Below are 57,671 nucleotides of genomic sequence, written 5' to 3' on the forward strand. Positions count from 1 at the left end.
CAGTGACTTGCGCAGGAACCCTCGTTCATCATGTGGAGTTGTTTCAGCTGGATAGTGATATTCAACGTCCGGATTGTAGGTTTTTTCATAGACGGGATTGCTAAATGGGACGATCGAGAGAGTGCTGTTTGGTGAAGGGTCAGTCCCAATTTCCTCCGTATTCAGGGATGCTTGAACTGAAACAGCAGAGTTGAATTGAACCCCTGATTTGCCTTTTCGCCAGTTAATATTGCTGAAGGCTACCTTTTCTCCACCCGCAAACGTGACATTTCCATCAATATCGATTGCGCTTCTCTGACTCAACTCATTGAAATATTCGAATTCTCTATCATTGATCGCCTCCCCTGCCCGGTTGATACCGGTAATCAGAGACTTGTTGCCGAATGTCCCCTTTCTCTCAACAGCAGACAAAGACCCGGCTTTAGGGTGATTTCCATCATGGTATCGGTATTGTAAGACCTCCCCACCTGGTAACATCTTGATTTCAAGGCGCCCGAAACGGTCGTACTGATAGCCCGTTTCAAATTCGGCATCATCAAAGATTCGCTTGTGCAAAGACAGCTTGCCAATACTGTTGTAACGGAATGACTCTGTATATATGGCATGACCATCTGTTTCATGGCGCACAAGTGACAAGCGGCCATTGTCGTCCCACTCAAGCTCAACCACTTCTGATTCGCTGGAGCGCCTGATTAACCTTCCGGCCACATCATATTTTTTCTGTATCTCAGAACCATCACTGTAACGGGTCATGGTTCGATTATCTGTTACATCATAACGGTAACTTGTTGTACCCGTGACAGGACTGCGTGTTCTGATTAGGCGGCCAAAATCATCATAGTGATATGATGTAATTCTCCCCTGCGAATCAAATCTAATGCTTATTTTGTTATTACGGTTTTGAACTATTTCTGACCTATAATCATTGGTAAACAGCTCTGCCAGATCTTTCTTATCAGTCGACTTATTCAGGGACAGTGTCCCATCAGCATCAAAGATGCTTTTCTGATTTACCCTGCCATCGAGGCCATACTCCCAGGTTATCCTTTGACCTTCCTGATCCGTAATCGCAACAAGATCACCGGATACATCATGCTCGAGCAGGAACGACTGACCGAGAAGGTTCTTGATCGTGTCGATTTTTCCCTGATAATCGTAGGTGAGTGTGATGGTCTGCCCGGCACGACTCAGGCTGGCCAGACGCCCACGCACGTCATACTCCATGGTGGATACAATCCCGTCTTTCTTTCTTGACGTGATGACCCTGCCGGCCTGGTCGTACTCGAATGACTCCGTTAGCCCCTTGGGAAGGGTCTTTCGTATCAGCCACCCTTTGTCGTTGTAGTGATACTGGGTGATGTCGGAATCTTCAGGTGTGCCTTTCGGTCCATTTTCCAGTGGCCCATCACGCTCCACCAAGCGCCCCATATCCCACTTATATTGCGTAGTACGCGCTATTTCGTGGTATTTCCCGATTTCGACAGGAGACCAGCCTGTCTCCGTCACGGTGACAGGAAGCCCCTGCTTGTTGCGGGTGATCTCCAGGACATGCTTTCCGTCCGGGTTAACACTGTCCCTTTCAATGCGACTCCGATCACCCTGGGTGGACAGCACGTCGCTCTCAGTGGTATCGGTGACCAGCTGAAAACCGCCACGGTAAAGATATTCATTATCTCCCCGCTGGCAGGGGCCACATCCAGGCCCAGCCACTTTGGTGACATGCGGCACACCACCGATCATCGAAGTGACGTAACGGCTGGTCATGCCATCCTGATCGGTGACCAGGGTTTCACCATCACCATATTCAAGTGTGACATTCTGGCGGGCACGCCCCTGGCGAGCTGACGAGATTGCCCGCCCCTTTTCATCGTAGGCCCAGGTGGAAATGCGAGTTGTCTTGCCTTTGTTGCCACTTGCCACAGCATCTGACTCGCCAAAGCCACTGCTTATCCCGGTCAGGTGATAAGGAAAGGCATCATTCTCGTAGTGATAGAGGCGTTCTGCGCCATCGTCATAACGAACCCGGTTAAGACGACCACTACTGTCATAGTCATAGTAGACATGTTGCCCACCCACAACCTTAACCTCAGCCAGCTTGCCATTATCATTGTAGGAAAAAGCAATCTGCCGGATGACCTCGTTACGGGTATAGGAATCCAGATCTTTGCTGGTCTGTTTCGCACGCTGATCACTGTTGTGATGCGCTTTTATTTGTTCCCTGACTCCCGTCAAGCGCCACTGAGGGTCATATTCCAGCAGGAGTTCGGGACCCGAGGTGTTGGTGACTTTCGCAAGTCGCCCCCCCTTCTTGTCCAACAGCAACAACTCTGTGCCATTCTCCCAGCGCCAGAGATACTGCTCACCGCTGATAACCAGCTCGCCGTCGCCATGCTGTACCGGTGCCATATGGCGTTCTGCATCTTCGCCGTATCCCGTCAGCGAAAAATCGATACGGCGACCATCGGCCTGCCACAGATAGACCTTGTTGCCACGATCGACAAAACGGACATCAAAGCCATGGCGCCAGTTGTTACCGAAGGGGCCACGAAACGTGGACAAGCTGTTGTAGTGGCGAACAAAATTGAGCCCCGGCAGATCGATATCCTTTTCTGCCTGATATTTATTACCGGTGACCACATGGATCGGATTGCCTACATGGGTTGCACTGATTCCGGTCTGAACCGACGCACCCGCATCAGACAATCCATTACGTGGGGCGATCTCCAGGGTACTGCCTGAGGCCTGAACCGTACTTGAATTGAAGAAAGAGTCATTCTGGTTGGCGCCCGGGAAAAGTGAATTATCTGGCGCAGAACAGGTTCTTGGGCTGCCATTACCCGGCCCGTCTGTGCCGTCTTCGGTCAGATCATTGCCAAGTCCGTCCGCATCATCGCCAAAACCACACTGATTCTGGTCTGCCCAGGCCTGTTTCGCGGCTTCCGTTGCAAAACACACACCCGGATCTTCGCATTGCTCGAGGGAGAGCCCCATTGATGGCAAGCACAGACTCAAAAGCAGAACGGCGCTCCACCATAATGACTCTGTAACGGCATTATCACGCATCCCTGCGCTGTGCTGATTTACAGCAACCTTTTTCACGGAAATTCCTTTTTCCACGGTTTATTTCAGGTTGTTATCCACGAATTCCAGGAAGGCTTCCTGCTTGTCCTGGTTATGCACTGCACCAAAGAACATTCTTGTGGTTCCGCCCTTGCTACGAACCAGCGTTATCGGCGTTGCTCCGGCCCATGACTGCCAACGGGCCTTGAACTCTTTCTGGTTCACAGTGATCACGTCATTCTGCTCAGCTATCGGCCACGCTCCCTGCTGATGCTCGTAGTCGTAGGAGGAGAAGTTTTTGTCCAAAGCTTCCGCCGGATCATCCGCTTCAATAATGGCCCGGGTTCTGGCATTGCTGTTGTTCTTGTAATAGGAAACCGCGACCCATCGGGCAGAGAACTCCGGGATGAGTTTCTTCAGTCTGGTGTAATGAATAGCACTGTAGGGACAGTTCGGGTCATAGATGATCATGAACCGTGTGTTGCCGTCGTTACCCACCAGAATATTTTCCTGCTGTGCAGTCTCCGTCCATATTCCGGCAGGGGCTGCCATATCATTTGCCAGCCCTGTTGCTGGTATGGCGACAATGAATATCCAGACAGCCAACCACCTATATCCCTGGTGCATTGCTATTCCTTTTTTGTTCCCTGATGACTGAATTAGGCAGACGATTGCCAGACTAGAAGCCCAATGCGGGCTTGTAGCAGCGATTAGATCGCAGATCTTCTACCTGCTGGAGGGTATAAACCTTTGGGGTGCCACTATCGAGTGAAATGGTGATGGTTTCCGCTGCGCCGTTATAGACAACCGTGGCAGTCTTACCGCTTTCGTCCTTCATCTGCAGGGAGCCACTACTGATCCGGTAGCTGTCGTCTGAATACTTGGGGTCTTCATCTTCCTTGCCGACATACAGGTCTGATACGGTCTTCACTTCGAAGTGCCCTTGTGGGCAACTTGCTGGTACCTGACCGCCCTGAAAAGCAAGGAACTCCATTCCATAGATCCCTTCGTACCGCTCGATATGGGATTCTTCCACCGGGTTATCGCCTTGTGGTTCGTATTCAAGCCACAGATTATTTTCTTCATCACCCAACTGGGTAAGAGTGACTGTTTTCTTATCCTCAAAATTAGACGACATCCTTACAACTGAATACTGACTGGTCCCCCCCCCAGTAGCACCATATGCTTCTGTTCCAGTATCCGCCCTTTCAAGAAGCATATGGGCACTCAAGTATCTTGACTGATCAATATTTCCACCCAGTACCCCTTTCGCTGACAAGGGCTCATCAAGACTGATTCCTGATTTCTCGTAGCCAATAAAGCTGGTTTCGTTGGCAAATTCTCCGCTCCCGGGTCCGGATACGGGATAGCCAATTTTCCGAAAGCCACTAAAAGTTGCTGGACTTCCGCCAGAGGTTACCGTGCTCTCCACGCAACTTTTATAGACTGATGAGATCATGTCGAAGTTGCCACCGCTATAAGGAGAATTTGTCGCCTCCAGCTTTTGCTCCAGCACCTGGAAGCTTCCACTTGTCTCACACGAATAGCTGGAGGAAGCCCTTCCTGACCCAGTGAGGTCTACCCCAAGTGCCAGATTCAAATTCGTTGCCATACGGGTTAGTGGCAACATGGTGTCATCTATTACTGACCCTGGTGCCAATATCGCTACAGCGTCTTCATCCACAAAGGAAGCCGCTTTCACCATACGCAACGGATCATTTGGCGTGACATCCTGGTCTGCCGGATTCGACGAGGCAGAGGTAGTACTACTACTGCCACCACTTCCTCCCCCTCCACAAGCCGTAATCAGCCCAATAGAACAGGTGATGCCAACAATTCTGATAATGTCCTTTCTTGTTGATGTCATGCTTGATCCTGCCAATTCGATCACTATCCGTATTACTAAACGGTAACGTTCAGATCACACACCGGTGGCTGTTCGTTGCCATCTCCATTGCTTTCTTCTTCAGTACCTGAATCAGGGGACTCATTACCTGTACCGTTGCCAGATTCAGGCAAACCATCACCCTGGTTGCTAGAGCCATCATCACCGCCTCCGTCGGGACCTCCCGCTTTCTTGCAGGCCTCACCTACCGCACCAGCGCTGTTTCCAGTGACACCAAGCTCTGCTCTTATTCCCAGCTTTTCTACGGATGTAAGATCATCCAATGCGGGCTGCCAATACGGGCTATAGAGACTTCCATACTCTCTTCTGCCACTTGATCGAGGATGGAGATCATGGGGATAACGAAAAATAACCCGGCTTTTGGCGATGCTGACCATCCGCCCATCCATGAAGTCATCTTGTTTAGCCTGTTCGGCACACCCACTTGCTCCTGTTAGCTCTGTGGCAGTTTGCAGCCCTTTCGCACTCGCGGGCTTTGTGACAGCGACAATCAAACCTGGTCCCTCATCCAGCAGCCCTGGCTCAGCCAGAGCGCGAAAATCACGCATCCCCACATATGAGGTAACAGGTTGCTCCTGACCAAACTCCCATCGAGCCAACCCTGACGCCATACCGTTTCGTTTCCAGTAGGACTTGTCGCCATGGGTTTCCCTGTAATCAATCCTGTCGTTGCTATTTTTACCGCTCTGCGCAGCTCCCCAGCCCACCGGTAGCATTTCGCCCTTGTCGTCATAACCCTGAAAAACGCCCCAATCCCACTCCCCCAATGCATAATGCATCGAAAGCGTATCCACTGAGGACCACTTGAAATAAGGTCCGCAGTTTTCGGTATTCCTGATCAGTTCTGTTCCACCATCCCGTTCCATCCAGAACCGTGAAACAAGCGGTACAGTGACTTTGGTTTTCATCACCCCGGCTAATTGGTTTCTTCTGGTCGTAAATCTGTCCCGGCTTTTCAGCAAGATATTCCGAAACTCATCACTATATTGACGATCAATCTCGCTTCCTGGAGCAGTCCACTCAGGAGGATTCCACTCCCACCCCAGGAATCCAGAACCGGTATTTGTCCAACCACCAGAAGACCAGCTTCCACAAGCGTCATAAGCCTTGTCAGGGCTGTATTGCTTGCTGAAATCAAAATGGGCTTTTCTGAAACTATCCAGTGAGGTAAGGGTGTAAACCGCATCGACTTCGTTATCATTCGCTTTAACAACGTTCGAGTACGCCTGCCTTGCCATCATGACGGTATTGGCATGCATGACCTGCTGGCTTGCAGAAATAGCCAGAATCAACTTGTCCAGGGCCGAGTTCGCCACCCTCGCGACTTGTTCTATCGTGGCATTAAGGGTGCTGGCCGCTTGGGAGATAATCGTAGTGACAACACCCACTGGAAGTATCAACTGGGTTACTCTGGAAAGATTCTCTGCAGTCCGATCAAGCCAGCGCGACCAACTCACCAGAGTAGTGGCCTGAGCAACAGCCACATGGTTTGCGATCATGGCCCGGTTTGTGTACGCCTGGAAATTGAGATTTCTTGCTTCGACAGCCGCGACACTGTATGCCGCGGCATCAGCCGTGCCCTGCAACCGGGTTTTTTCACTACTGATGGTATAGCCATCAAAAACGTAGAAAACAGCGCCTACTATCACGAGCAACATGACCGTGACGTAGACCATCATCTGGCCTTTCTGTCGACGCTTTCCATTCAGCACTGTGCTCACTCCCTGAGCATTCCTCAGTTAGAGATAATCCATTCCATGGATATTTGTAGTCTTTGACAGCCCGCCTCAAAGCAAGCTTTGAGGCAGGTGAAAGGGTGCAGTGATTAGTTGTTACCGGTGTAGTTGCTCAGATTACGGGCGGTGTTGGCATCCGTTTCTGCTGCAGAGGCCTGGGTCGCGGCGCGGCCTTGCGCCGTGCCACCATCCTGACCAGACAACTCCATGGCCATACCCGCGGTCTGGTTCCGCACCGTGTCACCAAACAAGCGGTAAACACCGATGGCGGCGATCGCGATCAGGGCAACGATGATGATGTATTCGGTCATGCCTTGGCCAAGCTGTTTTCTCTTCATGCTCATAATCTTCCCTTATAGATCAATCTTTAGTCCTTTATTCGTAGCAAAGAGAAGCCACGCCACGAGCGCCTATTGAGACAATTATATAAATTTGCCTCAAACCCCTTCGCCGGGCGGGAAGTGAAACATCACATGTAGTGCGCGACAAGCGCCATAAGCGATTTTCTTGTAAGCCATTTGCCATAGCACATTTTTTTTTGAAGCAGGGCTCATAACAACGAATTCCATCCTTTTCTACTATTGCCTCCCCCCTTCCTTTGAGGGTTAGTGTTGCCCTCGATCAGACCGGCACAGAGCCTAATCAATTTTCGGGCAGGGGCTGGCATGACATCTTTCTCACAGTCGTTTCTTCAAGGACAATCATGATCAGGACTCTCATTTTTTTCGCTTCTCTCTCTATATTTACATCGCCAAGCCATGCCGCTCCCTATGACGATCTACCCCCTGAAATAAGAGCGAAAATCATGAAGAACATGGCGGAGGTGGAGTCTGATATGAAGGCTTACTCCAATGGCAAACCGATTCATTTTTCAGGGAATGGCGACGAGTTCTCCACTCAAACTCTTCCCGATCATAACGATATTGATTGGGCGATTTATCCTGAGCCTCAATCAAAGCTCTTAGGCTATACAACCCGGGATGATGGCACGTCGAGCGTTGGCACCTTCGGCAGTGAAAAAAATGTTTCGCAGTTGGATGATCACTATATGAGCAAGCTCCCAAAAGGCTGGAAAAGACATGTTATGACAGACGGAGCGATCATTTTTGTGAAGGGTGGGCCGGACAAGATTACAAACGATAATTTCAAGGAATTTTATCATTTCTTGCAAAAGAGCCAGTATGTAGAAATCAGAAAGCTCCAAAAAAACGCACTAAATTTTAATGGCTTGTATGATGAAAGCCATATAAGCACAGTACAAATCACCTCTGAATAATTTTAAAAAAAAGCCCCGCAACGCGGGGCTTTCTTTTGTTCCTGATAGCTCAAAGCTGGAAGCGGCAGCTGCCTTTTACAGCTTCGCAGCCACTTCTGCCCCCTGACGAATGGCCCTCTTGGCGTCCAGCTCTGCCGCGAGTTCGGCACCACCAATCAGGTGGAAGTTGTCTTTTCCTTCCTGATACAACTCTTTCAGAGATTCCTGGCCAGCACAGAGGATCACGTTGTCCACGTCCAGTACCCGGGTTTCCTCTCCGATCTTGATATGCAGGCCGTCGTCGTCGATCTTCTCGTAGCTGCAGCCGGCCAGCATGTCCACATTGCGAGCCTTGAGGGTGGCGCGGTGTACCCAGCCAGAGGTCTTGCCGAGATCCTTGCCGAGGGAGGTGGTCTTGCGCTGTAGCAGGGTCAGTTCCCGTACCGGGGCTTCTACTTCACGCTCTACCAGGCCGCCGCGGGCCTCGGTGTCCATGTCCACGCCCCACTCTTTCATCCACTCAGGGAGCGGTTGTTCGCCGTCACGGGGGGCCTCGGCCAGGAATTCACAGACATCGAAGCCGATACCGCCGGCGCCGATTACCGCCACCTTCTTGCCCACTTCGGCGTTACCGCGCAGTACGTCTACATAGGACAGCACCTTGGCATGGTCTACACCGGGAATGCCCGGGGTACGCGGGGTCACACCGGTGGCGATGACGATTTCGTCAAACCCCTGCTTTTCCAGGTCGGCCACTTCCACGCGGGTGTTGAGCTGCAGCTTCACGCCGGTGTTCTCGATCCGTTTGCTGAAATAGCGAATGGTGTTGTGGAACTCTTCCTTGCCGGGGATCACCTTGGCCATATTGAACTGGCCGCCAATCTCGCTGGCCTGATCAAACAGGGTGACGTCATGCCCGCGCTCGGCGGCAACGGTGGCGCAAGACAGGCCCGCCGGGCCGGCACCGACCACGGCCACCTTCTTCGGACTGGCGGTTTTCAGGTACAGCAATTCCGTTTCATGACAGGCACGCGGGTTCACCAGGCAGGAGGCCCGCTTCATGGAGAAGGTGTGATCCAGACAGGCCTGGTTACAGGCGATACAGGTATTGATCTCGTCGGCACGGCCTGCCGCCGCCTTGTTCACAAACTCCGCATCCGCCAGCATCGGTCGCGCCATGGAAACCGCATCGGCCTGACCATCAACCAGAATCTTTTCTGCCACGTCCGGGTCATTGATACGGTTGGACGCCACCACCGGAATGGAAACGTGCTCTTTGACCTGGCGGGTCGCTTCCACAAAGGCCGCGCGGGGCACAGAGGTGACGATGGTGGGTACCCGTGCTTCGTGCCAGCCGATACCGGAATTGAGGATGTCCACACCCGCGTCTTCCAGCTCGCGGGCCAGATCCAGCACTTCTTCCTTGGTGCAGCCATCCGGCACCAAGTCGATCACTGACAGGCGGAACATGACGATGAAGTCTGCACCACAGCGATTCCGGATCTCACGCACTATCTCCAGCGGGAAACGACGACGGTTCTCGGCACTGCCGCCATACTTGTCCTTGCGCTTGTTGGTGCAGGGGGCGGTGAACTGATTAATCAGGTAACCCTCGGAGCCCATGATCTCGACACCGTCATAACCGGCCTGCTTGGCCAGCCAGGCAGTGTGGGCGAAATCCTTGACGGTTTTCTCTACTTCCTTGGTGGTCAACGCCTTCGGCTTGAAAGGGTTGATCGGGCTTTTCAGGGCAGAGGCAGAACGGGAGAACGGGTGGTAGCTGTAACGACCGGCATGGAGGATCTGCAGGGCAATCTTGCCACCTTCCTGATGCACCGCATCGGTGACCTTACGGTGGTTACGCACATCCAGACGACGGTTGAACAGGCTGGAGAACGGATAGAACCAGCCCTGCTTGTTGGGGTTGAAGCCCCCGGTCACCATCAGGCCAACCCCGCCACGGGCGCGCTCGGCAAAATAGGCCGCTAACTTGGGGAACTGCCAGAAGCGGTCTTCCAGACCGGTATGCATGGAACCCATGATCACGCGGTTCTTCAGTTCGGTCTGGCCGACTTTCAGGGGCGAAAGCAGTTGCGGATAGTGCTTGGCTGTCATGGCGGTGTCTCCGGGGGTTCACCAATGATGGCTAAATTGTATCTGGACAGCGTCAAGTTAGGGAGTTATGTTGACGGTGTCAAGATTGTTCAAGAGGCGCAGCATGCATCACGCTGCACGCAACACGCGAAAGGCCTGAAAAGACAGGACACACATGACTCAGAACGCCCGCTATCATCATGGAGACCTGCATGACACCTTGCTGCAGGAAGCTAACACTCTGCTCAGTGAACAGGGTGTCGAAGGGCTGTCACTGCGTAAACTGGCGGAGCGCGCCGGTGTGTCCCGTACCGCGCCTTATCACCACTTCAGGGACAAGAACGCCCTCCTCTGTGCCCTGGCCACCCGCGCCTTTGCCCAGCTGGATGAAATCATCCAGCGCCAACTGGAAGCCGCCGGCAACTCACCCGATATTCAGGCCTTCGTGATCGAATACCTTCGCTTCGCGACGGAGAACCCGGAGCAGTACGAACTGATGTTCGGCCGCACCTTGTGGAAAAGTGGCGAACCCACCCCGGAACTGAAAGAAGTCGCCTACCGCAGTTTCCGCCGTTACGCCGAGGGGCTCAGCGCCCTGCTTCAGGGACGTTTGCCAGAGGGTACCGACCCGCTTCGGGTGGCCCAGGCCAGCTGGGCGACCATCCATGGGCTGTGCCGTCTGACCATTGATGGCATCTATGTGAATCAGGAAGACATGGAAGCGGTCAGCCAGCAGGCGGTAGCGCTGATCATGGCGGCCCTGAGTTAACCCTGTTCGCATCTCGTATCGGGTAACTGGTAACTGCCGTCAGGCGTCAGGCGTACCCCAACCTTTGCACTGCCAAAAGCGACTGATACACCGTCATTAACGCCCTCCTGAGTGCTCTGGTCATGTTCCCCTCACTGGCTTGCCGATAGCCTGATAAAAATTCATCGCAGTCTGAGGTGAGTGGAGCTGGCTGTGTCTCATGCTTCGAACATCAGGCCGTTGAGGCCCCGCGCCTGAAGCCTGATGCAACAGCCCTTACCACTCCATCTCGAAAAAAGCACAACAACAAGGATGCCGCCATGAAATCGATCCCCACTTTCTGTCGTGTCTGTGAACCGTCCTGTGCACTGGTGGCACAGGTGGAAGAGGGTCAGGTGCAACGACTGCAACCGGATCGTGATCACCCGGTAACCCAGGGGTTCGCCTGCCACAAGGGGGTCAACTACCTGGCCATTCACCAGGACCCGGATCGCCTCAACACCCCATTGATGCGTCAGGGCTCAAGGCAACCCGGCGAAGGGCAATGGCAGTCACAGGACTGGGATAGTGCCACCGGTGACGTGGCCAGCGCGCTGAAAAGCATTCTTGAGCAGCACGGACCGGACGCCATTGCCGGCTATATCGGCAATCCCACCGCCTTCAATGCCCTTGGCAGCCAGGCTATTGGCGAGTTTTTCATGAGCCTGGGCAGTCGCCGACTGTTCAACTCTGGCACACAGGACTGTGCCAACAAGTTCGCCGCCGGCGAGGCCGTGTTCGGCACCAGCACCCTGCACCCGCTGCCGGATTTCGATCACACCGATTGTCTGCTGATCTTTGGCGAGAACCCGAAAGTCTCGCACATGAGTTTTATCTCCATCGCCGATCCCATGGCGAAGATCCGCGCCGCCTGCCAGAGAGGCGCCAGCGTCTATTACATCAACCCACGCAAGATTGAATCGGCCAGCCCGAAAACCGGCGAGGTGATCCAGATCCTGCCGGACACCGACCTCTATCTTATGGCTGCGCTGCTCCATGAGATCGATGCGCTGGGCCGCTTTGATGAAGACGTGCTGCGTGAGCATGGCAAGCATGTACAGGAGCTGCGGGACTTTATTGCCCCCTACTCCGCCGACGCTGTCGCCGACATCGTGGGCCTGCCCGCAGACCAGATCTGCGCGTTGGCCGATGAATTCAGTGGCGCCGAGCGTGCTGCGGTGCACATGTCCACCGGCGTCAACATGGGCCGCCATGGCACCCTCTGCTACTGGCTGCTGCAAATGCTCAGCTTTGTCACCGGCAATCTGGACAAGGTGGGCGGCAACTTCTACAGCGAAGGCTTCTATCCCGCCGCCAAGGCAGGCCGCGTTCGCAACAATGAGGTGTTCTTCTCCAGCGCGTACGGAGAGCTGCGTCATATCCGCGGCGCCCTGCCCGGCAACCTGCTGCCGGACATGATTCTCGATGAAGACAACCCGATTCGCGCGCTGGTGGTGATCGCCGGTAACCCGCTATTGAGTGTGGGTGGCGAAGCGCGCTGGCGGGAAGCACTGGAAAAACTGGACCTGCTGGTGGTCATCGACCTGTTCCGCAATGCCACCGGCGAATACGCTCACTACCTGCTGCCTTCCGCCGACATGCTGGAGCGCCCGGATATCAACATCTGTGGTCTGGGCATGCAGTACCAGCCCTACGTGCAATACACCGATGCGGTGGTGCCGCCTGCCGCGGAGCGCAAGGAAGAATGGTGGATTCTGTCGCGCCTGCTGCAGCAGATGGGCATGCCCGCCTCCCTGCTGGATCAGCCCGGCAACCCCTTCGGCCGCCTCGAACACATGATGTCGCGCCATGAGATCAATGTGGAAAAACTCAAGGCCTCGCCCTCCGGCACCGCCGTACTGGACACCCAGTCCATTGGCCGATTCTATGACGACTTCCTGCAAACCGATGACAAGCGGGTGGACTGCTGCCCACCCCTTTTTGCCGAAGCCATGGCGCTGGCCAACTCGCAGTTCGAGGAACTGAAACAGGATGCCCCCGCCTTCCGGCTGATCAATCTGCGTACCAACTACATGCACAACAGCTGGTACCAGAACGTGCCGAAACTGAAACGCGGCAAGCATGATCACAACCCACTGCACATGAGCCCCGAAGACATGGCGGCACTGGGTCTGGAAGATGGTGACAGCCTGACGGTCAGCAACGAATACGGTGAAGTGCAGGCGCTGGCGCGGGCCGATGACAGCCTGCGCCCGGGTGTAGTGGCCATGACCCACGGCTGGGGCAACAAGAGAACCCCGGGCATGACCGTGGCCAACCGCTACCCGGGTGTGAACATCAATGCCTTGTTGCCCAACGGCCCCGGCAGCTACGAGAAGCTCAGCAACCAGGCATTCATGAGTGGCGTACCGGTAAATATCAGCGCCTGATGCCTGATGCATCACGGAGCCGCTAGATAGAATCCACCGTAGGAGCGAGCCTGCTCGCGATCCGAGCCTCAGCGAGGTAAGGATTCCAGAAGCGAGTTTCGAGTACCGAGTTTCGAGAATCAAAAGACCACAATCAGGCACGAGATTTGAGATTTTGCTTTTCGCAACTCGCTTCTCGTGACTCGAAACTCATTACCTCGCCCAGGCTCGGATCGCCTGCAGGCAGGCTCCTACAGCCGGGTCGGGGCCAAGGACCCGGAGCGCCTCCCGCTGCGCCGGGTTAGCGGGTGGTTGACGCCAGAAAATCTTTCAGTGCTTCAATGTAATCCTCGAACGCTTCGAACTGCGGCACATGACCAATATCATCCAGTTCCACCAGCGTCGCATTCGGGATGCGGGCGGCGGCCTGTTCGCCCAGCTCGCCATACTGGCCCAGTTTTTCTCGCAGCCCGGCCGGCGCCCGGTTGCGGCCCAGGGCGGTACGATCCCGGGTGCCAATGATCAGCAGCGTGGGCATGGCCAAGCGATCAAACTCGTGCACCACCGGCTGGCTGAAAATCATGTCGTAGGCCAGGGCCGAGTTCCAGGCAATCCGCGGGTAGTCCGGACCGCGGATCCAGCCCTGCTGCAACTCCAGCAGCGGATCATAGGCCGGCTTCCACTGGCCATCGAAATAGCTTGTGGTCATGTAGGCCTTTACCTGTTCCGGGGTCTTGCCAAGATCGCTCTTGTACCAGTCATCCACGGATTGCCAGGGCACGCCTTTCTGCTGCCAGTCTTCAAGACCGATCGGGTTCACCAGCGCCAGTGACGCGGTACGCCCGGGAAACATCAGGGCAAAACGGGTGGCCAGCATGCCGCCCATGGAGTGCCCCACCACCGATACCTTGTCCACCTTCAGGTGATCCAGCAGCTGCCGGGTCTGGTCCGCCAGGGTATGGAAGGAATACTGAAACGCTTGCGGCTTGGAGGACTTGCCGAAACCGATCTGGTCGGGCACCACCACCCGATAGCCGGATTCACTCAACGCCGCAATGGTGTCTTTCCAGTAGGCACCGGAGAAGTTCTTGCCATGCAGTAACAGCACGGTCTCGCCATTGGCCGACTCGGACCGCACGTCCATGTATGCCATTTTCAATGATTGCTGTTGCTCATCAAGCTCAAACTCACTCACGGCATACGGATACGGGTATTCGCTCAATCGAGCATCCAGCGCCGTGGGGGCAGCCAGCAACGGCGAGCAGAAAAACAGGCTGAACAACAGCACCAGGGCATTTATTCTCAGGGCAGGCATGTCATCTCCAGTGATTCCGGTACTCAAGGCTGAGAACGACACAGCGCCGGAAAGTTCCTTCTGCAGCAGATGCCATCCATCCGCTTGACGGTACCGGACAGGATTCGGAATGTGATGCAATTGGCATAATGAACGTGACTCACTATAGTCAGCGTATTGGGGGGCATCACCTGTTTGGGGGATACAAGCATAGGAATTGCAGATTACAGTTTGCCCGCAACGTGAAGGCAGTACGTCAGATACTCTGAGGGGGAACATCACAATGGAAGCCTTGCTGGATTTCGTGGGGGAAATCTATGAAGCCTCTTACAAGCCGGATCACTGGGACCATGTGATGGAACAGCTTTGCAGCCGTTTCATGCAGGCCAAGTCAGGCGCGATTTTCATCGAAGACCACTCCAGCAATACCCGCAGCATGATTGGCGCCTACGGATTGCCCGCAGCGGTACGCACCTCCTATCGCTTTGGCATGGGAAAATACGACCATACGTTCAAGATCCAGAGCCGCATGCCCGTAGGCGAAGCCTCTCAAGTCACCGAGGCAGAGCGAGTTCGCAAGGACCACCCGTTTTATTACCGTTTGATTCTGAAACCCAATGACATTGGCTACATTTCTGCCATCAACATCTACAACGATGAAGAATGGCATGTGGGCATTGGCCTGCATCGTTCATTCTCTGCGCCCCCGTTCTCTGAACAGGACTGCAAGACCCTGACCCTGCTGTATCCCCACTTCAATCGTGCGCTGCGCATTCACCGTGAGTTCCACCGACTTCGCACCCGGCAACAGAGTCTGCATGAGGCGCTGTCCCGTTTCATGATGGGTCTGATCATTCTTGGTCCCGATGGACGCGTCAGCTACCAGAACCCGGTGGCAGAAACCCTTATGGCCAACCACGGCGGGCTCATCCTGAAAAATGGCAGGCCCAGTGCCCACTACCCCGATGAGGACCACCGCCTGCAGACCCTGATCAACAAACAACGGAATGTCGACAGCCAGGACATCAAGGCCAGAACGGAAGCGCTTGGCGTGCATCACCCGGATCGGGAAATGAACATGAATGTGATCCTGTCACCCCTGGCTACAGAGCAGAATATTGTTCCGCAACAACCAGGCAGCGTGGCACTCTATCTGTCAGACCCGGACTCCGCACTGAACCTGCCGGCCTCTGCGATCCAGTCCCTGTATGGCATGACCCCAAAGGAAGCCCAAGTGGCTATCGCCCTGACCAACGGCCTCAACCCCAACCAGATCTGCGAGCAGAACAACGTGTCCGTGGACACAGTGCGCTCCCAGCTGAAAAGCATCTATTCCAAGATGGGGGTCAACAAACAACAGGACGTGATTCGGGTACTGCTGTCCAGCGCGCAGGTGAATTGAATGTATGACGCCGGATGCTGGATGCCTGACGCCTGACGCCTGACGAAGGCAGATTCTTCAGCGTCGGGCATCAGGCATCCAGCATCCGGCGGCCGCGCAGCGGCCAAAAAAAAACCGGCCTCGAAGGCCGGTTTTTTTTGAGCGGGGAACGATTACTTCTCGAGAATCGCTACCACACCCTGACCACCAGCAGCACACACGGAGATCAGTGCACGGCCGGAGCCTTTTTCGTTCAGCAGCTTGGCGGCGTTGGCGATGATACGGCCACCGGTGGCAGCGAACGGGTGACCGGCTGCCAGGGAAGAGCCTTTCACGTTCAGCTTGCTGCGATCGATGCTGCCCAGAACCTCTTTGCGGCCCAGGGTTTCCTTACAGAACTTCTCGTCTTCCCACATCTTCAGGGTAGACAGAACCTGGGAAGCGAAGGCTTCGTGGATTTCGTAGAAATCGAAGTCCTGCAGGGTGATGCCGGCCTTGTCCAGCATGCTCGGCACACCGTATGCCGGCGCCATCAGCAAACCTTCTTTCTTGCCGATGAAATCCACAGCAGCGGCTTCACCCAGGGTCATGTAGGCCAGTACCGGCAGACCACGCTCTTTGGCCCACTCTTCAGACGCCAGCAGTACCGCTGAGGCACCGTCGGTCAGAGGGGTAGAGTTGGCCGGGGTCATGGTGCCGTCCGGGCCGCCGAAGCAGGGCTTCAGAGTCGCCAGTTTTTCCAGGGTGGAATCACCGCGCATGTTGTTGTCGCGGGTCAGGCCCTTGAACGGGGTGATCAGGTCATCCTGCCAGCCGTCTTCATAGGACTTGGCCAGGTTCTGGTGGGATTTCCATGCCAGCTCGTCCTGCTCTTCGCGGGGAATCGCCCACTCTTTGGCAGTGATGGCCTGGTGGTCACCCATGGCCAGGCCGGTGCGCGGCTCGCCGTTCTTGGGGATATCGGGCATCAGGGATTTCGGGTTCAGCAGCTTCAGTCCCAGCTTGGCACGCTCGCCGTTGGTCTTGGCACGGTTCAACGCCATGAATACCTTGCGGGCGTCCTCGTTCACGCCCAGAGGAGCGTCAGAGGTGGTATCCACACCGCCAGCGATGGCGCAGTCGATCTGGCCAAGGGCGATCTTGTTGGCGACCAGGATAGCGGCTTCCAGACCAGTACCACAGGCCTGCTGCAGATCGTAGGCCGGGGTTTCCGGAGCCAGCTTGGAACCCAGAACGGACTCGCGCACCAGGTTGAAGTCACGGGCGTGCTTCATTACCGCACCGGCCGCCACTTCATCGATCTTCTGACCGTGCAGCTTGAAACGATCCACCAGACCATCGATGGCAGCAGTCAGCATTTCCTGGTTGCTGGTATCAATGTAGGCAGTGTTGGAACGGGCAAACGGAATACGGTTACCGCCAATAATGGCAACCTTGCGTACGGCTTTACCTGCCAGCATAACTATGTCCTCTAACAGAATCAGGGCAGCCACCAGAAGGTGGCGACAGTGGCCAGCGCGACCACGGGTATTCACTACTTAGGGCGCAGTCTACTCCCCAGCGTCCATGCCTCATTGGCTCAAACGACTGTTTGAACCCGGGGGCCGGTCAATACACCGGCAACATTGCAGTGATTCAATACGCGCCAGTGTGCGACAGGGCTTGTTTTTTGGCCCTACGAAAGAAGACTGATTTTTCACCGACTTTCTCTGGCACCCCTTTAAACCCGTTCTGGTTGGCATAAGGTTAACCAGACACATTCATCTCACGATGGCGAAGGACAGGATCATGAGCGATACCTATCAGGCGATTGCGAATTCTCCCATGGGCAAGGCGCTGTTTGGCGCAGTCAATCTCCCTATTCCGGTCATTCTGGACCGCTGGCAGCCGGGTCAGGCCTCCTTTATCAAGGGCCGCGTTCTGGTCGGTGCCGCCAATGGCTCCACCGGTGTGGAAACCATTCTGTCCACCCTGAAAGCGGCACCGGAAGCCAAGCTGAGCGTGCTGGCCAACACCGGCACCGCCACCGAACTGCAGAAGAAAGCCGGCAAGGCCGGTGTGGATGCGGAAAACTACACCGCCACCCGCGAAGACGATGCCAAATTCAAGGGTCTGGTATTTGATGCCACCGGCATCCAGAACCCGGACGAGCTGAAAGCCCTGTGGGAGTTCTTCCACCCGGTGATCCGCAAGCTGGAAAAATGCGCCCGTGTTGTGGTGATCGGCCGCACCCCGGAAAAGCAGGCTGGCGCCACCCGTGTTGCCCAGCGCGCGCTGGAAGGTTTCACCCGTTCTGTGGGCAAGGAAATCAAGAAAGGCGCCACTGTGCAGCTGGTGTATGTGGATGAAGGTGCCGAAGCCCAGCTGGCTTCTCCCCTGCACTTCTTCCTGTCCCCCAAGTCAGCTTATGTATCTGCCCAGGTAGTGCGTGTGACCGAGTCCGGCTTCAAGGCCGCCAAGTTCGACTGGGACAAGCCGCTGGCCGGCAAGAAAGCCCTGGTCACCGGTGGCTCCCGCGGTATCGGCGCAGCCATCGCTGAAGTGCTGGCCCGTGACGGCGCCACCGTGACCGTGCTGGACATTCCGCCCATGGCGGAAGACCTGAGCAAGGTAGCGGCCCAGATCGGTGGCGACACCCTGGAGCTGGACATCACCGCCCCCGAGGCACCCGACGCCATTGCCGCCAAGGGCAAGGAAATCGGTGGTTTCGACGTGATCGTACACAACGCAGGTGTCACCCGTGACAAGATGCTCGGCAACATGCCGGAGAAGTTCTGGGACATGGTGATCGACATCAACATCGCCAGCCAGCTGCGCATCAATGAAAAACTGCTGGCCGATGGCGCCATCAACCAGGGCGGCAGCATCATCTCCATCAGCTCCATTGCCGGTATCGCCGGTAACCTGGGCCAGACCAACTACGGCGCCTCCAAGGCCGCCGTGATCGGCATGATCGACGCCTTCAAGGACGAGTACGCCGAGAAGGGCATCACCATCAATGCCGTGGCACCGGGCTTCATCGAAACCCAGATGACCGCAGCCATCCCCTTCACTATCCGTGAAGCGGGCCGTCGCATGAACGCCATGAGCCAGGGCGGTCAGCCGGTGGACGTGGCCGAAACCATCGCCTTCTTCGCCAGCCCGGCCTCCCAGGGTCTGACCGGCAACGTTGTGCGTGTGTGTGGTCAGATGCTGTTGGGGGCGTAACAGCCTCAAGCTACAAGCTTCAAGCTGCAACGCGGTTTGAAGCCTGTGCCACACGATCGACAAAAGAGCCGCGCCGCAAGGTGCGGCTCTTTTGTTGCCGCTCCGCGGCCGCTGCACGCAACACGCCTCACGCAACATGCTTGAGGCAAAACCGGTGGAGCTGTTGTGTGGGAGCGTGCTTGCACGCGAAATCCGAGACTCCAGGGCCTGGGGTAATTCGCGTGCAGGCACGCTCCCACAGCGGCTTCGCAAAAAGGTTGATCACGGATTAACGGGAAAGGGACGGGTCCGGATTGGCCAAGGTGGTTTTCCCGGGTTTGCGTGTTGCCTGTTGCGTGAAGCATGTTGCGGCCGCAGAGCGGCCAAAAAAGACCCCGCCGGTTACCCGGCGGGGTCATGAATGTCGCACGCTCTCCCGAGGTGGACGTTGGCACACACTTGGGTGTTCGGTCAGGCTGCTTCGGGGGCCTTTTTCTGTTCCATCTTCTCGGCTTTTTTGGCGGCCTTTGCTGCGGCACGGGCTTTGGCCTTGGCGGCACCACCGGGCATGAAGTCACGGATGTCCCAGTAGAAGTAACGCTTCAACACGCTGTTGGCTTCGTCATCGTTCTGACGCCAGCCATAGATCTCCGGCTTGCTGGTTTCGATGGCCAGGGTGCGGAAGATCAGCCAGTCGTAAATCGCCAGGGTAGCAGTCACGTTCTTGGCAGAGTTCGGACCACGGGCGTGGTGCTGATGATGCTGGGTCGGGAAGGTGATGATATGCGCCAGACACCACATGGTCTTGCGTACCCAGGCCCAACGGTGATTCAGGAAGTACAGGTCCCAGTTCCAGTTCACATGGGTCTGGGCGGCCCACAGGCCCTTGAAAGCATTCGAGAACAGGAACACTTCAACCAGCCCCAGATACAGACACACCAGCTGGAACATGAAGTTCGGCATGATGAACCACCAGGCCCAGCCATTCACGAAGGTCTGGGTGACAGACAGCTGCCCCTTGTTGTCCTGGCCACCGGCAAGGTGATGGGGACGATGACTCATCTTGTAGACCGCCTGAATCCACTGCAGCACCTTGTTATTGGGCCGGCGACTATGGGCGAACAGATGGAAGGAGCCATGCAGGAATTCTTCGATACAGAAGAACGCGATGATCGTCGGCCAGAAATACTGCTCTTCCAGCCAGGCCAGAGAACCTGCACTACCCGGAAACAGGGTACTCAGGACAAGGGTGATCACGAGCAGCAGTAACGGACGCTGCACCACGATCATCATGAAAGTAGCGAGGAAGGCGACCTTCCAGTCCTGGTTGGTCTTGTGACCGTTGCGGGTACGCCCGCTGATGATTTCCCAGATAGCTGAGATGACGATAAACGCCGTCACCAGCAAGGTGAGTTGCTTGTCCATTGTTGCTCTCCAGATATTGTTATTTTGTTGCTGCGCACCCTTCGAACATAAACAGGCCGTATTATCTTTCCAAATTGATATTTGATATAAGTAATATCCATGAAGCTGAACTTACGCAGTATCGACCTGAATCTGCTGCCGGTCTTTGCGGCCATCATGGACGCCGGCCAGTTATCCCGCGCCGCAGAGCAACTGGGCATGAGCCAACCCGCCATCAGCGCCGCCCTGCAGCGCCTGCGGCATACCTTTGCGGACGAGTTGTTCGTGCGTACCCGCCAGGGGATGGAGCCCACGCCCCGGGCCCGCGAGCTGCACGAGCAGCTGGCACCGCAACTCAATGCCCTGCGCGAAGCCCTGGATCCAGGTAATCGCTTCGACCCGGCCACCAGCCAGCGGCATTTTCGCATCATCAGCGTGGATTACTTTGAAATGGTGGTCCTGCCACCGTTACTGGCTCGTATCCGGCAACAGGCCCCGGATGTGTTACTGGAGATCGTGCCCTCCGGCGACACCATGGCCGACGACCTGCACAAGGCCCGGGCAGACATCGCTGTGGACGCCTTCATTCCTGATGACGACCGGCTCATGCGCGAAGTCCTGCTGGATGAAGAGCTGATGGTCGTGGCCCGACAGGGACACCCCACGATCAAGGGGCGCTGCAGCAAGGCCCAGTTCCTCAAGGCCGAGCACGTGGTGCTGCCGGACCGCAACCGGCGCCTGCCACTGGATCAGATTCTGGATTCCCCCGGGTGGCAGCGGCGCACCGGCGCCAGGGTTACCCATTTTGTCAGCATGCTGGCCGCCACCGCGGGCTCGGACATGATTGCCACCGCCCCGCGACGGCTGGCCGAGCAATATGCCGGCGCCCTGCAGGTTCAGGTGCTGCCCTTCCCGGTAGCCGTGCCGCCGGTGCCCATCTACCAGCTCTGGTCTCCGGCGCTGGATCAGGACCCGGCCCACCAATGGCTTCGCGAACAGCTTAGCGCCACGCTGAAAGCACTTTGATTATCGATTCCCACTGAGGGAGCGTGCCTGCACGCGAAAGGTCGGTTGTCACAGGTGAGGCATTCGCGTGCAGGCACGCTCCCACAGGTTGTTACCATCAAACGTCGGGCATCCAGCGTACAACTGAACCCAGCACTTGAATCGGTGTCTTACCATCACCATCTCCGAAATACCTACCCCACAGGACTGCTCATGAGTTTTGGCCGTATTTTCTTCTTCATCTTTGGTTTTGCGCTATTGGAAGTGCTGGTACTGGCCAAGGTCGCCGGGCTGATCGGCTGGCCGATTACCATCGTCGCCACCGTGGCCACCGCCCTGCTGGGCAGCTACTTGTTCCGCAGCCAGGGGCTGGAAACCTGGATCCGTCTCAACCAGAAGATGCAGCAAGGGGAGATGCCAGGCCAGGAAATGGTGGAAGGCATCATGCTGCTTCTCGGCGGTGCCCTGCTGATTACCCCGGGCTTCATCACCGATGCGGTGGGCTTCGCCCTGCTGCTGCCCACTTCCCGCCGGCTAATGGCGCGCAAGGTGATCGAGAAAGGCACCCTGCAAAGTTTCACCACCATGCAAGGCGGAGGCTTCACCTACACCAGTTACACCCGTACCGGCGGTGGCAATCCGTTCCAGCAGCCGGTGGACCGCAACGATGGCCATGTGACCATTGACGGTGAGTCGCGCCGTGAGGATAGATAAAGGCCGCTTCACGCTTCACGCAACAGGTATCACGCCAAGACCGAAAACCACGAATACTTGCTGTTCGTGACTCGTGGATCGAAACTCGCCTCCGCATTGCTTCCCCGCACCATTCATCTGACGGGTTAGGAAGCGCTCGCTGTCCCTGCTAGACTGCGCCTCCTCCAGCTCCGGCTGGCTGGTCGATTCTCCCAGGAGGCCCCATGACCCTCACTCTGCTCAATCCCGTTGTCTGGTCCGTGCTGTTGCTCATGGGGCTTAGCCTTGCGCGGATGAATGTAGTGCTGGCGCTTCTATGTGCGGCGCTGGTGGCGGGAATTGGCAGTGGTCTGGACCTGTCTGCCACCCTGGCGGCCTTCAGCGACGGTCTGGGGGGCGGTGCCAATATCGCGTTGAGCTATGCGCTGCTCGGCGCGTTCGCCGTCGCCATTGCCCGTTCCGGGATTACCGAGTGGCTGGCCGGACGAATTATCGTGCGACTTGGCGGCACGCCCGAGCCTGCACAGCTGCGCCGTATCCGCACCCTGGTGCTAAGCGTATTGCTGGTAGCGGCAATCATGAGCCAGAACCTGGTGCCCATTCATATCGCCTTTATTCCGATCCTGGTGCCGCCACTGCTGGAAGTCATGCACCAGCTACGTCTGGATCGCCGACTGGCAGCCTGTGTGCTGACGTTTGGGCTGATCACCCCTTACATGGTGCTGCCGGTAGGGTTTGGCAGCATCTTCCTGCACACCCAGCTGGGCCCGAGCATGGCAAAAGCCGGCCTGCCACTCGACAAGGCAGAGCTGCCCATGGCCATGCTGCTGCCGGCAGCCGGCATGGTGGTGGGATTGATACTGGCCTTTATCCGTTACCGAAACCCCCGTGATTACCAGCCTGTGCAGCTACCCGGAGAAGAGCAGCATGCCCCGCTCTCGACCCGCAATGTGATCGTTGCCTGCCTGGCACTGGCGGCAGCCCTGATCCTGCAGCTATACAGCGATTCCATTATCCTCGGCGCCCTGGTGGGCTTTCTGGTGTTCACCGCTGGCGGCGTGGTGCCATGGAAGGAATCCCAGGATGCCTTTACCCAGGGCGTGAAAATGATGTCGCTGATCGGCTTTATCATGATCGCCGCCAATGGTTATGCCTCCGTGGTACAGGCCGGCGGGCAGGTGCCGGCATTGGTGGAAGCCGTCACCAGCGGCTTGCAGAGCCCGCCGATTGCCGCAGCACTGCTGCTGGTACTGGGCCTGTTTGTGACACTCGGCATCGGCTCATCCTTTTCCACCATCCCGATCATCACCACCCTGTACGTCCCGCTGTGCATGGCATTGGGCTTTTCGCCACTGGCCACCGCCGCCCTGGTCGGCAGTGCTGCCGCCCTGGGCGACGCCGGCTCCCCGGCATCCGATTCCACCCTGGGCCCCACCGCTGGCCTGAATGCCGACGGCCAGCACGATCATATTCGCGATACGGTGATTCCGACGTTTATTCACTACAACCTGCCGTTGATGGCAGCGGGCTGGCTCGCAGCGATGTGGCTTTGATAAACGCTGCACGCTTCACGCAACATGCAGCACGCTTAAAGCCCAAATTCAAAAGCGGATTTACCACAGAGGGCACAGAGCTCACTGAGGAGAACAACGGGTTTACTCCCTGCCTCCTGTCAGCTCTGCGGTAATAGCGCAAACCTGCCTTCAGTGACGCTGTAGGCGTTCCACTTGAGGGACGAACCGAGCGCAGCGAGGCGACCGAAGGGAGATCATTCTTTAAAAACCTGTCAGCCCTGGAAATACCTGATCTCTCTTCGGTCGATTCCGTGCTTCGCACGGTTCGCGCCTCAAGCGGCGCTCCTACAGCATTAACACAGGTCATCGTTAACCTGCCCGCGATCCCGACAAGACAAACTTCTTCCCGCGTTGTAGCTTGTGGCTTGTTGCTTGAAGCTTTTTTCACAAGGACTCGCCATGGCCCGACACACTTTTCTTGCCCGGCTGGAAGCGCTGGGCAATCGGTTGCCGCATCCGACATTGTTATTCGTCTGGCTCTGCTTGCTGCTGCTGCCCCTGACAGCGTTGTTGCAGGGACTTGGGCTAACCACCTCCCACCCTATTACTGATAACACCGTGGCAGTTCGCTCGCTGGTGGACGGAGATGGCATTCGCTATCTGTTTACTTCACTGGTCGGCAACTTCACCGGTTTTGCCCCGCTGGGGGTGGTGCTGGTGGCTATGCTCGGTCTGGGTGTAGCTGAGCAATCCGGCTTGCTGTCGGTGAGCCTGGCCGGGCTGGTGAAAAAGGCGTCGGGCAAGATGCTGGTGATTACCGTGGCCTTTGCCGGAGTGCTCTCCAGCATGACCGTGGATGCAGGTTATGTGGTGCTGATCCCCTTGGCGGGGTTGGTGTTTCAGCTGGCCGGGCGCTCTCCTCTGGCGGGCATCGCCACCGCCTTTGCGGCGGTGTCGGGCGGCTTCAGTGCCAACCTGCTGGTGGGGCCGGTAGACGCCACGCTGGCCGGCCTGACAACTGAGGCTGTGGCGCTGGTAGATCCTGCCCGTACCGTGGAAGCAACGGACAACTACTGGTTTATCATTGCCTCTACCTTCCTCGTCACCGCATTAGTCAGTGCAGTGACACTGCGCTTCACTGAACCCCGTCTGGTCGGGCAGGCAGCGGGCGAAGCGGTGCCCGTTGAAGCCCCGACCAGCGATGCCAGTGCGATACGCTGGACACTGGTGAGCCTGGTGGCGCTATTGATCGCCATCGCCCTGCTGGTGATTCCAGCCGGCGCCCCGCTGCGCCATCCGGAAACGGGCAGCGTACTCGGCTCGCCCTTTATTCATGGCCTGGTAGTGATAGTGGCACTGGTGGCCGGGATATGTGGCGCCGTTTACGGACGAGTGAGCGGACAGTTCCGCAATGCCGGCGACATTATCACCGCCATGGAAACCACCATGGCCTCCATGGCCGGCTATCTGGTGCTGATGTTCTTTGCCGCGCAGTTTGTCGCCTGGTTCAACTACAGCCAGCTGGGCCTGCTGCTGGCGGTGGAAGGCGCCGCCTGGCTCGGCAGCCTGTCGATTCCCAAGGTGGCGCTGCTGCTTCTGTTCGTCCTGTTGGCAGCATCCATTAACCTGATGATCGGCAGCGCCTCGGCAAAATGGTCGATCCTGGCGCCGATCTTCGTACCCATGCTGATGCTGATCGGCATTGATCCGGAAGCCACCCAGGCGGCTTATCGAGTGGGGGATTCCAGTACCAATATCATCACCCCACTGATGCCCTACTTCGTGCTGGTACTGGGTTTCGCCCGCCGTTACCAGCCAGACACCGGCATCGGCACACTGATGGCCATGATGCTGCCGTACAGCCTGACGTTATTAGTGGGGTGGTCGGTGTTGCTGGGAGTGTGGATCGGGTTTGGCTGGCCGCTGGGACCGTGAAGACAGGCACAAGCTACAAGCTTCAAGCTGCAACACGAAGAAAGATTTGCGCGAAGCCTGTGCCTCCAGGCTTCGCGCTGCAACGCCCTTGCAATAAAAAACCGCACCTTGGAGGCGCGGTTTTTAGCTTGTAGCTTGCGGCTTGCAGCTATCAGTTAATCAACCGCAGCGTAAACGGGTAGCGGTAGGCCACACCGTCGTTGGCTTTCAGGCCGGCGATGATGGTAATCACCAGCCAGAAGATCGCCAGGATCGGCATCAGGATGGCACCGATCACTACGAAGGTGAGCAGGAAGCTGACAAAGAAGGCGATGAGCATGGTGATATTGAAGTTCACCGCTTCCTTGCCCTGATCATCCACAAAGCTGCTTTCGTCCTTCTTGACGATCCACATCACCAACGGACCGATCAGGTTACCGAAGGGGATAATGAAGCCAATCAGGGCCAACAGGTGGCAAGCCATGGCCTGGCTACGCTCTTCCTTGCTGGGCCCTGCCTGCTGCTCTGTATCGGCCTGTGTCTGTTCCATATCAGTCATGATGCTTTCCTTGTTAAATGACGGAGGATATCAGGCCGCATTATAAACAAGGCTGCACATAAATCACTGCCGCACAGTTCTCCGATTTGGCAATGCCTGCTCACTGTTGGAACGGAATGGATTAATGTCGATGCCGCCACGGCGGGTAAAGCGACCGTAGACCGTCAGGTGGCGCGGGGAACATTGCGCCATCAGATCCACAAACATCTGTTCGATGATCTGTTCATGGAAGCCCTGGTGATTACGCAGGGAAACCACGTAACGCAGGAAACTTGCCGGGCTGATGGCACGGCCGGTGTAACGCACCACCACCGTGGCCCAATCCGGCTGGTTGGTCACCGGGCAGTGGCTGCGCAGCAGATGGGAATATAGCTGCCCGGTCTGCTCGGGGCCCTGGTCGCACAACAACAGGTCCGGATTGTAATTGTAGTGCTCGAAGTTCAGATCGATCTTGTCGACGCACTGGCCCTTGTCTTCCCACAACGGCATCGTTGCCGCGTCTTCCAGGGAATACAGCAACACCTCAATGCCGGCACCCACAATCTGGGCCACATCCTTCTCAATCAAGGCGCGCACTTCATCCCGGCTGGCAAAGCGGGTATTGGCAAAGGAATTCAGGTACAGCTTGAGGGACTTGGATTCGACAATGTTCGGCGTGGTGCAGGGAATACGCAGCTCGCACATGGCCACCACCGGCTTGCCCTTTTCGGTCAGCCAGGAAAGTTCGTAGGCATTCCAGATGTCGGTACCGTGGAATGGCAGGTCTGTGCTTTCCAGATCCAGCGATTCCCGGGCATCCCAACGCGGCACCGGACACAACAGGGCCGGGGTGTACTCGTCCACATAATCGCTGGAGCGTCCCAGCGGGGTGTCTTTCAAGTAACTCATGCTCTCTCCCCGGGCAAAGCCGTGCCCTCAATGGCCTGATATAACAGCTTTAATACTAATTAATGACGGATGCCAGTGCCACGCTGCAACATCCACAACGCAATCACAAAAAACACCGCCACAAAGCCGGCAATGGTGGCCAGCGATGCATAGACATTCACATCACTGACCCCCAGCACCCCATACCGGAAGGCATTCACCATATACACGATGGGGTTCGCCAGGCTTACCGTGCGCCAGAACTCCGGCAACATATCGATGGAATAGAATACCCCGCCCAGATAGGTCAGCGGCGTGAGGACAAAGGTCGGCACAATGGAAATGTCATCAAACTTTTTCGCCAGGATGGCGTTGATGAAACCACCAATGGCAAACAGCGCGGCGGTGAGCACCACCACCACGACAGTGACAAAGACGTGCTGCATGGAAAGGTGGGTAAAGAACAGGCTCAACAGGCTAACGATCACCCCCACCAACATGCCACGCACCATGCCGCCTACCACAAAGCCAGTGAGAATGATCCAGGACGGCATGGGCGAGACCAGCATTTCCTCGATGGAATGCTGGAACTTGGTGGAAAAGAACGAACTCACCACATTGCCATAACTGTTCTGGATCACGCTCATCATGATCAGACCCGGCACGATGTACTGCATGTAATCGAAGCCGCCCATCTCCCCTACCCGGCTACCGATCAGGTTGCCGAAGATCACGAAATACAGGCTCATGGTGATGGCCGGCGGCAACAGGGTCTGCGGCCAGATCCGGGTGAAACGGCGAATTTCCTTGGTGACGATGGTCAGGAACGCCACCCACTGTTCACGTGGACTCATGCGGATGCCTCCCCTGCCAGGTTCTTCTCGACCAGACGCACAAACAGCTCTTCCAGCCGGTTGGCCTTGTTGCGCATGCTCATCACTTCAAAATTCTGCTCGGCCAGCGCCACAAACAGGGTATTGAGGCTTTGTGTCTTGGGCACTGCCACTTCCAGGGTCTGGCTGTCCTTGAGAATCACATCAAAGCCATCCAGTGCCGGCACTGTCTCTACCGGCCGGGCCAGATCGAGAATGAAGGTCTCGACCTGCAGCTTCTCGAGGAGCGCACGCATGCTGGTATTTTCCACAATGGTGCCGTGATCAATGATGGCGATATTGCGGCACAGGGATTCGGCTTCTTCCAGGTAGTGGGTGGTCAGGATAATGGTCTTGCCTTCCTGATTGATGCGGGTAAGAAAATCCCACATGGAACGACGCAGCTCGATATCCACGCCGGCGGTGGGCTCATCCAGAATCAGCAGATCGGGCTCATGGACCAGGGCACGGGCGATCATCAGGCGGCGCTTCATGCCGCCGGAAAGAGTGCGCGACTGCATGTCGCGCTTGTCCCACAGGCCTAGCTGGCGCAGATATTTTTCCGCCCGCTCTCGTGCCAGCGGTGCCGGAATACCGTAGAAGCCCGCCTGGGTCACCACGATATCGAACACCTTTTCGAACTGGTTGAAGTTGAATTCCTGGGGCACCACGCCGATTTTCTTCTTGGCGATGGAACGCTCGGCATCCAGTGAGTGGCCGAAGATGCTCACCTCACCCTCGCTCTTGCTCACCAGTGAGCTGATCACGCCAATGGTGGTGGATTTACCCGCCCCGTTAGGGCCCAACAGGGCAAAAAAATCGCCCTGCTGTACTTCAAGATCAATGCCTTTTAGTGCCTGGACACCGTTGGCATAGGTCTTGGTGAGATTACGAATCGTCAGCGCTGACAAGATTCACCTCGGTCAGAATTGGAAATAAAGAATTAAGGACAGAACTACAGCGCGCAGTGGCCGTGATCGCCACGCCAGATCCAGTGCATCTGCCCGGATGTGAACCACACCCACAGGCCTTCCATCATCCAGGGCCAGTCGTCTTCGGTGATCTGACGACGGCCGTGCAATTCTGCCACCAGTACCGCGAGGATGGTGTCATGGGTGACATGCACATTGAGATGGCCCGGGCGGGGCTCTCTTTCCTGCAGATACGCCGCCAGCTTGGCCCGGCCTTCCGCCGGGGACAGCATCCCCTCGAATGGTTCCTGCAGGTGCTTGTTGAGGAAGCGAAAGGCTCCCAGCTTGAAGAAGGTGGGGCCGACTTCGTTGATATCAACCACGTAACAGCCGGGTTCGACCAGGGTGGTATCGACCTCGATGTCCTCTGGTGCCTTGGCCATCAACCCGGCCTTCACCGCCCCTTCCGCCATGGCCTTGGCGGTATTGATACAGCGCCCCACCGGACTGGAGTAGAACGCCTCCACCGGCCGGTTCAGCTTGCCGCCCCAGTCACGGGCCATTTCCACCCCTTCCGGGGTCAGCGGCAGGCGATAATCGGCAAAGCCATTCTTGGCCAGCTCACGCACGGAATGGCGGGTCAGCAGATGGACAGGCTTGTCCTTCGGCAGCAGGTTGAGGGCATCCAGTAATCGCGGGTGTAGGCGGGCCATAGTCTTATCGCTTCTGGTCAGCCATCAGTGTAGGCAGCAAAGCGGGGAATGCCAATGGTGGAAAGAACGCCAGATGCTTGATGCCTGATGCCTGACGCTTTAAACCCGCCTTCCATAACGCTCTATCGCTTGCAGGCATACCCTGAAGGGCACAGAGAGCTCCCACAGCGAAACAAAGTGCGGGGCGAGACGCGAGTTTCGAGTTGCGAAAACCTTTGTGGACTGAGGCCCGTTATGCCCTGCCCTGTTTTTCCTCAGTGATCTCTGTGACCTCTGTGGTAAAACAACCTTTAGGGTTCTGGATTCTGGCGTGATGCGTGTTGCATGAAGCGTGATGCAGCCGCGCAGCGGCCAAAAAAAAGGGACCCGATTGGGTCCCTTCTTTATTTGGAGCGGGAAACGAGATTCGAACTCGCGACCCCGACCTTGGCAAGGTCGTGCTCTACCAACTGAGCTATTCCCGCTTTACTTGTTGCCAGCTAACTACCAGCGAATTAGTGGCGTCCCCTAGGGGAGTCGAACCCCTGTTACCGCCGTGAAAGGGCGGTGTCCTGGGCCACTAGACGAAGGGGACCCGGGCTTGACGTGGTGCGTCAAAGCGGCGCGTAGAATAGGTATCTGAGCCCCCATCGTCAAGGAAAATTTTTGTCCTGACTCACCATTGACCCCAAAAAGTCACCCTGCTCTGATAAAGAGCCTTAATAATCGGCAACTTGCTGAAAAAACGCTCATTTTCCGGGAGAGAAACATGACCATCAAGCTGTACGGCGCCGCTCTGTCGCCTTTTGTCCGCAAGACCCGGGTCGCATTGGCCCTGAAGGGAATCGAATACGAATCCGTACATGTGGACCCGACCAACTTCCCGGAAGGCTACGAGAAAATCAGCCCCATGAAGCGGATCCCGGCCCTGGAAGTGGATGGCCAGTACCTGCCCGACTCCGCCGCCATCTGCGCCTGGGCCGAGAAGGTCAACCCGGAACCGGCCCTCTACCCCTCCGACGCCATGGACCTGGGCCGCACCATCTGGCTCGAGCGTTTCGTGGATTACGACCTTGCCATGCGCTGCACCTTCGCGGTGTTCCGCAACCGGGTACTGATGCGCCTGATCGGCAAGGAGTGTGACGAGGAGAAGGTCCAGCACGCCCTGGAACAGACCATCCCGCCGCTGTTCGACTACCTGAACACTGAACTGGAAGGCCGCGAATTCCTGGTCGGTGACAACCTCACCATCGCCGACATCGCCCTGGCCAGCCAACTGGTCAACTTCCACCATGGCGGCGAAGCCGTCGATGCCACCAGGTACCCCCACCTGGCCGCCCACACCGAGCGCATGCATGCGCTGGAGCCGTTCGCCAGGACCATCGAGAAAGAGTCCGGGTTTGTGCAGAAAGTGCTCGGAGGGCAGTGAACAGTTAACAGTGAATAGTGAACAGCTCGCGGTTACGCGCCTGTTTTGACTGCAATCCATGAGGCCGCGCCCAGACTATGGGCGCGGCCTCATGCGTTTCAGGATCAAGGGAGCCCGACCGCGCGCTGTTCACTGTTAACTATTCACTGTTAACTGAAACCAATGCAGCACGCCCATTCGGCGCCACCCTGACCACCGCCACCGCTTCCTCACGGAGCTGCCGCTCCAGGGCCAGGGCTTTTTCCTTCGGGGCGAACAGGGCTTCGATGCCGAAGGTCAGGCGACTGCCGCCCCACCAGGGACTGGAGGAAACGCGGCCGCGCAGGAACAGGCCCTGCTCGGGCTTGTGATGATCCGGCTCTCCGGCAGTCCACAGGTTCCCTTCCCGCGTCAACGGCAGATAAATCACGTCGCCGGGAAGGAAGTCCGGGGCCTCCAGGTTGCTGAAGGGATAGTTGAGCCGCGCATAGTTGCCGCGGAACAGGTCGCGGGGGTCCACCGGCTGTGTCTTCAGGCGGATTTCCTCGCCTACCCACAGCGGATAGAAGCCGTTGATAAACACCCCTGCCATGATCACCAGCTGCAGGCCCAACGCGGCTATCAGAGCCAGTTTCAGAGTACGCTTATTCATGGCGCTGACCTCCTTGTGTGCCCTGCCCCGGCGGCTGCCGGTCACGCCAGTAGCGTGCCGCCGCATAGAGGATAGCCGCCGCGATCAGGAACATGACGGCACCACCCACGTAGTCGCCGACCAGATCCACATAGCGGATCATGGCCAGCACCAGCAACAACCCGACACCACTGTAGAAATACTGGCTGAAGCCTTTCTCAAGCCCCTGCTGGATCAGCACGATGGCAGACACCAGCGCCAGCAGGTTCACCATCACCGCCATGGGCACGGCGACAGCCTCTCTATCCATGCCATGAAACAGCACCAGCAACAGCGGCACCCCCATCACCAACCCGCGGGCGAGAGGATGGGCACCACCATCACGCAGTGCCAGCAAAGCCGCCGGGATCGCCGCCATCAGCCCCAGCCATAAACCAGGATCAGAAAAGCCCTGCAGATCCTTCATGTAGGCACTGCAGGCACTGGAAAAGGTGAACGGGATCAGCAGGATCAAATAGCCGCGCAGGGACCACAGCGACAGCAAGGTAGCCGTTCGGCGCATGGGGGCCGAGGCGCTCGGCGCCAGACGATGCCCGACCATGAATACCAGCGCCAGCAGCCCCATATTCATGGTGAAGTGGCCGGTATCGAAATCCGGTCGCCAGGGATAGCCGTAGAACCAGGCCAGCAGAATATTTAGCCAGCCCACCGTCACGGCCACGGTCACCACATTCAGGCCAGCCGAACGCGCCTGACGTGCCACCCCGAGAGCGGCGGCAATAAACAGCACCATTTCCCAGGGCGGCGAGAATTTGCCCTCGTTGAGCAGCCACAGCAGTGCCACCGCCAGCATCAACAGGGCCAGCACCCGGCTGCGCACCAGCAAGGCCATTGGCGCGATTCCCAGGGCCCAGTAGAACAGCCCATCCGGGTAGTGTTCGCCGAGATGATAGATCTGGGCGATCAGCATGATGGAGGCTCCATAGCTGATGCTGCCCACAAACAGCCAGCCGAGCCCGGCTTCGCGTTTCAGGTATTGATAGATGCCCATCCCGTTGAGCGCCAGTGTGGTGCCGATCAGGCCCAGCATGCGCACAGCACGGGGGATGTCCTCCCAGTTGGCAGAGACCAGCAACAACAGCGCCATGCCCACAAACAGCAAGGCGATCCCCACCAACACCTTGTAGGCCAGGGAGCCATCACAGCCATCGTCAAGACTGGTGCCATAACGGGCAAGGATACGATTGCCCTGCTCCGCACTGATGTCCCCCTCTTCCACCCACTGGCGACATTCACTGCGCAGCTCGCGGCGTAATAATCCGAGCAGTTGCATGAAACGATCCTGTGTCTTTTTTTCGATAAGACCGCAAGGAAGGAGGAAACGCAATGAAGGGGTGTTACGGGGTGTTTGGCGGGGTGTTCAATAGAGAGACGTCTGACGCTTCATGCAACACGCTTGACGCGAGAAAACCCATTAAGGGCTCAAAGAATGTAGGGCGGAAATCGGCGAAAGCCGATCTCCGCCAGCGTGCCAGCCTTGCTGGGTTTCTTATACAATTCGAACAGCGTCTCTGGAATCCTTACCTCGCTGAAACGAGGATCGCCATGCAAGCATAGCTCCTACGGGCTCTAACAGAGACAGGAGCCAACTGCATCTCAGTTCCTCGCTGTCGCTCGGTTCGCGCCTCAAGTTGCGCTCCTACAGCGGCTTCGTAGAAATGCCGAAGCTAGGGAACTTTTCGGCCTTTCTTATTCCAATCAGCGTAGCTCGTAGCTCGTAGCTCGTAGCTCGTAGCTCGTAGCTCGTAGCTCGTAGCTCGTAGCTCGTAGCTCGTAGCTCGTAGCTCGTGGCTCGTAGCTCGTAGCTGCTTATACCGGCAGGCCGATTCGCTTGGCTTCCAGGCGACGCAGGAATTCCAGCATCAACTGGCGGTAGAGATCCTCGCCCAACCAGGCATCTTCCACGCCGGCATCGATATTGGGGTTGTCGTTCACTTCGATAACCACGATCTCGTCACCGGACTGCTTCAGATCCACGCCATAGAGACCGTTGCCCATCAAACGCGCGGCTTTCAATGCCGTCTTCAGCACCTTGGCCGGGACTTCCTGTACCGGCAGCGTGCGGCTGTTGCCGGATGCGGTCTTGCCGCTGCTCTGGTGATGATAGATCTGCCAGTGGCCCTTGCTCATGAAATACTGGCAGGCAAACAGCGGCCGGTTGTTGAGCACCCCGATGCGCCAGTCATAGTCGGTATACATGAAGGCCTGGGCCAGCACCACCGATGACTGCTTCAGATAACCGGCCAGTGCCGCAGCCAGCGCCTCGCGGGTAGTGACCTTGCTGATCCCCCGGGAAAAGCTGCCGTCCGGAATCTTCAGCACCATGGGCAGCTTGAGCTCGTCCACCAGCCTGTCGATCTGCTCATCGTCAGCGGAGAAGATGAACGCAGTAGGCGGCACCGGCACATTGTTGGCCTGCATCAACTCGGCCAGATAGATCTTGTTGGTGCAGCGCAGAATGGAGCCCGGATCATCAATCACCACCATGCCTTCCTGCTCGGCCTTGCGGGCAAACTGATAGGTATGGTGATCCAGCGCGGTGGTTTCGCGAATGAACAAACCATCGTATTCACCCAGCCGCGTGTAAGCGTCCCGGCCAACCAGGTCGACCCGGATACCCAATTGCCGACCTGCCTTGATAAAGCGTTTCAACGCGGTCTTGTTGCTCGGCGGCATGGCCTCGTCATCGTTGACCAGCATGGCCAGCTCATAGCGGTCACTGCGACGGCGGCGCGGATTGCGCCACACCCTTGCATTGAACTGCTCCAGGGCCTGGGCGAACTGATCTTCCTGGTTGCCTTTCAATTGCTTCAGGGTGACCGGCTTGAGAGCTTCAATGCTCCAGTTCTCGCGGCGGCGAAACTCCACCTTGAGCAGCGGGCATGGCAGCTGATCAAAGATCTGCCGGCCCAGATCCGCCAGCCCTTCCTGATCGGTCTGGCCAAAGAACAACAGCAGCGTGAAGCGATCCGAGGCACTTCCCTTGCGCTTCATGGCCTTGTCGAGGGCGGCTTCGAACTGGTCGAAATGCAGGCCATAGAGAGCCTTGCGACTCAGATCGTTTACTGTACGCACCGAGGGCATCACCCGCTGACCACGGGCTTCGGCCAGCAGCGAACAATAGTATCCGGGGCTGAGGTATTTATAACTGCGGCACAGGTTAAGCACCTGCACCTTCTTGTCCGTGCAGACCGCTTGTTCAGCCTGAAGATATTCCCGGGCAGACAACAGATGGCGGGCGGGATAGTAGGCGGCCCAATCAGCGGGATCGTCTACCAGAATGATGACCTGACTCATGAAAAGCCCTGACACAGGGGCACCGCGAATGGGGTGCCGATAGGGGCGAATTTAGGGCTTGTGGGAGGGGGGGCGCAAGGGAAAGTTAACAGTTAACAGTGAATAGTTAACAGCGCGCGATAGAGGGTGTCAGTTCCCAAACGCAAGAGGCCGCGCCCAGGCTTTGGACGCGGCCTCTTACTTGCAGTCATGACAAAACCCGACCGCGCGCTATTAACTGTTAACTGTTAACTATTCACTATATCCATCAGCCTTCTTGGCCCCCGGATGCCCCGCCTTCTCCAGCGCATCCTGCACTTCCGGTGGCATGTAGGTTTCGTCGTGCTTGGCCAGTACTTCCTCGGCTTCGAAGCGGGAGGTGCTGATCAGGGTGCCGTTGGCGACGATGCCCTGCCCTTCGCGGAACAGGTCCGGGAGGATGCCCTGGTAATGAACCGTGAAGCTGCCTTTGCCGTCGGTGATGTCGAAGGTCACGTCGAGGGTTTCTTCATTGCGCTTCACAGAGCCATCGACCACCAGCCCGCCGACCCGCATCTGGGTGTCCAGCGGCGCTTCACCGGCGACCACCTGCTGAGGGGTGTAGAACAGATTGATGTTCTGACGCAGGGCGTAAAACATCAGGCCCACGGCAATACCCAGGCCCACCAGAACCGCCAGCACCAGAATCAGGCGTTGCTTACGTACGGAATTCATTCATCTACCTCAGCTCTGCGCTGTTGCCGCGCAAGGGTTTCTCGCACCTGTCCCTGTCCACGAAGTGCCAGCACCATGCTGGCAATGATCAGAACCGCGCTGATTCCGTAGGCGGTCCAGACGAAAAAGCCATGTTTGCCCATGGCCAGAAAGTCGGCAAAGGATTCAAATGCCATGTTACTTGCCTCCTGTCCGGATCAGGGTCTGTACCCACTTGCTGCGCCGCTCGCGCCACTCTACTTCGCTACGGGCACGGATCAGCACATTCACCGCATACAGTAACCACAGCCCCAGCATGCTGATCAGCAGCGGGTATTTCATGGCCGGGTTGATGGTGGATTCTCCGAACAGTTTCAGGGTGGAACCCTGATGCAGGGTCTGCACCCATTCCACCGAATACTTCACGATCACCACATTGATCACCCCGACGATGGCCAGCAGGCCCGCTGCCCGGGCAGCCTGGCGAGGCTCGCGGATCACGTTCTGCAGGGCAATCACGCCCACATACATGAACAGCAGAATCAGCATGGACGTCATGCGGGCATCCCACTGCCAGTAGGTGCCCCAGGTGGGCTTGCCCCACAGGGAACCGGTGATCAGGGAAATCGCTGCCAGCGCCGCACCGAACGGGGCGATGGCCTTGAGCATCACCTCGGCCATTTTCATGCGCCACACCACGGCCACCAACCCGGACACACCCAGAGCCATGTAGCCCATCAGCGCGCCGCTGGAAGCCGGCACATGGATGAAAATGATGCGGTAGCTGTTGCCCTGCTGATAATCGCTGGGCGCGAACGCCAGGCCCCAGACCAGTCCGGTGAGCAGGGTAATCAGGGCAATAGGCGTCAGCCAGGGCAGTACCCGGGAGCTGAAGGTATGAAAGTAGCGCGGGGATCCCAGCATGTGATACCAGCGCTTGAGCGTTTGCCAGACCATTTAGTTTCCTGAGCTGATTTTCAGACCCGCCGCCACGGCCAGAGGGCCAAGGCTGGCGGTGAGCGCCAACAGCGCACCGAGGATGGCCAGCACACCAGGTACCGGGCCACCTTCCACGGCAGTACGAATCACCCCGGCGCCAAAAATCAGCACCGGAATGTACAGCGGCAACACCAATACCGCCAACAATATCCCGCCCCGGTTCAAGCCCACGGTGAGGGCCGAACCGATGGCACCGATCACCGTCAGTGCCGGGGTGCCCAGCAGCAGGCTGAGCATCACCACACCCAGCACCCGATCAGGCAACTGCAGCATGTGTGCCAGCACCGGCGACACCAGCACCAGCGGCAGGCCCGTGAGCAGCCAGTGGGCCAGCAGCTTGGCCGTGACCGGCACCACCGTCATCACCGGCGAGGTGAGCAACTGCTCCAACACCCCGCTTTCCTGATCTCGACGGAACAGCCCATCCAGTGACAGCATCACCGCCAGCAGGGCCGCTACCCACAATACGCCGGGGGCAATCAGCGCCAGGAGTTCCGGCTTGGGCGAAATCGCCAGCGGGAACAGACTGATGACCATGACGAAGAAAAACAGCGGATTGATGATCTCCGCCGGGCTACGCCACAGCACCAGTAATTCCCGGGACAGGGCCGCACGAAAAGCTGTCATGCCAGCACCTCCGCACGCCCCTTGGCAAGGTGCAACCTTTTCACTCCATCGCCCACCTGATGGTGGGAGGTGTACAGCACCAGACTGCCAGCGTCGGCGGCCTTCTGGATCTGCTCATCCAGTTGCGCCACGCCATCCTGATCAATGGCGGTGTAGGGCTCATCCAGCACCCACACACCCTTACGCTCCAGCCACAACCGTGCCAGCGCCACGCGGCGTTTCTGGCCAGCGGAAAGATGCGCCGCCGGCACATCCTCGAAACCACGCAGACCCACCGCCGCCAGTGCCGCCATGGGATCACCTGACTGGGCGCCCAGCGCGCAGGTAAATTTGAGGTTCTCAAGCGGCGTAAGTTCCTCACGCACACCAGGTTGGTGGCCCAGGTACAGCAGCTCACTACGCCAGTTGTCATCCCACCAGTCGCGCTGGCCTTCATAGAAGCCGTGCAGCCCCACCAGAATACGCAACAAGGTGGTCTTGCCGGCCCCGTTGGCACCGGTAATCTGCCAGATCTCACCAGCCCGGGCGGTCAGGGAAACATCACGAAACAGCACGCGATCATCACGCTCGCATTGCAATTGTTCGAGTGTCAGTCGAATGGGGGTATCAGACAAAATCGGGCTCCCTGAAACAGCGCCGGAGTATAGCACGGCAACCGGGCCCCGGGTTGACCTAAGGAGCCTCTGTCACCGCAGGGCTTGATTACCGTCCCGGCTGCGCTAGCCTGTAGTCTCCCTGATGCTCTGGAGCCATCATGAAACACCTTCTTCTGCCTCTGCTGGCCCTGTTGCTGCTCTCTGGTTGCGGAGAGGAAAAACCGCTCGCCACCGTCAAGCAGGTGGACCTGGAGCAGTACGCCGGCACCTGGTATGAGATTGCCCGATTACCACAATGGTTCCAGCGGGGCTGTTTCGATTCCACCGCCACCTACAGCCTCAACGACGATGGCACCGTAAAGGTGATCAATCGTTGTCAGCGTGAAGGCGAGGAAGCCAGCGAGGCGATCGGCACCGCCCGGGTACTGCCGGATTCCGGCAATGCCAAACTCAAGGTACGTTTCGATAACTGGGTCTCCCGGCTGATCCCCACCATCACCGAAGGCAACTACTGGATCATCGCCCTGGATCAGGATTACCAGACCGTGGTGATCGGTGAGCCCAGCCGCGAATACCTTTGGATTCTGGCCCGCCAGCCACAACTGCCCGACGATCAATACCAGGCTCTGGTTCAAGTGGCCGAGAGCAAGGGCTTTCCGGTGGAGCAACTCGAGCGCAACCGTGACCTGCGTCCGGCAACACCATGAGCGAGCACCACGTTTATTTCGCCATCTTTGGTTTTGATCACGATCCCTCGCAGCTGGATCTGCTGATGGGGCAAAGCGCCGATGACTACTGGCGGGAAGGGGAAAGCTTCAGCGCTACCATGCCCGAGGCACAGCGCAGGGAAAACCGCTGGATCCTGTCCAGCCAACTGGACGAAACCGCCAGCCACAGCGATCATTTCGAAAAACTGCTGCTCAAGCTGAAGCGCATTGCCCCGCAACTGGATGCCCTGGCCGATGACTATCGCTATGGCATCGGCGTTTCTCACTATTTCTTTATGGATGATCCCGCCTTTTACCTCCCCGCCGAGATTCTCGACGGCTTCCAGGCACTGGGTTTCGAGATCAGCTTTGACCAACTGGGACTGGACCATGGCACTGGAAATTGAACGCAAGTTTCTTGTTCGCGACACCGGCATCATCGATACCCTGGCCGGCGAACGGCTGACCCAGGGCTATCTGAGCCATGACAAGAACGCCACCGTACGGGTGCGCATCGCTGGCGACAGCGCCTGGCTCACCATCAAGGGCAAGACCGAAGGGGCTACCCGCAGCGAATTCGAATACCCCATACCCGTAGACGAAGCCCGTTCCATGCTGGACGAACTGTGTGGCCAGGGCGTGATCGACAAGACCCGTTATCGCCAGCCCCAGGGGGAACTGTGCTGGGAGATCGATGTGTTCCATGGCGACAATGAAGGTCTCGTGGTAGCAGAAATCGAACTGCCCAGCGAAGACACTCCGTTCGATAAACCGGAATGGCTTGGCGAAGAAGTCACCGGCGAAGTGCGTTATTACAACAGCGCACTTAGCAGCACACCCTACAAGCATTGGACATCCTGATTCCGACCGCCAATGACACTGGAAGGCACTTACTCACTATGGCGACAGGACGACAACGGGGTCATCGCCCTGGTGGCCCGTTACCCGGATCGGCATAGCGCCGACCGGGCGCGCCTGGAGTACGACGCCACTGGCCACAAACAGCTTTACTGGGTTACTGCTGATGATGAAACTGAAGACCGCCCTGCTGATCGCTAGCCTGCTGCCTTTGGTCGGCTGCATCCCGACGATCAAGAAACAATGGGATGTTCAGCCTGTGCAGGGTTCCGTGATCGACGCCGAGACCGGCCAGCCTGTTGCCGGCGCCACCGTCATCAGCCGTAATAATCCTTCATTGATAGCCACCAGTGACAGCGAGGGGCGTTTTGTCATTGAGGAGCAGACACACGTGGGCGTCCACCTGCTGATGGCCGCCAGCGCCATGACGCATCAGGTCTGGCAGGTCAGTCACCCGGATTACGAAAATGGCATCGGCCGTACCAGCACCTTCATTCCCCCGTTGTCTCGCAAACTCAGCACCCCACTCATTCCGCTGTTTCAGCAACTCCCGGACTCCCCGGAAGGCTGTCCGGATTTTGGCTACCTGATGCGGCTGGGCGAATGGAAACGTCATCACGATCAGGACATGCGTTTTGTGGAAACAGAGGATTGCGTCAACCCCGAGGCACAAGAGGCACTTTATGAACTGTGGTTTGCCGAGCATGAGGACGGGTAAACCTTTATAGACCCGGAGGGCTGATGCAACCGCCCGTCCGCAGCCCCGCCAGGCCTATTGAAATTCCGCCGCCAGTCACTATATTTCCGGATTCAATTCATGCCCGGGGACGACCCCGATCACGGCATCAATGCGGGGACGGCCCCATGCAGGAGTTCTGTCATGGCATGGGTCTTTATCGTTTTCGCAGGTGTGCTGGAAATTGCCTGGGCACTGGGTCTGAAAGCCAGCGACGGCTTCACCCGCCCGCTTCCCACCGTCTTTACCCTGATCACCGCCGCCCTGAGTTTCTGGCTGCTGGCCCAGGCCATGCGCGACCTCCCCGCCGGCACCGCCTACGCGGTATGGAGCGGCATCGGCGCCTTCGGCACCGTGGTGCTGGGCATCGTCTTTTTTCAGGACAGCGTATCGCTGGGCAAAATGCTCTGCCTGATGATGATCGTGGCGGGAATCGTAGGGGTTAAGATCTTTTCGTAGAGACGCAACACGCGAGAGCGAGTTTCCTGTCCTTTGCCTTTCGAAACTCGTTACTCGCCACTCGCTTCTGAAATCCTTACCTCGCCCCTGCAGGCAGGCTCCTTGTATCTACGGTGCGGTAGCGGGGATTTTCGCTGTTAACTGTTAACTATTCACTGTTAACTGCCTTTAACCGCTTTCACCCCGCTCAGCGTCTTGAAACATGTCGCCTGGGCCGTTTCCTGAAACTCCTGAATATAGGCGAGCGCTTCATCCTCGATACGCACTGCGGCATAAAGCGTTCGCCATACCCCTTTTTCTCCCAGCCGCACGGTCTTCAACAGATCGTGTTCGGTATACTCGGTCAGCGCCCAACTTGGGAGCGCCGCGACACCACGTCCGGCCGCCACCAGTTGGGCGGTCATGGGGGTCAACTCTGCGGTGCGAATCGCTGCGGGCTCCACACGGGCCGGGCCGAGAAACACGTTGAACACATCCAGCCGCTCCCGCTCTACCGGATAGGTAATCAACGTCTGTTCGGACAGATCTTCCGGCTCGATCCAGGTTTTCGCTGCCAGAGGCGAACGCCCCGATACCGCCAGCACCAGCTCATAACGGAATAGTGGAAGATACTTCACCGCCTCGTCTTCGACGGGATCGGAGGTAATCACCATATCCAGATCCCCACGCAACAGGGCGGGTAACGGGGCAAAACTGAAGGCGGCAGACAGGTCCAGTTCCACGTCCGGCCAATGCTCCCGGAACGCATCCAGCGCCGGCATCAGCCACTGAAAACAGGAGTGGCAGTCGATGGCGATATGAAGGCGTCCCGATTGCCCCTCTGCCAAACGCTTTAACTCGCGCTCAGCCTGCAACACCTTCGGCAGTACTTCCTGCCCCAGCGCCAGCAACCGCTGACCTGCAGTAGTAAAACGCACCGGCCGGGTCCTGCGTACCAGCAGCTCCACTCCCAGGCGATGCTCCAGATCCTTGAGCTGATGTGACAGCGCAGACTGGGTCACATGCAAGCGCTCCGCTGCCTCCACCAGCGAGCCGGCTTCATCGATGGCTCGCAGGGTAGCGAGATGTCGTAGTTCAAGCATGAAAACCTCCAGCGTTTTCCTTGTGGGAGCTTGCCTGCAAGCGATTCGTTCAAACCGTTGGAGCATCGATGGCCGGACGCGAGTTCGAGTTCAACGTTGAAAGTTCAAAGTTTAAAAGCGCGGACCAGGCCATCTTGCCGGCCAAGCATTACCCGCGCACAGGCGTTAGATGCACGGCCCCTCCATCCCGTCCTCGCGTTTCAACTTTCAACTTTGAACTTTCAACTGCTGCCCCCACCCAGCCGACCGCTCACTGCAGCCAATCCCCTCGCCACACAGAAAATGAGAGCAGCTCATATTGATGATTAGTTATTTGATTTTGCCTCAAGTAACGACATCAGCACAATAGCCTCAACTGGCTCGTCCCGACGACGCCCTACCCATTGAAAGCACAACCAAGGACAGATCATGACCACCCTGCATAACCTGGGCTTCCCCCGTATCGGCGCCCGCCGGGAACTGAAACAGGCGCTGGAAGCTTACTGGGCCGGCAACCTTCAGCAGAGCGAACTGGAGCACGTGGGCCGCAGCCTGCGCGCTCGGCACTGGGCGATGCAGGCGGAGGCCGGCGTGGACCTCGTGCCGGTAGGAGACTTTGCCTGGTACGACCAGATTCTCGAATTCAGCTGCCTGCTGGGCGTGGTGCCCAACCGGTTTGCCCAGGACGATGCGCAACCGGTGGCGCTGGATACCCTGTTTCGCATGGCTCGCGGCCGCGCCCCCAGCGGCACTCCGGCTGCGGCCTGCGAGATGACCAAATGGTTCGATACCAACTACCACTACATTGTGCCGGAGCTGGCCGCAGACCAGCGTTTCCGAATTGCCGGCAACAGCCTGTTCGAGCAGGTGGATGAAGCCAGCAGTCAGGGGCACAACCCCAAGCCGGTCATCCCCGGGCCGTTGACTTACCTCTACCTGAGCAAGGGTGAAAGCTTCGCCAGCGCCGATGACAACGCCAAGCTGGACCAGCTGGATAATCTGGTTCCCGTCTACCGCCAGATTCTGCAGCAACTGGTCCATCAGGGCGTGGAGTGGGTACAGATCGATGAACCGATTCTGGTGCTGGACCTGCCGGACAGCTGGCTGCGTGCCTACCTGCGCGTATACGACCAGCTCGCCGCTGCCAGCGACGCAAAATTGCTACTGGCCACCTACTTCGGCGGGCTGGAGAACAATCTGTTCACGGCACTGGAACTGCCGGTGGACGGCATCCACCTGGATCGCGTGCGCGGCAATGATGATCTGGAACAGGTAATCCCGCGTCTTGGCAACAAGGTGCTTTCACTGGGTGTCATCAATGGTCGCAACATCTGGCGAACTGATCTGGATGCCGCCCTCGACACCCTGTTGCCACTGCGCGATGCGCTAGGCGAACAGTTGTGGCTGGCGCCCTCCTGCTCCCTGTTGCACAGCCCGGTAGATCTGGATCAGGAAGACGGCCTCGACGACGAACTGAAAAGCTGGCTCAGTTTCTCCAAACAGAAACTCGGTGAGCTGGCGTTACTGGGCCGAGCCCTGGACGGTGACAGCAGCGTCAACGGCGCCCTTCAGGCACAACGCGATGCCTTGCAGGCGCGTCGCAACTCCACCCGGATTCACAACAGTCACGTTGCCGCTCGCCTGCGTGAGGCGGCGGATATTTCCCGAGATCGCCGTAGTCCGTTTGCCGAACGAATTGCGCAGCAACAGCAGGCACTCAAGCTGCCCGCGTTTCCCACCACCACCATCGGTTCTTTTCCGCAAACCCGGGAGATCCGCAGTGCACGTCGGGACTGGAAAGCCGGCAAATTGAACGATGCCGATTACACTCGCCAGATGCAGGAAGAGATTGCGCTGTGTATCCGTTACCAGGAAGAGGTGGAACTGGATGTACTGGTGCATGGTGAAGCCGAACGTAACGACATGGTGGAATACTTCGGGGAGTTGCTGGATGGCTTTGCCTTCACTCGCTTCGGCTGGGTGCAAAGCTATGGCTCCCGCTGCGTGAAACCACCGATCATCTTCGGTGATGTGCAACGCCCTGAAGCCATGACGGTGCTGTGGGCGAAGTTTGCCCAGTCTCTCACCGACAAGCCCGTCAAAGGGATGCTCACTGGTCCTGTGACCATCCTGCAGTGGTCTTTCGTCCGTGATGACCAGCCCCGCGCCGACACCTGCCGGCAGATCGCCCTGGCACTTCGGGATGAAGTTCAGGATCTTGAAGCCGCGGGTATCAAGGTGATCCAGATCGATGAGCCCGCGCTTCGTGAGGGGCTTCCCCTGCGACAAGGTGACTGGCAGGAGTATCTGGACTGGGCCGTGGACTGCTTCCGCCTCAGCACCGTGGGCGTGGCCGATGACACCCAGATCCATACCCACATGTGTTATGCGGAATTCAACGACATCATCGACGCCATCGCGGCGCTGGATGCGGATGTGATCACCATCGAGACATCACGGTCGAATATGGAGTTGCTCAATGCCTTCCGGGATTTCCACTACCCCAATGACATTGGCCCCGGCGTATACGACATCCACTCGCCTAATGAACCGGACGTGGACTGGATGGTAGGACTGATGGAGAAAGCTGCCGAACAGCTACCCCGCGAACGACTCTGGGTGAACCCGGACTGCGGCCTGAAAACCCGCCAATGGGAAGAGACCCGAGGGGCGCTGGCCAACATGGTGGAGGCCGCCAAACGGTTGCGGGCGGCAGGCTAAAAGGGTTTTTACCACAGAGTGCACAGAGTTCACTGAGGGAAAACATTCTCTCTGTGACGCTGTGCGAACCTGTCGTTGTTTTTTCGCGGTGGAACCACCGCTCCTACAAAGATCAGTCGCGAGTGGCGAGTTGCGAAAGGCAAAGGCACAGGGTCAAACATCGTAGGGCGGAAATCGGCGAAGGCCGATCTCCGCCGATACAGCGCCAATGGCGGAGATGGGCTCACGCCCATTTCCGCCCTACGAAATGTAATAAAGAGACAAAGAGACTCACCCGACCTTCGCGTGCAAGCACGCTCCCAAATCAATCTCCAGGCGCTCCCTCGGCACTGACGAGCAGCGGGTTGATAATGAGATCTTGAATTTCAGCATCAAGCTTCTGGCATCATGCGGTCATCGGACAGACGGGTTTTCGCGACTCGAAACTCGAAACTCGTTACTCGTTTCTCATCACCTCAACTTTCTGCCGGGTCCTCGATGACTTTCAGCAGACGATCCGGACCCAGCTCCACCGGCTTGGGTTCGCCAGGCAATTGCCAGTGCCCGGCATGGCGCTCATCCGGTTTGCTGTCCATCAGTGGCAGGCTGGTGAGATCGGCCAGCGCATCACGGAACAGGTCCGTGCGATAACACTGGGCTGCAAACGTCTGCTTTTCTTCCAGATTGCACTGCCGCCAACGCTGCATTTCTTCCAGCAGGAAACGGGCATCGGAACGCCAGGGGAAGTTGGCATGAAAACCGGCAAACACATGGAAGTGGTGGGCCGGGAACGGCTGGCCTGTGAGCCCGCCGGGCAGACGGTTACTGAACGGCGCACGAATAATTTCTTCCGGCACATCCAGCCAGGCGGGATGGGCCAGCAGGGAGAGACTGTCGATAAGATTTTCATCCGCATGGCAAGCCGCCTTGTACAGGGCTCGCAGCAAGGAACGATGCGTTTCCGGATTGCGCGCAACCCAGTCACGGGATACCGCCAGCACCTTTTCCGGCGCGTTTTCCCAGATCTGGTAACCGGACAGAATACAATGGCCCGCACCAGTGAGCGCCGCCAGACTGTTCCATGGCTCACCCACACAGAAGCCATCAATATGGCCCATGCGCAGATGATCCACCATCTGTGACGGTGGCAGCACCACCAGTTTCACATCATGGTCCGGATCCAGCCCGGCCACACTCAGCCAGTGACGCAGTTGATAGGCATGACAAGAAAACGGGAACACCACTGCCAACACCAGCGGGTCTTCACCACCGCTGGCTCGAGCCGCCACCAACTTGTTCATGGCAGTGGCCATGTCATTCGGCGTGGGGCCCTCGGAAAGTGCGCACAAGCCCTGAAACAGCATCTGCGAAACGGTGATGCCATTACCATTCAGGCCCATTGAAAAGGCGGTGGCCAGTGGCTTCTTGATGCAGCCCAGCCCCAGAGAGGTGGACATCAGCATTGGCGCCAACATGGGGGCCGCGTCCAGCTGACCGACCAGCAGGCGATCACGCAGACTTGCCCAGCTCCACTCCGGCTGCAACTCCACGTCGAGCCCTTCAGCCGCAAAATAGCCGGCTTCCTGGGCAACCGCCAGGGGAAGGCTGTCAGTCAGAGGCATGTAGCCAATACGAATTTTCATTATTCTTGCTCCACAACCGCCTGACGCCGAACGCTGGATGCCGGGCGCCGCAGTGGTTCATTCATCTCGACAGGACGCCTTTCCCGGCTGACAGGTTTAGATGGTGCATCCACCAGACTGCGGGACTTTTTCAATGGCATCACTCGTCGCATGTTCTCTCCTGTATTGGCGTCAGGCATTTGGCCTCGGGCGTCCGGCGTTTTATCCCTGCGCTTTCAGCATCTCGGCGTAATCGAGCACCGAGCGGGCTACCTGAATCAACGGCTGGCCGGTGTTCATGGCCTGCCGCCGCAGGGTGCTGTAGGCATCCTGCTCATTGAGCCGGCGACGCTGCATCAGCAGCCCCTTCGCCCGCTCGATAATCTTGCGTTCTGCCAGTGCTTCACGGGTCTGTTCCAGCTCTTCACGCAGGGCCTGATATTCGCGGAACCGCGCCGTAGCCACTCGCATCACACCACGTACCCGGGTCAGGTCAGTCTCCCCAGCCACATAGGCACTCACACCGGCACGCAATGCCGCCACCACCAGGTCTTCATCATCCTGGTTGCAGAACATGACCATGGGACGCGGGATATCCCGCTGCACCAGCGCCATGCTCTCGAGGGTGTCCCGATCCGGGGCATCCATATCGACGATGACCACATCCGGGTTACTACTGTGCACCTTCTCCGCCAGACCGGCTGCGCTGGTCAGGCGACACAGGATCTCGTGCCCCTCATCGATGAGGGCCCGTTCGAGAATCGCGGCGCGCGGTGGCTGGTCATCCACCAGCATGATTTTCAGAGCCATAACGTCTGGAGCATCCGGACAAAGAGTATTATCAGATTGTTTTGCAACGGTTGTGCCAGTCATGGTCATCCTAACCTGTTGTTTTCATGTGAATTTTATTTTTCACCAATACAGCACCTCAAAAGCGCACCCTCCTGGTGCACTTTTGGGTGCCAAAAACGCCCCACCCGCTCGCGTCGCTCAGTACTCAGCGGCGTCGATCATGGTGGTGGCCAGTATGGTGTAGGCGGCGGTCCAGGCTGCTTCGGTGTCACTGTCAAAGGCATCACCCAGTCCCTGGCCCAGCGTCCAAAGCAAGGCCTGTGCCACCGTGTCGTAATCCGCCGGCTTCACACCGTAATCCTTGTGGCGAGCCCCCAGCTTCTGAACCGCAGGAACAATGGTGTCGAGCTTGTCCAGCCCCTTCACCGCCACCCCGATCATGGTCATCAGCTTCTTGCCCTGCTCTTCCATATTGCCCTTGAAGAGCGGCTTGAGCGCCGGGTCGGTGGTAAACAGACGATCGTAAAACAGCGCTGCAGCCTGATCGGCAATGCCTTCCACTTTCGCCCAGCTGTCCTGAACCAGAGCAATCTGTTCGGGAGTCATGGTGTTTCTCCTGTCATTTATAAGAATGGCTCCAATGCCGTGATGCCGGGGAGAAAGAGTCAGGTGTTTGACGACCTAAACTCCCCCCATGAAACACTGGGCCTCTATTGCCACATCTGTCTTCTTGCATCAGACCGACGAACTACATCGGCACCCGAATGACGACACCGCCCATCACATCGCCCATTTCGAAATCGGTCTTGGGGGAATCCTTGTGATTGTTGTGGCAAGCCACACAGGGCGCGGCCACTGCCACATCCGGATACACCGCGGTGTAGTAGGTGGTATCACCCAGCTTTTCTTCGCCGTAGAAGTTCTTGCCCGGGTTATCCACGATGAACTGGAGACCTTCTTTTTCCAGATCGGTCTTGGGAGCATTCTGGGCGTTGATCGGCCACAGGGATTGCAGTGAATAAGTGAAGTCGCTGGTCATTTCACTCACGGCTTCAGCGCCGTAGCGGAACATCTGCGCGGGCAGCGGTGCACCGTTTTCCAGGTCTTCCCAGTATTCATGGGGTTTGATGCTGTCAGCGCCGGCCGGACCAAGGCGGCCGATAATCATCTTGGTGTAGTTGGTACGGTCTGCCTTCATCACCGCAAACAGGGAATCGGTGTAGACCTTGGGTTCGATCCCCCCGCTTGGCGCCGCCTTCTCCTCACCGCAACCGGTGAGCATCAGGGCGGAAATGGCGCTGGCCATCAATATGGTGACGTTACGCTTCATGACATGTTGCATGGGTACTGCCTCCTCAGGTTTTAAAATCGTGCTATCAGTAGGGCCCTTTTCGGTTGTCACGGGCCTTGTCCCGGTCCACGGCCATATCGATAGAAGGCACGTGGGTCTCCGGCTTACCGTTGAAGTTGTTTTCCAGCAGGTGCGGATCCGCTAACGCGTCCAGGGAAAATTCCAGGCTGTGGCATTGCAGGCACACTGGTCGCGCCATTTTTTCCACCGGTCGCATGGTCAGACTCTGGTTGTGCTGGACAAAAATCTCGTCGTGCTTTTCTTCCCGCGGCATATGACAGGTAGCACAGGTCACGCCGCTGCCTGGCGGCAGCTCGCCGCGTTTTTCCTGTTTCCACAGGTCATGATGGGGAGAACGCAGGTATTCGTTACTGTGCTCGTCGTTGTGACAACCGATGCAGCTGTCCACGGCGGCGGCCTGGGTGTCGAATTCATGGGCGCCATGACAACTGATACAGGTCAACTCCCGGTGGCTGGCTTCCACATGCATGTTGAGTACCGACTGCGCCGGCGTCATCGGCGACAGCCCCTGAGCCAGGCGCATGCCATGACGGCCCTCAAGGAAACTTTCTGATTCCGGCTCGTGACAGGTAGCGCACTGCAGAGGCTCAGGGGAATCCACCCAGTCATCCCCGCCACCGTGACAGGCCGTGCACTCCACGCCGGCCTGGGCATGGGCATTGCCGTCCCAGTGTTCCGGCGTTTCCACTGTCTCAGGCGGCGAGCCTTTGCCCTTCATCAGCGCCACCAGATCGGCATCACTCATCTGTCTGGCCAGCAGATTGCGCGGCGGTTGTTGGGCTGGCTGCTTCAACCATGGCTCATCGGCGTGAGCCAAAAGGAAGTCTTCATAAAGGGCACGGTTATCATGGAAGTTATGGCAACCGGCATTGGCACAGGTATCAAAGCCCATGCCTTCATGACTGGGGCGATCCTTTTCAATGTCTTCGTGACAATGGGCACACATGTCCATGGGCAAGGTCACGCCCATGCCCACATCCAGCTCCGGGCGATGCTCCACATGACAGGACACGCACAAACGGGCATCCACATTGGCCAGCCGGTCCGCGTTACGCGGATCAGTAAATTTGGACTTGGGGTGAGAGTCCTGGGCTTCTTCCAGTTGCTCACCGTGACAATCCACACAGGCGTTCTGCAGTACGGTTTCGCTGTCAAAACCATCGCCATGACAGACACTGCACTGCATTTCGATCTGGTGATGGCCGTGGGTCATGGGCCCGGGAATAAACGCGGTTTTTGGTGCCTGCTCATCGACAAGCTGCAGACTCAGCCAGATGGCCAGCCCCAGCGAGGCGAACAACCAGATGGCCCAGAGAATCGGATTGCGTTTCTTGCTTCCCATCATCGTCCCCACGCCCGATTAAAAGTAATACGCCGAAACGATATGAAAGATCAGCAGCGCCGGCAGCGGCCAACACACCAGAATATGCAACCAGGTGGTGCCCTGTCGTAGCCAGCCCACCCCGGTCATGGCCGCCTGCAATCGCGTCAACAGGGCAGCGGTGATGCCGACGATGGCGGTTCCAATAAAACTCAGCATCAACCAGCGATTGAGGTTTTTCCCCAGGGAAAAACCGGTGTGCCAATACAACGCCGACAGCGCCAACACCCCCAGCACTGCATGGGCGATACGCCAGCCGGTAAAGCCCCCCATGGGCACTTTCGGAAAGCGTTTTTTCAGCGACATCAGCAACAGAAGCCCAGATAACGCCAGCACGCCGTAGCCACTCCACTGACGCCACAGGCCATTACGGGAAAATTGTTCGAACAGGGAAATATCCTGCACGGAGGCAGCAGGTGCAGGGGAAGGCAACCAGAACGCCAACGCCATCAGCAGGGCGGCAATGGCAGAGACAATAGCCAGGGTAGTGCCGCCGGGCACCTTGCGAGCCGCCGCCGCGCCGCCAGTGCAAAGGCTGTCCAGTAACGGCTCACAACCGCCACAGACGGTGCCCGCGCCGCTGCGGGTTTTCAGGGTAGTCAGGTCACAGCCTTCTCCCATGAAATCCTGCAGCTGGCCCCGCGACAACCCCCGGCATTGGCAGATCACCGTCGCCGCTGGCCACTCACTGACCTGGCCGACGCCTGCCTCACTGAGGTCGCCGGTAAAACGAAAACGCAGCAGCTCCCAGGGCATCAAGCGACGGCCATCGGCGATGCGATTGAGGATCTGTTGACGTTCCGGCCAGGGCCCTACGGACACTGCGCCCACCAGACGGCCGGTTCGCAGCATCAATGCCCGGTAAATGCCCTCGCTGGCATTTCGGTAGACCAGAGTGCGATGCACCAGCCCGCGCTCTTCATCCGAAAAGCGTCCGGCGCTGAACACTTCCAGCGACAATACTTTCAGCCAGGTACTGTCTGCCACCGGCGTATAACTTTCGGCAGATCCGGCCAGACAACCGGCAGCTACCCGGGCCTGTTGCAAGGCAGGCATTACCAGACCGCACACCTGATCCTGAAACTGGGCGCACTCCCCTACCGCATAGATATGCGGATCGGAGGTTTGCATGGCGCCATTGACGCGAATGCCATTGGCCACTTTCAGGCCAGCCTTGCGGGCCAGCTCGGTACGTGGCGCAATGCCAGTGGCGAACACCACGGTATCGCAGGGCAGCTCACTGCCATCCGCCAGCACCACCGCTTCCACCCGTTCGCTACCGGCAATGCGGCGCACGCTGGTGTTAAGCCGAACATCGACGCCGGCATCGCGCAGGCTGTCGGTCACCATACCGGCCGCTTCGCTGTCCAGCTGGCGGTTCATCACCCGGTCGGCGTGCTGAATCAGAGTGACGTTGGTGCCAAAGCGACACAGGCCGTGGGCGGCTTCGATACCCAGCAGGCCACCACCAATCACCACGGTGTGAGTGCTGCGCAGGCGACGCGCCATCAGGGCCTGGGCATCGTCCATGTCGCGGAAACGTAATACACCGGACAGGGTTGTGCCCGGTATGGAAGGAATATGGGCGTCACTGCCCAGTGCCAGTACCAGGGCACTGTAGTGGTGACGCTGACCGAGCGCATCCTCTACCCAGCGACGGGCAGGGTTGATCCCGGTAATGGAACGGCCGACCAGATGCTCCACAGAGTCATCCAGTTCTGCCGGCAAATTGGTCAGGTCATCAAAGCCGGTGGATCCGGAAAGAAAGGTGGAAAGCTTGACGCGATCATAGGGGGCCCAATGCTCTGCACCGAACAGCGTCACCGGTGTGGTTACACCGCGGCGACGCAGTTCCACCAGACACTGCATGCCCGCCGGGCCGTTACCAACAATGATAATCGGCTCGGCAGTCTCGGCCTCGGGCACCCGGGGTTGCGGCTGATAACGTCGTGCTTCCACCTGAAACCTCCTGTCCTGAAGATCAATCGGGGAAAGTCGGGCCAGAACCGGAAAGGCCGCCCGCCAAAAGCAACGGGCGCCTTTCTGTTCATCCTCAGAACTTCAGTTCTGCCCAGGCCCAGTACTTGCTGGTATCAGCGTAGGCAAGGCTATCTGCGCTGAAGTCGGCGTATTTCAGACCCACCACATAGTTCTTGCCGATGGGACGCGCTACCAGCAGGTTGGTTTCCGTACCGTAGTCAGTGCTGCCTTCGTTGGCCTTGAAGTCGTGGTATACCGCCAGCAATTTGAAGCCAGCCAACTTGCCGCCCACCGACACAAAACTGTCTTCCAGGCCGGCTGCCGGGGTGGCCAGGAACTGGTCCGCCCAACCGTTGAAGGCATGCTTGGTGGCCAACGGTGTCTGGAACGCCACCAGGCCGTCATCAGAACCAAGCACTTCCTGTGCCACTTTTACGGTGACCCCTGCCACCTGGGCACCCAGTTCTGCGAAGTAGTAATCGGTATCACCGGCCTCCACTTCCTGCTGTGCCCCTTCCAGGGTCAGCAACAACTTCACTGCGTCCAGATCAAAGGCACCGGAATAGCGCAGACCGTAGGTGTCATTATCGGAATCGACCACGTTGTCGGTTTCCAGCAGATAGCCGTAACCGGTCAGGGAGCCACCGGGAGCACCGGTCCAGCTGGCGTTGAACAGATAGTTGGAGGTATTCGCATCAAACTTCGGAGTAATGCCGTTCACCTGGGTCAGATAGGCGGTGGAGAACTTGAAGTCACCGACACCGTAATCCACCTTGGCACCATCGAAGGTCTGCTCGTCCTGACGCCAACCCACGTTACCCACGAAGCGTGCGTTATCGTAGATAATGCGCTGACGACCGTAGGTGGCCACCAGGCCTTCCAAGGCATCGCTACCGGTATAACTGATCGCTGCGCGGTTCAGCTCGGTGACTTCCGGATCCGCAATAATGGGATAACCGGGCTTGTTGGGCGCGTAGTAACCCGTCTTGCCAACAATGCGGGTATCTTCAAACTCCCCCATCACATCAAAGCCGTAAAACTTGCCGCTCTGATAGCCAAGACGGGTGCGCAGGGTCAGCCCCTTTGCATCTTCGGTTGCTCCATCCACGTCCACTTCTTCATGACGCAGACGCATGTTCAGCAACGGCGTGCCGCTCTTCAGTGCCGTAATGAACGCATCATCTTCAGCGATGGCAGAACCGGTAAAACCCAGCGTGGACAGAAAAACGCCGGCAGCAATGGCAGAATATTTCATCATCGTTTCCTCAACACTTCCCAAAAGTAAAATTGATAAATTCGTGAATTTAAGGAGCCTCTGAATAACTCCTTGCATGCTCAGCGTGACTTGGAGCGTGCAGCTGTTGTGTCTTGTCTCGACGGTAAGGGTGGTTCCCTTTCCTAGAGGCAAGGCGCAGCAGATGTGCTCTCCAAGCCGCGCCCTTCGGGTCTTCCAGGCTGGCCCGCACTCGTTGTTGCGCTTTTTCGATGGATGGACATACACCTTCAAAATCGCGCCTAGATTGCGAGCCAGCCTGAAAGACTGAGCACGCAAGGAGTTATTCAGAGGCTCCTTAGGACGCACCTTCCCCGTTCCCGCTTTTCGGTGCGTCGAAAAAGCGGGCGGTTAAATCAGATCAATCGGTTTGGAATCAGGCCCTTTTGCGAGTGGCCTCCGCCTTCTCGCTGGTGCGTTTGGGCATCGGCTCCACCTTGCGTTGCTTCTCGTACAGGAACTGCAGTACCTGCTGACGACAACGCACAAACGTGGGGTCATCCGCCAGCGCCAGGCGATCGCGCGGACGGGGCAGATTCACATCGAGAATTTCGCCGATGGTGGCAGATGGGCCATTGGTCATCATGACGATGCGGTCAGACAGCAGCACCGCCTCATCCACATCATGGGTAATCATGATCACCGTGGTACCCAGCTGGGCATGAATTTCCATCAGGGAATCCTGCAGGTGTGCACGGGTCAGTGCATCCAGCGCCCCAAACGGCTCATCCATCAACAGTACCTGGGGCTGCATGGCCAGCGCCCGGGCGATCCCCACGCGCTGCTTCATGCCACCGGAAATTTCATCCGGCTTCTTGTGCATGGCGTGGGCCATGTGCACCAGCTCCAGATTGTGTTCTACCCAGTCGCGGATCTCCGCCTTGCTCTTGGTCTTCTTGAAGACCTGCTTGACCGCCAGTTCCACATTCTCAAAGGCAGTCAGCCAGGGCAGCAGCGAATGGTTCTGGAACACTACCGCCCGTTCCGGGCCCGGTTCGGTGACTTCATGCTTGTCCAGAATCACCCCACCGTCGGTGGCCTGCAGCAGGCCGGCAACGATATTAAGGACGGTGGATTTACCGCAACCGGAGTGACCGATCAGGGAAACAAACTCACCGGAATCGATTTTCAGATTTACTTCTTTCAGCGCTTCGAAAGTACCTTTAGGGGTGTCGAACTTCATTCCGACGTTGGAGAGTTCCAGTAATGCTTTCATGTCGTTTCTCCTTTTCTTAGCGCTGTACAGAAGATTTGTCCCACACCAGAGCGCGTTGCAGCATCAGCATTACGCGGTCCAGCAGGAAACCGATCAGACCAATCACAATCACTGCGACCATGATCCGTCCCAGGGATTGGGAGCTACCGTTCTGGAATTCATCCCAGACGAACTTTCCAAGACCCGGGTTTTGCGCCAGCATCTCGGCCGCGATCAGCACCATCCAGGCGATACCCAGACTCAAACGCAAACCGGTGAACATCATCGGCAGCGCAGAAGGCAGCACGATCTTGCGCACATGACTCAATGCATTGAGACGCAGCACCCGGGACACATTGGTCAGATCCTGGCTCACCGAAGTCACCCCCACCGAGGTATTCATCAGCGTGGGCCACAGGCAGCACAGGGACACGGTGAACATGGAGGTCAGGAAGGACTTGGCCACCAGCGGATCATCGGTCACGTACACAGCACTCACTACCATGGTCACCAGTGGCAGCCAGGCCAGCGGCGACACAGGCTTGAACAGCTGAATCAGGGGATTCATGGCCGCATGGGCGGTGCTGCTCAGACCGATCACGATCCCGAGAGGAATGGCAATCATGGAAGCCAGCAGGAAGCCGCTCATCACCGTGATCAGGCTGGTACCAATCTGATCAAAGAAGGTCGGTGCACCGGTGTAGTCCCGATACACCGGCTCCCAATCCGGCTGTTGTGCCAACCGCGAGGCAATGTACTTCTCCTGACGCTCATGGAACGCCGCTTCCTTGGCACGGGACGCCTGATGCTCATCCACCAGGGTGCCCGCCTGCTCCCAGACATCAACCGGGCCCGGGAACTGCCCCAGCGAGGTATCGATACGCTGGGCCGCCAGTTGCCACAGCAACAGGAAGGCGGCAATGCCCATCACCGGCCAGATCAACTGGCGCAGCAGTGTCTGCCACTGGTCCGCCGACATTTTGCCGGTGGCCAGAGCGCGGTAGGGTTCCATCCAGGTCGGGAAAGTCAGGGTCACCATGATTGCTACTCCTCGAGTGACGAGCGCTTAAAGCGCGTCGCCCTCTTTCAGACCAATCGGGAATTTCGCCAGGTATTCGTTGGGCTTGCGACCGTCATAGGTGATGTTGTCGATAAAGCCCTTCTGCGGCGGCTTGTAGCCGGTTTCGGTAGCAAAATCCGGGAACTCGTCGGCAGCGATCTTGCCCTCTGCGATCAGGGCTTTGGCAGCCACCGCATAGATGTCCGGGCGATAGACTTTCTTGGCGATATCCATGTACCAGCTGTCCGGCTTGCTATCGCTGATCTGGCCCCAGCGACGCATCTGGGTCAGATACCAGATGGCATCGGAGTAGTAGGGATAGGTCGCGTTGTAACGGAAGAACACGTTGAAGTCCGGCACCTCACGCACGTCACCTTTTTCGTACTCGAAGGTGCCGGTCATGGAGTTGGCGATCACATCGTAGTCCGCACCCACGTAGTTGGGTTGAGACAGGATCTTCACCGCTTCCGGACGGTTGGCGTTGTTGTTTTCATCCAGCCACTTGGCCGCACGAATCATCGCCTTCACCACACGGATGTGAGTGTTCGGATACTTGTCGGCCCAGCCCTTGCTCACACCGAACACTTTCTCCGGGTTGTTTCTCCAGATTTCGTAGTCAGTGATCACCGGCACACCGATGCCCTTGAACACGGCCTGCTGGTTCCACGGCTCACCTACGCAGTAGCCGTAGATGGTGCCCGCTTCCAGGGTGGCCGGCATTTGCGGCGGCGGGGTCACGGACAACAGGACGTCGGCCTGCAGCTGGCCACTGGTATCACCTTTATGGGGAGCGTAGTAACCCGGGTTCAGGCCACCGGCCGCCAGCCAGTAACGCAGTTCGTAGTTATGGGTGGATACCGGGAACACCATGCCCATATTGAAGGGCTTGCCTTCTGCCTTGTACTTTTCCACCACCGGCTTCAGGGCATCGGCCTTGATCGGGTGGACCGGTTTGCCGTTTTCAACCGGAATGTTCTTCTTCATTTCTTCCCACACCGCATTGGAAACGGTAATGCCGTTGCCGTTCAGATCCATGCTGAATGCAGTGATGATGTGCGCCTCGGTACCATAACCAATGGTGGCACCCAGCGGCTGGCCTGCCAGCATGTGTGCGCCATCCAGCTGACCGTCAATCACCCGATCCAGCAGTACCTTCCAGTTAGCCTGGGCTTCCAGAGTCACAAACAGGCCTTCTTCTTCAAAAAACCCTTTTTCGTACGCCACGGCGAGGGGGGCCATATCAGTCAGTTTGATAAAGCCGAACTTGAGGTCAGCCTTTTCCGGCCAGCCCACAGAGTCGTCCGCCATGGCGTTGACCGAGAGCCCCAACGTCAGTGCTGTCATTGCTGTGCGAATAAACTTTTTCATCAGTCTTCCCTCATTCGCCTGCTATCCCGCAGGCATAAAAAAAGCGCTCAGGGAACCCGGTCATCGTTGACCAGTTTCCTTGAGCGCCTTTGCTCGAATCTTGTCGTGATCGCCATTGATCACGAAGACGTATTTTGGTCACAGCGCTGTTGCTGCGATGCCATGACTAACGCAATTGCTGTGCCAACTTTAAAAATCTAACCTTTTCAGCAACTTAGCCTTTCACTCTACGTTCACCCCCAACCGCAACGCCCATAAATTGCACAAGCGGCACTGTTCTGAATCATTTCCCGCTCACCAAAATGCATCACACTTCTGCGACAACCTGGCCCACTACCTGAAATGCCCGATTTTGCGCCAGCATGGTGAAAAAAAGCCGCACCGCTTGCGACCAATGGCCAATTATCACTACAGGAAATAATGAACATCATTCTCGATGTGAGGAGTAATAACAGTAGAGCTGCTAGGCTGCTGCCTCCTTTTTACCGCTAATCCGCTCGAGAGCGACCATGGCCCACACCGACAACGACACCCTTCGCATTGCCCTCGCCGGTGCCTTCAGTCTGGTCATCGCCCTCGGTATCGGCCGTTTCCTGTTCACCCCGGCTTTGCCAGACATGATTACCGACACGACGCTCACCGCCGTCAGTGGAGGCTACCTGGCAGCGGTCAACTATGGTGGCTATCTTCTGGGCGCCATGCTGGCCATGCTGGTCCCCTCTCACCGGGCACGAACCGCTTTCTGGTGTGCCCTTTGGGTAAGCGTGAGCAGCAGTCTGCTGATGAGCTTGAGTAGCACCTTTACCCCCTGGGCCATCAACCGCTTCCTGGCTGGCATCGCCAGCGCCATCATCATGGTCAATGGGTCCGCGCTGGTGCTGGGCGCCCTGCCTAACCATCGGCGCGCCCGGCTCGGCAACATTCATTACGCCGGTATCGGGCTGGGCATCAGCATTGCGGCCTTAACCGTGGCACTGGTGGAATCCCTCTCGGGAAGTTATCCGGCCATGTGGTTTACCTGCGGAGTACTGGCACTGCTACTGACACCGCTGTTGCGCATCATCCCCGCGCTGCCCCACGCCAGCGAGCACGCCCATAGCCGCCAGCCGGTCAATCGCAAGGCAATGGGTTTTCTTATCGCCAGCTACACCCTGGCCGGCTTCGGCTATATCACCAGCACCACCTACCTGCCGGTGATCGCCCGACAACAACTGCCCGGGCTGGACAGCGCCGCCTTCTATACCTGGCTGGCTGTGGGTCTGGCCGCTATTCCCGCCAACCTGCTATGGGGCAAGCTGGCCAGCCGGGCTGGCGAACG

51 protein-coding genes and 2 tRNA genes (2 of these 53 cut by a window edge) are annotated in these 57,671 nt (G+C 57.6%); 18 read left to right on the top strand and 35 right to left on the bottom strand.

Going from position 1 to position 57,671, the window contains the following annotated elements:
• From MWU49_RS09560 to MWU49_RS09580, 5 genes are all read right to left on the bottom strand, one after another.
• A protein-coding gene (locus MWU49_RS09560; RefSeq protein WP_246971181.1) for a DUF6531 domain-containing protein crosses the window boundary here: on the bottom strand, positions 1-3,099 show its 5' portion. 1,980 nt of this gene lie to the left of the window's left edge; 3,099 of the gene's 5,079 nt are visible here — the first part of the coding sequence; its start codon is at positions 3,097-3,099; its stop codon lies beyond the left edge, outside the window.
• Positions 3,100-3,120: 21 nt separating this feature from the next.
• The gene (locus tag MWU49_RS09565) at positions 3,121-3,612 is read right to left on the bottom strand and encodes a hypothetical protein (protein ID WP_246971183.1); all 492 of its coding nucleotides are present in this window, start codon (positions 3,610-3,612) and stop codon (positions 3,121-3,123) included.
• A 127-nt stretch (positions 3,613-3,739) separates the two neighbouring features.
• On the bottom strand, positions 3,740-4,927 hold the full coding sequence (locus MWU49_RS09570; RefSeq protein WP_246971185.1) for a hypothetical protein: 1,188 nt from the start codon (positions 4,925-4,927) through the stop codon (positions 3,740-3,742).
• A gap of 35 nt (positions 4,928-4,962) precedes the next feature.
• Complete coding sequence (locus tag MWU49_RS09575; protein ID WP_246971187.1) at positions 4,963-6,687, bottom strand: pilus assembly protein TadG-related protein; 1,725 nt, start codon at positions 6,685-6,687, stop codon at positions 4,963-4,965.
• A 104-nt stretch (positions 6,688-6,791) separates the two neighbouring features.
• Positions 6,792-7,040, bottom strand: coding sequence for a pilus assembly protein (locus MWU49_RS09580; RefSeq protein WP_246971189.1), 249 nt, complete (start codon positions 7,038-7,040; stop codon positions 6,792-6,794).
• A gap of 365 nt (positions 7,041-7,405) precedes the next feature.
• Here MWU49_RS09580 and MWU49_RS09585 point away from each other — a divergent pair, with 365 nt between their 5' ends.
• Positions 7,406-7,978: a hypothetical protein gene (locus MWU49_RS09585; RefSeq protein ID WP_246971192.1), complete on the top strand. Its 573-nt coding sequence runs from the start codon at positions 7,406-7,408 to the stop codon at positions 7,976-7,978.
• Positions 7,979-8,053: 75 nt separating this feature from the next.
• Here MWU49_RS09585 and MWU49_RS09590 read toward each other — a convergent pair whose 3' ends face one another.
• Positions 8,054-10,072 (bottom strand): NADPH-dependent 2,4-dienoyl-CoA reductase, encoded by a 2,019-nt coding sequence (locus MWU49_RS09590; RefSeq protein ID WP_246971197.1) that lies wholly within the window; start codon positions 10,070-10,072, stop codon positions 8,054-8,056.
• A 154-nt stretch (positions 10,073-10,226) separates the two neighbouring features.
• On the opposite strand from MWU49_RS09590, the gene MWU49_RS09595 reads away from it, so the two are divergent.
• The gene (locus MWU49_RS09595) at positions 10,227-10,820 is read left to right on the top strand and encodes a TetR/AcrR family transcriptional regulator (RefSeq protein WP_246971200.1); all 594 of its coding nucleotides are present in this window, start codon (positions 10,227-10,229) and stop codon (positions 10,818-10,820) included.
• A 299-nt stretch (positions 10,821-11,119) separates the two neighbouring features.
• Entirely contained in the window at positions 11,120-13,228 is a 2,109-nt protein-coding gene (locus MWU49_RS09600; protein WP_246971210.1) for a molybdopterin-dependent oxidoreductase, read from the top strand.
• Between the two features lie 280 nt (positions 13,229-13,508).
• On the opposite strand, the gene MWU49_RS09605 is transcribed toward MWU49_RS09600, so the two are convergent.
• Positions 13,509-14,522 carry an alpha/beta hydrolase gene (locus MWU49_RS09605; protein WP_246971223.1) on the bottom strand — a complete coding sequence of 338 codons (1,014 nt, stop codon included), beginning with the start codon at positions 14,520-14,522 and terminating at the stop codon, positions 13,509-13,511.
• Positions 14,523-14,784: 262 nt separating this feature from the next.
• Between MWU49_RS09605 and MWU49_RS09610 the strand changes: the two genes are divergently transcribed.
• A complete protein-coding gene (locus tag MWU49_RS09610; RefSeq protein ID WP_246971226.1) occupies positions 14,785-15,903 on the top strand; it encodes a LuxR C-terminal-related transcriptional regulator in 1,119 nt (372 codons plus the stop codon).
• Positions 15,904-16,055: 152 nt separating this feature from the next.
• Here MWU49_RS09610 and MWU49_RS09615 read toward each other — a convergent pair whose 3' ends face one another.
• Positions 16,056-17,342, bottom strand: a complete 1,287-nt coding sequence (locus tag MWU49_RS09615) for an acetyl-CoA C-acetyltransferase (protein WP_246971229.1) — start codon at positions 17,340-17,342, stop codon at positions 16,056-16,058.
• 328 nt (positions 17,343-17,670) lie between these two features.
• On the opposite strand from MWU49_RS09615, the gene MWU49_RS09620 reads away from it, so the two are divergent.
• Positions 17,671-19,089 (top strand): 3-oxoacyl-ACP reductase, encoded by a 1,419-nt coding sequence (locus MWU49_RS09620; RefSeq protein WP_246971232.1) that lies wholly within the window; start codon positions 17,671-17,673, stop codon positions 19,087-19,089.
• A gap of 450 nt (positions 19,090-19,539) precedes the next feature.
• Here MWU49_RS09620 and MWU49_RS09625 read toward each other — a convergent pair whose 3' ends face one another.
• The gene (locus MWU49_RS09625) at positions 19,540-20,493 is read right to left on the bottom strand and encodes a sterol desaturase (RefSeq protein WP_246971234.1); all 954 of its coding nucleotides are present in this window, start codon (positions 20,491-20,493) and stop codon (positions 19,540-19,542) included.
• A gap of 99 nt (positions 20,494-20,592) precedes the next feature.
• Between MWU49_RS09625 and MWU49_RS09630 the strand changes: the two genes are divergently transcribed.
• The 4 genes from MWU49_RS09630 (at position 20,593) to MWU49_RS09645 (ending at position 25,619) form a co-directional block, all read left to right on the top strand.
• The gene (locus MWU49_RS09630; protein ID WP_246971236.1) at positions 20,593-21,498 is read left to right on the top strand and encodes a LysR substrate-binding domain-containing protein; all 906 of its coding nucleotides are present in this window, start codon (positions 20,593-20,595) and stop codon (positions 21,496-21,498) included.
• A 192-nt stretch (positions 21,499-21,690) separates the two neighbouring features.
• A complete protein-coding gene (locus tag MWU49_RS09635) occupies positions 21,691-22,191 on the top strand; it encodes an FxsA family protein (RefSeq protein ID WP_246971238.1) in 501 nt (166 codons plus the stop codon).
• Positions 22,192-22,394: 203 nt separating this feature from the next.
• The gene (locus tag MWU49_RS09640) at positions 22,395-23,723 is read left to right on the top strand and encodes a Na+/H+ antiporter NhaC family protein (protein WP_246971239.1); all 1,329 of its coding nucleotides are present in this window, start codon (positions 22,395-22,397) and stop codon (positions 23,721-23,723) included.
• Between the two features lie 420 nt (positions 23,724-24,143).
• The gene (locus tag MWU49_RS09645; protein ID WP_246971241.1) at positions 24,144-25,619 is read left to right on the top strand and encodes an AbgT family transporter; all 1,476 of its coding nucleotides are present in this window, start codon (positions 24,144-24,146) and stop codon (positions 25,617-25,619) included.
• A gap of 151 nt (positions 25,620-25,770) precedes the next feature.
• On the opposite strand, the gene MWU49_RS09650 is transcribed toward MWU49_RS09645, so the two are convergent.
• From MWU49_RS09650 to MWU49_RS09680, 7 genes are all read right to left on the bottom strand, one after another.
• Positions 25,771-26,157, bottom strand: a complete 387-nt coding sequence (locus MWU49_RS09650) for a DUF4870 domain-containing protein (protein WP_246971243.1) — start codon at positions 26,155-26,157, stop codon at positions 25,771-25,773.
• A gap of 63 nt (positions 26,158-26,220) precedes the next feature.
• Positions 26,221-27,045 carry an NADPH-dependent 7-cyano-7-deazaguanine reductase QueF gene (gene queF, locus MWU49_RS09655; RefSeq protein WP_246971245.1) on the bottom strand — a complete coding sequence of 275 codons (825 nt, stop codon included), beginning with the start codon at positions 27,043-27,045 and terminating at the stop codon, positions 26,221-26,223.
• Positions 27,046-27,104: 59 nt separating this feature from the next.
• A complete protein-coding gene (locus MWU49_RS09660; RefSeq protein ID WP_246971248.1) occupies positions 27,105-27,878 on the bottom strand; it encodes an ABC transporter permease in 774 nt (257 codons plus the stop codon).
• Positions 27,875-28,807 (bottom strand): ABC transporter ATP-binding protein, encoded by a 933-nt coding sequence (locus tag MWU49_RS09665; protein ID WP_246971251.1) that lies wholly within the window; start codon positions 28,805-28,807, stop codon positions 27,875-27,877. The genes MWU49_RS09660 and MWU49_RS09665 overlap by 4 nt, the downstream gene beginning before the upstream one ends.
• A 44-nt stretch (positions 28,808-28,851) precedes the next feature.
• The gene (locus MWU49_RS09670) at positions 28,852-29,520 is read right to left on the bottom strand and encodes a histidine phosphatase family protein (protein ID WP_246971255.1); all 669 of its coding nucleotides are present in this window, start codon (positions 29,518-29,520) and stop codon (positions 28,852-28,854) included.
• 388 nt (positions 29,521-29,908) lie between these two features.
• A tRNA-Gly gene (locus tag MWU49_RS09675) sits at positions 29,909-29,984 on the bottom strand.
• Between the two features lie 34 nt (positions 29,985-30,018).
• Positions 30,019-30,094: transfer RNA gene (locus MWU49_RS09680), tRNA-Glu, on the bottom strand.
• 174 nt (positions 30,095-30,268) lie between these two features.
• Here MWU49_RS09680 and MWU49_RS09685 point away from each other — a divergent pair.
• Positions 30,269-30,928 carry a glutathione S-transferase family protein gene (locus tag MWU49_RS09685; RefSeq protein ID WP_246971257.1) on the top strand — a complete coding sequence of 220 codons (660 nt, stop codon included), beginning with the start codon at positions 30,269-30,271 and terminating at the stop codon, positions 30,926-30,928.
• Between the two features lie 139 nt (positions 30,929-31,067).
• Here MWU49_RS09685 and MWU49_RS09690 read toward each other — a convergent pair whose 3' ends face one another.
• The 8 genes from MWU49_RS09690 to ccmA form a co-directional block, all read right to left on the bottom strand.
• Positions 31,068-31,559, bottom strand: a complete 492-nt coding sequence (locus MWU49_RS09690) for a GDYXXLXY domain-containing protein (protein WP_246971260.1) — start codon at positions 31,557-31,559, stop codon at positions 31,068-31,070.
• On the bottom strand, positions 31,552-32,871 hold the full coding sequence (locus tag MWU49_RS09695; protein WP_246971263.1) for a DUF2157 domain-containing protein: 1,320 nt from the start codon (positions 32,869-32,871) through the stop codon (positions 31,552-31,554). The genes MWU49_RS09690 and MWU49_RS09695 overlap by 8 nt, the downstream gene beginning before the upstream one ends.
• Positions 32,872-33,407: 536 nt before the next feature.
• Complete coding sequence (locus MWU49_RS09700; RefSeq protein ID WP_246971265.1) at positions 33,408-34,895, bottom strand: RimK family protein; 1,488 nt, start codon at positions 34,893-34,895, stop codon at positions 33,408-33,410.
• A gap of 231 nt (positions 34,896-35,126) precedes the next feature.
• Positions 35,127-35,588 carry a cytochrome c maturation protein CcmE gene (ccmE, locus tag MWU49_RS09705; RefSeq protein ID WP_246971268.1) on the bottom strand — a complete coding sequence of 154 codons (462 nt, stop codon included), beginning with the start codon at positions 35,586-35,588 and terminating at the stop codon, positions 35,127-35,129.
• Positions 35,585-35,764 (bottom strand): heme exporter protein CcmD, encoded by a 180-nt coding sequence (gene ccmD / locus MWU49_RS09710; RefSeq protein ID WP_246971271.1) that lies wholly within the window; start codon positions 35,762-35,764, stop codon positions 35,585-35,587. The genes ccmE and ccmD overlap by 4 nt, the downstream gene beginning before the upstream one ends.
• Position 35,765: 1 nt before the next feature.
• Entirely contained in the window at positions 35,766-36,524 is a 759-nt protein-coding gene (gene ccmC / locus MWU49_RS09715; RefSeq protein WP_246971274.1) for a heme ABC transporter permease CcmC, read from the bottom strand.
• Complete coding sequence (gene ccmB, locus MWU49_RS09720) at positions 36,525-37,193, bottom strand: heme exporter protein CcmB (protein WP_246971277.1); 669 nt, start codon at positions 37,191-37,193, stop codon at positions 36,525-36,527.
• Positions 37,190-37,807: a cytochrome c biogenesis heme-transporting ATPase CcmA gene (gene ccmA, locus MWU49_RS09725; RefSeq protein ID WP_246971279.1), complete on the bottom strand. Its 618-nt coding sequence runs from the start codon at positions 37,805-37,807 to the stop codon at positions 37,190-37,192. Before ccmA ends, ccmB begins: the two co-directional genes overlap by 4 nt.
• Before the next feature lie 140 nt (positions 37,808-37,947).
• Between ccmA and MWU49_RS09730 the strand changes: the two genes are divergently transcribed.
• The 6 genes from MWU49_RS09730 (at position 37,948) to MWU49_RS09755 (ending at position 40,549) form a co-directional block, all read left to right on the top strand.
• Positions 37,948-38,496: a lipocalin family protein gene (locus MWU49_RS09730; protein WP_246971281.1), complete on the top strand. Its 549-nt coding sequence runs from the start codon at positions 37,948-37,950 to the stop codon at positions 38,494-38,496.
• Positions 38,493-38,903: a DUF4279 domain-containing protein gene (locus MWU49_RS09735; RefSeq protein ID WP_246971283.1), complete on the top strand. Its 411-nt coding sequence runs from the start codon at positions 38,493-38,495 to the stop codon at positions 38,901-38,903. Before MWU49_RS09730 ends, MWU49_RS09735 begins: the two co-directional genes overlap by 4 nt.
• Positions 38,887-39,357, top strand: coding sequence for a CYTH domain-containing protein (locus tag MWU49_RS09740; RefSeq protein WP_246971285.1), 471 nt, complete (start codon positions 38,887-38,889; stop codon positions 39,355-39,357). The genes MWU49_RS09735 and MWU49_RS09740 overlap by 17 nt, the downstream gene beginning before the upstream one ends.
• A 12-nt stretch (positions 39,358-39,369) precedes the next feature.
• Positions 39,370-39,555, top strand: coding sequence for a hypothetical protein (locus tag MWU49_RS09745; protein WP_246971287.1), 186 nt, complete (start codon positions 39,370-39,372; stop codon positions 39,553-39,555).
• Positions 39,521-40,072: a carboxypeptidase-like regulatory domain-containing protein gene (locus MWU49_RS09750; RefSeq protein ID WP_246971289.1), complete on the top strand. Its 552-nt coding sequence runs from the start codon at positions 39,521-39,523 to the stop codon at positions 40,070-40,072. Before MWU49_RS09745 ends, MWU49_RS09750 begins: the two co-directional genes overlap by 35 nt.
• 162 nt (positions 40,073-40,234) lie before the next feature.
• Positions 40,235-40,549: a multidrug efflux SMR transporter gene (locus MWU49_RS09755; protein ID WP_246971292.1), complete on the top strand. Its 315-nt coding sequence runs from the start codon at positions 40,235-40,237 to the stop codon at positions 40,547-40,549.
• Positions 40,550-40,707: 158 nt separating this feature from the next.
• Here the strand turns inward: MWU49_RS09755 and MWU49_RS09760 are convergent, their stop codons facing one another.
• The gene (locus MWU49_RS09760) at positions 40,708-41,631 is read right to left on the bottom strand and encodes a LysR family transcriptional regulator (protein WP_246971296.1); all 924 of its coding nucleotides are present in this window, start codon (positions 41,629-41,631) and stop codon (positions 40,708-40,710) included.
• A gap of 408 nt (positions 41,632-42,039) precedes the next feature.
• On the opposite strand from MWU49_RS09760, the gene metE reads away from it, so the two are divergent.
• Positions 42,040-44,331: a 5-methyltetrahydropteroyltriglutamate--homocysteine S-methyltransferase gene (metE, locus tag MWU49_RS09765; protein ID WP_246971298.1), complete on the top strand. Its 2,292-nt coding sequence runs from the start codon at positions 42,040-42,042 to the stop codon at positions 44,329-44,331.
• 455 nt (positions 44,332-44,786) lie between these two features.
• On the opposite strand, the gene MWU49_RS09770 is transcribed toward metE, so the two are convergent.
• The 10 genes from MWU49_RS09770 to MWU49_RS09815 form a co-directional block, all read right to left on the bottom strand.
• Positions 44,787-45,953, bottom strand: coding sequence for a CmpA/NrtA family ABC transporter substrate-binding protein (locus MWU49_RS09770; RefSeq protein WP_246971308.1), 1,167 nt, complete (start codon positions 45,951-45,953; stop codon positions 44,787-44,789).
• Between the two features lie 201 nt (positions 45,954-46,154).
• The gene (locus MWU49_RS09775; protein ID WP_246971310.1) at positions 46,155-46,742 is read right to left on the bottom strand and encodes an ANTAR domain-containing protein; all 588 of its coding nucleotides are present in this window, start codon (positions 46,740-46,742) and stop codon (positions 46,155-46,157) included.
• A 180-nt stretch (positions 46,743-46,922) separates the two neighbouring features.
• Entirely contained in the window at positions 46,923-47,330 is a 408-nt protein-coding gene (locus MWU49_RS09780) for a globin family protein (RefSeq protein WP_246971312.1), read from the bottom strand.
• A 142-nt stretch (positions 47,331-47,472) separates the two neighbouring features.
• Positions 47,473-48,066 (bottom strand): DUF3365 domain-containing protein, encoded by a 594-nt coding sequence (locus MWU49_RS09785; RefSeq protein WP_246971314.1) that lies wholly within the window; start codon positions 48,064-48,066, stop codon positions 47,473-47,475.
• A 34-nt stretch (positions 48,067-48,100) separates the two neighbouring features.
• Positions 48,101-49,438, bottom strand: coding sequence for a cytochrome c3 family protein (locus MWU49_RS09790; protein WP_246971323.1), 1,338 nt, complete (start codon positions 49,436-49,438; stop codon positions 48,101-48,103).
• Between the two features lie 18 nt (positions 49,439-49,456).
• Positions 49,457-51,436, bottom strand: coding sequence for an FAD-dependent oxidoreductase (locus MWU49_RS09795; protein ID WP_246971325.1), 1,980 nt, complete (start codon positions 51,434-51,436; stop codon positions 49,457-49,459).
• Between the two features lie 94 nt (positions 51,437-51,530).
• Positions 51,531-52,712: an alginate export family protein gene (locus MWU49_RS09800; protein ID WP_246971327.1), complete on the bottom strand. Its 1,182-nt coding sequence runs from the start codon at positions 52,710-52,712 to the stop codon at positions 51,531-51,533.
• A 394-nt stretch (positions 52,713-53,106) separates the two neighbouring features.
• Positions 53,107-53,946, bottom strand: coding sequence for an ABC transporter ATP-binding protein (locus tag MWU49_RS09805; RefSeq protein WP_246971329.1), 840 nt, complete (start codon positions 53,944-53,946; stop codon positions 53,107-53,109).
• A 16-nt stretch (positions 53,947-53,962) separates the two neighbouring features.
• On the bottom strand, positions 53,963-54,964 hold the full coding sequence (locus MWU49_RS09810) for an ABC transporter permease (protein ID WP_246971331.1): 1,002 nt from the start codon (positions 54,962-54,964) through the stop codon (positions 53,963-53,965).
• A 27-nt stretch (positions 54,965-54,991) separates the two neighbouring features.
• The gene (locus MWU49_RS09815; RefSeq protein WP_246971418.1) at positions 54,992-56,329 is read right to left on the bottom strand and encodes a CmpA/NrtA family ABC transporter substrate-binding protein; all 1,338 of its coding nucleotides are present in this window, start codon (positions 56,327-56,329) and stop codon (positions 54,992-54,994) included.
• Positions 56,330-56,862: 533 nt separating this feature from the next.
• Here MWU49_RS09815 and MWU49_RS09820 point away from each other — a divergent pair.
• On the top strand, positions 56,863-57,671 hold the 5' portion of the coding sequence (locus tag MWU49_RS09820) for a YbfB/YjiJ family MFS transporter (protein ID WP_246971334.1). The gene runs 346 nt beyond the window's last position; only the first 809 of its 1,155 coding nucleotides appear in the window; its start codon is at positions 56,863-56,865; its stop codon lies off the right edge, out of view.

This window comes from Alcanivorax sp. S6407, assembly GCF_023016115.1.
In the GTDB taxonomy this organism is placed as follows: domain Bacteria; phylum Pseudomonadota; class Gammaproteobacteria; order Pseudomonadales; family Alcanivoracaceae; genus Alcanivorax.

Coding starts and splice junctions, on each gene's coding strand:
- MWU49_RS09565 (WP_246971183.1), bottom strand. CDS start 3,612: ATGGCAGCCCCTGCCGGAATATGGACGGAGACTGCACAGCAGGAAAAT.
- MWU49_RS09570 (WP_246971185.1), bottom strand. CDS start 4,927: ATGACATCAACAAGAAAGGACATTATCAGAATTGTTGGCATCACCTGT.
- MWU49_RS09580 (WP_246971189.1), bottom strand. CDS start 7,040: ATGAAGAGAAAACAGCTTGGCCAAGGCATGACCGAATACATCATCATC.
- MWU49_RS09585 (WP_246971192.1), top strand. CDS start 7,406: ATGATCAGGACTCTCATTTTTTTCGCTTCTCTCTCTATATTTACATCG.
- MWU49_RS09590 (WP_246971197.1), bottom strand. CDS start 10,072: ATGACAGCCAAGCACTATCCGCAACTGCTTTCGCCCCTGAAAGTCGGC.
- MWU49_RS09595 (WP_246971200.1), top strand. CDS start 10,227: ATGACTCAGAACGCCCGCTATCATCATGGAGACCTGCATGACACCTTG.
- MWU49_RS09600 (WP_246971210.1), top strand. CDS start 11,120: ATGAAATCGATCCCCACTTTCTGTCGTGTCTGTGAACCGTCCTGTGCA.
- MWU49_RS09605 (WP_246971223.1), bottom strand. CDS start 14,522: ATGCCTGCCCTGAGAATAAATGCCCTGGTGCTGTTGTTCAGCCTGTTT.
- MWU49_RS09610 (WP_246971226.1), top strand. CDS start 14,785: ATGGAAGCCTTGCTGGATTTCGTGGGGGAAATCTATGAAGCCTCTTAC.
- MWU49_RS09615 (WP_246971229.1), bottom strand. CDS start 17,342: ATGCTGGCAGGTAAAGCCGTACGCAAGGTTGCCATTATTGGCGGTAAC.
- MWU49_RS09620 (WP_246971232.1), top strand. CDS start 17,671: ATGAGCGATACCTATCAGGCGATTGCGAATTCTCCCATGGGCAAGGCG.
- MWU49_RS09625 (WP_246971234.1), bottom strand. CDS start 20,493: ATGGACAAGCAACTCACCTTGCTGGTGACGGCGTTTATCGTCATCTCA.
- MWU49_RS09630 (WP_246971236.1), top strand. CDS start 20,593: ATGAAGCTGAACTTACGCAGTATCGACCTGAATCTGCTGCCGGTCTTT.
- MWU49_RS09635 (WP_246971238.1), top strand. CDS start 21,691: ATGAGTTTTGGCCGTATTTTCTTCTTCATCTTTGGTTTTGCGCTATTG.
- MWU49_RS09640 (WP_246971239.1), top strand. CDS start 22,395: ATGACCCTCACTCTGCTCAATCCCGTTGTCTGGTCCGTGCTGTTGCTC.
- MWU49_RS09645 (WP_246971241.1), top strand. CDS start 24,144: ATGGCCCGACACACTTTTCTTGCCCGGCTGGAAGCGCTGGGCAATCGG.
- MWU49_RS09650 (WP_246971243.1), bottom strand. CDS start 26,157: ATGACTGATATGGAACAGACACAGGCCGATACAGAGCAGCAGGCAGGG.
- queF (WP_246971245.1), bottom strand. CDS start 27,045: ATGAGTTACTTGAAAGACACCCCGCTGGGACGCTCCAGCGATTATGTG.
- MWU49_RS09660 (WP_246971248.1), bottom strand. CDS start 27,878: ATGAGTCCACGTGAACAGTGGGTGGCGTTCCTGACCATCGTCACCAAG.
- MWU49_RS09670 (WP_246971255.1), bottom strand. CDS start 29,520: ATGGCCCGCCTACACCCGCGATTACTGGATGCCCTCAACCTGCTGCCG.
- MWU49_RS09685 (WP_246971257.1), top strand. CDS start 30,269: ATGACCATCAAGCTGTACGGCGCCGCTCTGTCGCCTTTTGTCCGCAAG.
- MWU49_RS09690 (WP_246971260.1), bottom strand. CDS start 31,559: ATGAATAAGCGTACTCTGAAACTGGCTCTGATAGCCGCGTTGGGCCTG.
- MWU49_RS09695 (WP_246971263.1), bottom strand. CDS start 32,871: ATGCAACTGCTCGGATTATTACGCCGCGAGCTGCGCAGTGAATGTCGC.
- MWU49_RS09700 (WP_246971265.1), bottom strand. CDS start 34,895: ATGAGTCAGGTCATCATTCTGGTAGACGATCCCGCTGATTGGGCCGCC.
- ccmE (WP_246971268.1), bottom strand. CDS start 35,588: ATGAATTCCGTACGTAAGCAACGCCTGATTCTGGTGCTGGCGGTTCTG.
- ccmD (WP_246971271.1), bottom strand. CDS start 35,764: ATGGCATTTGAATCCTTTGCCGACTTTCTGGCCATGGGCAAACATGGC.
- ccmC (WP_246971274.1), bottom strand. CDS start 36,524: ATGGTCTGGCAAACGCTCAAGCGCTGGTATCACATGCTGGGATCCCCG.
- ccmB (WP_246971277.1), bottom strand. CDS start 37,193: ATGACAGCTTTTCGTGCGGCCCTGTCCCGGGAATTACTGGTGCTGTGG.
- MWU49_RS09730 (WP_246971281.1), top strand. CDS start 37,948: ATGAAACACCTTCTTCTGCCTCTGCTGGCCCTGTTGCTGCTCTCTGGT.
- MWU49_RS09735 (WP_246971283.1), top strand. CDS start 38,493: ATGAGCGAGCACCACGTTTATTTCGCCATCTTTGGTTTTGATCACGAT.
- MWU49_RS09740 (WP_246971285.1), top strand. CDS start 38,887: ATGGCACTGGAAATTGAACGCAAGTTTCTTGTTCGCGACACCGGCATC.
- MWU49_RS09745 (WP_246971287.1), top strand. CDS start 39,370: ATGACACTGGAAGGCACTTACTCACTATGGCGACAGGACGACAACGGG.
- MWU49_RS09750 (WP_246971289.1), top strand. CDS start 39,521: ATGATGAAACTGAAGACCGCCCTGCTGATCGCTAGCCTGCTGCCTTTG.
- MWU49_RS09755 (WP_246971292.1), top strand. CDS start 40,235: ATGGCATGGGTCTTTATCGTTTTCGCAGGTGTGCTGGAAATTGCCTGG.
- MWU49_RS09760 (WP_246971296.1), bottom strand. CDS start 41,631: ATGCTTGAACTACGACATCTCGCTACCCTGCGAGCCATCGATGAAGCC.
- metE (WP_246971298.1), top strand. CDS start 42,040: ATGACCACCCTGCATAACCTGGGCTTCCCCCGTATCGGCGCCCGCCGG.
- MWU49_RS09770 (WP_246971308.1), bottom strand. CDS start 45,953: ATGAAAATTCGTATTGGCTACATGCCTCTGACTGACAGCCTTCCCCTG.
- MWU49_RS09775 (WP_246971310.1), bottom strand. CDS start 46,742: ATGGCTCTGAAAATCATGCTGGTGGATGACCAGCCACCGCGCGCCGCG.
- MWU49_RS09780 (WP_246971312.1), bottom strand. CDS start 47,330: ATGACTCCCGAACAGATTGCTCTGGTTCAGGACAGCTGGGCGAAAGTG.
- MWU49_RS09785 (WP_246971314.1), bottom strand. CDS start 48,066: ATGCAACATGTCATGAAGCGTAACGTCACCATATTGATGGCCAGCGCC.
- MWU49_RS09790 (WP_246971323.1), bottom strand. CDS start 49,438: ATGGGAAGCAAGAAACGCAATCCGATTCTCTGGGCCATCTGGTTGTTC.
- MWU49_RS09800 (WP_246971327.1), bottom strand. CDS start 52,712: ATGAAATATTCTGCCATTGCTGCCGGCGTTTTTCTGTCCACGCTGGGT.
- MWU49_RS09805 (WP_246971329.1), bottom strand. CDS start 53,946: ATGAAAGCATTACTGGAACTCTCCAACGTCGGAATGAAGTTCGACACC.
- MWU49_RS09810 (WP_246971331.1), bottom strand. CDS start 54,964: ATGGTGACCCTGACTTTCCCGACCTGGATGGAACCCTACCGCGCTCTG.
- MWU49_RS09815 (WP_246971418.1), bottom strand. CDS start 56,329: ATGACAGCACTGACGTTGGGGCTCTCGGTCAACGCCATGGCGGACGAC.